Consider the following 43,277-nt stretch of genomic DNA (forward strand, 5'->3'; position numbering starts at 1 on the left):
AAAGTACTGCGTGCCTGGCTGAACCTGCGTTTGCTGGATTTTTACCGCAACATTGTGATTGTGACCAAAGTAAAAGGCCAGACCGAAGGCGGCGCGCAAGCCACTCCGCAGGAAGCATTCAGCTTCATCGAGCAGGAATTGAAAGAAGCGCTGCCGAAACTTTCTACCAATACAACATTGGGGGATAATGCAGTGGGACGCTGGACCCAGGGCGGCGCGGCTGCCTTGCTGGTGCGCCTGTACCTGAATGCGAAAGTGTACACCGGAACAGACCGTTTTGCCGATTGCGCAACATTGGCGCAGGAAATCATCGACGGGAAATATGGTGCTTATGCACTGGAAAGCCGCTGGGATGCACCATTCGATTACACTAACCCGACTTCGAAGGAGACGATGTTTGGCTTTCCGGGCAGCTTTGCGCAAACGCACTGGCAATATGACGGCGGTATGTATTTCTGGATGCTGCCAAACATGGCGCCAAGCTATTTTGGATTCACGGATTTTGGTAATGCCAACCCGAAATACGCCATGCAGCCGGGCCGTGATGTGGATAGTGTGGAATACAACTTTGCCTTGGGCAAGCCTTTTATCAAATTCCAGAAATACAAGGATGATGTCCGTTTGAAAAAATACAAAAACCTGGGCGGCAGCAAGCGCGAAGGAATGTTCCTCTATGGCTATTTGCCTTACATTAACCCAGCTGGCAAAGTGGATTCGGTACGCGGTTTCAAAGGTCCTTATGCCTTATTCCTGCGTGACCAGGTTGGCCGGTTCCTAGATGCAAAACCGGGAACAAAGATTGCCGACAAGGTTTCGACCATGAACAATGCCGATAACAACTCGGGCCTTTACCCGGTGAAATACCCTTACTACCCAAGCGATGATCCGAACAAGATTTCCTCGGCTTACGCGGAAGTACGTTTTGCGGAAATTTTTTATGCTTTGGCCGAATGCCGGTACCGCGCCGGAAACAAAGCCGCGGCCGCAACATTGCTGAATGCAGTTCGTAAACGCAACTACCCAGCCGGCTCGGCGAGCTTATACAAAGCTGACGGCAGCCAGCTGACCGACCAGGAAATGCTGGACGAATGGATGCGGGAGTTCCTGGCGGAAGGCAGAAGAAGAACGGACCTCATCCGCTGGGGCGTGTTCAACTCCGGTACGTGGTGGGATAAAAAACCGGATGCGGACAACCACACCGAAATTTTCCCGATCGGCCAGAATGTATTGAATGCTTCACCACAATTGAAGCAAAATCCAGGTTACTAAAATTATTTTTAAATGAAATTTCACAAGCCCATGGCTGTGCTGGGTGCCGCAACATTGTTTGCGGTACTTGGCTCAGCCACAACTTTTATCAGCCCGAAAGCGGTAAGTCATCAAATTGCAGCGACGGCAGAACGTCCGCGCGAAGCCTGGGTGCTGCGGTCGGTGCTCGATGCCAAGCCCAGGATCCTGAGCATTGCCTTGAACGAAAACCTCTGGATCGCCTACAATACCAAGACGGCTTCCCTGTACAAAGCCTGGAACGGCCGGATCAATTTCGGGGGTCCGGTGTATACTTCTTCACACGGCCCGCAGCCTGTATCTCAGGGCATTACCTACATGCAGGAGCCTGACGAAAATCCGTGGCGGATCGAGGCGGACGGCCAGCAAGTGACGCCAGAAATCAGTTACAAAGGCCACAAGATCCTGGACAATCGGGTAACATTGAAATACGAGCTCGATTACCAGGGCAAGAAAATCGTGATCGAGGAGCAACCGGAGTTTTTTGATGCAGGAAATGGCAAGACTGGTTTTGAACGCATTTTTAATGTTTCCAATGTGCCTGCCGGAGCAGCCGTAGCCCTGAATGTGCATTTGAATTCCATGTTAGCTGAAAGTGATTTGAAAACTGACGGCAAGTTTTCGGTTACTTCACAAAAGGCGGAGACAATCGGAAATCAAACTTTTAAAGCGATTGATGGAAAGCTGGTCCTCAATAATGGTAAAACCAACTTCTCGGTAAACCTGACTAAAAAACCGGAGCAGGCACAGGCTGCGGCGCAGGAAAGCCGGGCGGATATGATCGCGGGACTGTTTGCAAAAAGCGACTGTAACACTTGTCATAATCAGGATGTCAAAACCGTGGGCCCGGCTTACAAGGCGATCGCGGAGCGCTACGAAAACAATGAGGAAAACAAAAACAAGCTGGTTGCCAAAGTGATCACCGGCGGCGCTGGCAACTGGGGCCAAATTGCGATGTCGCCACACCCGGATTTAAAGAAAGAGGATGCAGAAACGATGGTATCCTACATTCTGAACCTGGATGCGGAGAAGGAAAGGGCGCAGGCGGCCAGCAAGTTGATGCCCAAACCCGCCTACCCGATCGCGATCAAATCTTTAAACCTGGCGCAGGCGCCTCCCACAACGGGAAACTTAAGCGGCGAAAAGCCTGGTATTGCGATAAACATTTATCAGTTTGCCAGCGGCATCGGCAGTGTGCCCGAGATCAATGATGAAATGCTGCCGGTAAAATCGGGCTCCATCAACGCCCTGCACCTGGACGATCCGGACTTTGGTGATCTGAGAGACAATTTCGCAATTTTCGCCAGTGGGTATATCAACATTAAAAAGACAACCAACATTGTCTTCCGGCTGGTATGTGACGACGGCGGCAAGCTGTTTATCGATAACAAACTGGTGACCGATAATGGTGTAAACCACGGCCTGCAGCCTACCGACGGCGAGGTGATTTTGAAAGCGGGCAAGCATCCGTTCAGGGTGGAATACTACCAGGGTTCGTTTGGTAAAGGGCTTTCACTGCAATGGCGGCCTTATGGCAGCAAGGAATTTACGGTGGTGCCGCCGTCGGTTTTCACCTATAAAGGTGCCGACATTAAAAAGACGGGACAGACGCCGGTTGATGTAAAAAAAGACGAAGTTCCGGGTGACCAGTCGCCGCTGGTGGCGGTGCATCCGAGCTTTACACTGGCCCAGGCGCGGCCGGACAATTTTCAGCCGAGAGTAGGCGGCATGGATTTCCTCGCCGACGGCAGAATGGTGGTAAGTACCTGGGATTCATTGGGATCTGTGTACATTGTGGATGGCCGTAAAGCTGCGACACCCAATGATATTCTGGTGAAACGCATCGCGTACGGATTGGCCGAGCCGCTGGGTTTGAAGGTGGTGGACGATGAGATCTACATCATGCAAAAACAGGAACTGACCAAGCTGGTAGACCTGAATAAAGATGAAATCATCGACGAGTACCAGACCGTCTGCAACGGCTGGAAAGTGTCTGCCAACTTCCATGAATTTGCATTCGGGCTTGTGTACAAAGACGGCTATTTTTACGGGACACTGGCCACGGCGATCAACCCGGGTGGCGCGAGTACCAAGCCGCAGATACCCGACCGCGGAAAAGCGATTAAGATTTCTAAAAAAGACGGCTCATTTACATTTGTTGCCTCCGGTCTCCGGACGCCAAATGGTATAGGTCTGGGTGTCGACAATGAAATTTTCATCGCTGATAACCAGGGTGACTGGCTGCCTGCGAACAAGATCATTCATTTGCAGGAAGGCGCCTGGTACGGTTCACGTTCCGTGGATTTTGAAGGTACTGCCAACAAAAAAGAAGCGCCGCCAGTAGTGTGGCTGACCCAGGATGAGATCGGTAACTCGCCGAGCCAGCCAGCCAAGCTGAATGTTGGCCCTTACCAGAACCAGATGATCCACGGCGATGTGACGCATGGTGGTATCAAGCGTGTTTTTGCTGAAAAAGTCAATGGGGTGTACCAGGGCGCGGTGTTTCGGTTTACCCAGGGTTTGGAAGCCGGTGTGAACCGACTCGTGTGGGGCCCCGACGGTTCGCTATACATTGGCGGCGTGGGTTCTACCGGTAACTGGGGACATTCCGGCAAGTTGGGTTATGGACTGCAAAAGCTGACATTCAATGATAAAACCGCATTTGAAATGCTGGCTGTGCGCGCGAAATCCGACGGCGTTGAAATTGAATTTACCGAACCTTTAAAAGAAGGTACCGGTGAAACTGCTTCCGATTATGATATCCGTCAATGGTGGTTTAAACCCACCGGCGAATATGGCGGCCCGAAAATGGATCCTGAAAACTTGTCGGTAAAATCGGTAAAAGTTTCTTCCGATCGCAGGAAAGTAACCCTGCAACTCGCTGGTATGAAAGCGAAACACGTGGTTTACATTCATTTAAACAGAAAATCTGTCCTGAGCCAAACCGGTGCAAATCTTTGGAGTACCGAGGCCTGGTATAATATGAATGAGCTCCCGGCCGCCAGATTGTGAGGCTGTAAATAGAAAGTAATTCCCAGGCTTAAATACCAAACCTGGGAATTACTTTTTCTCCAAAAACCTCTATGAAATTAGTTTGGTTGAGGTTGACATTGTGGAGATAAAGCTGCGAAACGCCCGCCTCAACATCTGCCGACAACCATTCCAAATGTTGCTCCGCACTATCCGAAATCCGGACGGCCGTATGCATATCCTCAGGCCGCACCAGCGCTCCCGCGGCATCAAACCCGGCCGGTGACCGAATATCCGAGAGCAGCGACGAAGCGAAAACATTGTTCCGCCACTGCTGGTGAGCACCTTCCACAGCCTTTTCCATGGTTGTATCATAAGAGAGCTGTACTTTGAGATACACCGGTTTCCCCTCGCCGCCACCTTCCCTGAAAGCATCGACCATTTTTTTCAGCTCTTCCGGCGGTCGCGAGGTGGTGATCATCGAATCCGCCCAGCTGCCGACCCACCTAGCTGTTTTTTCTGTTAATGCAGCGCCAACCACTTCCGGCGTGTAGCCGGGCAATGTGTAAAGCTTGGCATCGTATACCTGCACCAGGCCATCGTGGGTGATGGTCTCGCCGGCCCAAAGCGCACGCATAATGTCCACACATTCTTTTAGCCGCTGGTTACGGTCGGCTTTTGACGGCCACTTTTCAGCGGTAATGTGTTCATTCAAAAACTGCCCGCTCCCCACCGCAATCCAGAAACGGCGGGGAAACATTTCGCAAAGGGTTGCCACGGCCTGTGCAATGATAGCGGGATGATAGCGCTGGCCCGGCGCATTGACGATGCCATAATGCAGGTCAGTGGCCTGCATAGCTGCCCCGAGCCAGCTCCACGCAAAGCCACTTTCCCCCTGCTCCTCTCCCCACGGATAAAAATGGTCTGAATTGAGCGCTGCGGAAAATCCCGCCTGCTGCGCCTGTTTTACATATTTTATTAATTCACTCGGCTTGAACTGCTCGTGTGATGCATGATAACCGATCTGGACTTTGCTCATTATTTTAAATTTGTGGATGGTATGTTTGGATTACCTGCTTGAAAGCAGCTTGCGCTTCCACGCCAGGTTGTTGCCGATGGCATAGCCCAGGCCGGCCAATGCTACCAGTCCGGCGCCGAGGGCAATCCGCTCGGGCATGCCGGGCGTTTTGGGTGGCAATGATACAATGCCGTACTCATTTGTGACGGCCGGCTCCGGTACGTAGCGTCCATGTGCCGGTATGCACATTTTGTCGAAATTGGCTGCCAGGCGCATCAGGTTTTGCTGCATTTCAGCGCCGCGCATGGGTTTGCCGTGGCCAGTTGCCACGATCTCCGGTTTCAGGCCGGCCAGCTGTTCAACCGAATGCCGGGCCTGCTCCCAGTTGCAGGTGAAGTACTTCGGCGGGCCGGAAAGCACTTTAATCTGCATCATGGTAGACAATGCAGACTCCTGCTTGGTGGTAACAAATGCATCTCCGACAATCAAAACCTTGTCTTTTTCGCGCCATAAACTAATGTGTCCGGGTGAATGTCCCGGGGTATGGATGTAATGCCACTCAGGAAGTATTGGTATTTCCAGACTGAAAGGCAAGGATTTCACGGTGCCGCTCAGGTCGAGTGGTTCATTGGGATAAAAATCGGCCAGCGCCGACATTAACCCGCCACCTACCGAAGAATCCGCAGGCGGGTATATTGACTTTCCGGTGAGATAAGGCAATTCCAGGTGATGGGCATAAACGGGCACATTCCAATCCTGCAAAAGATTTTCTAAAGAGGCGGTATGGTCAAAATGGCCATGGGTAAGTAAGATCCCCAGCGGCGGTGTGTCTTCCCCGAAGAGGTCGGCCGCAGCTACCTTTATTTTTTCATAAGCCGATTTCAGACCTGCATCCACCAACACCCAGCCTTCGCCGGTTGAAATAAAATATACATTGACAAAAATGTCTTTCAATCCCCAGACGCCATCGGCCACCGGGAAATAATTTTTCTGATTGCTTTCTCTCTGCTCTTCCATGGTTGCGGACAATTAGTAGTAAAAGTCCGGCGCACGTATAAAACTGTACCAGCAGGTTATCCGACCGGAAACACAGCCGACAGGCGCATTTGGTGTTGGAATAATTTTTTACAAAGCGCGGCCATTCTTTATTCAGCTTAAACAAACGAAAATTATGTTAGCAATGAATTACCGCGGCCCGTACAGAGTAAGGGCCGACAAAAACAAACCCCTTCCGCAAATCGAACATTCCGGTGATGCGATCGTCAAAGTGACGCGCTCCTGCATTTGCGGCTCCGACTTACACTTATACCATGGCATGGTACCCGACACCCGGATCGGTACTACTTTCGGTCATGAATTTATCGGGATCGTCGAAGAGATCGGGGAAGATGTGCGGAACCTGAAAGTGGGTGATACCGTGCTGGTCCCTTTTAATATCGCCTGCGGCAAATGTTCTTTCTGCGAGCAACAGCTCTTTGGTAACTGTCACGAATCCAACTCAGAAGCCACTGCGGTCGGCGGTATTTTCGGGTACTCCCACACGGCCGGTGGCTTCGACGGCGGCCAGGCGGAATACGTGCGGGTACCCTACGCGGACATTGGCCCGATGGTAATCCCGGATGACCTGGATCACGACAATGCGGTACTCCTGACCGACGTCGTGCCCACAGGATACCAGGCTGCCGAAATGGGGGGCATTAAACCCGGCGATACCGTGGTGGTATTTGGCGCCGGACCGGTGGGGATTATGGCGGCGAAGTCGGCCTGGCTTTTTGGCGCGGGGCGTGTGATCGTGATTGATCACCTGGAATACCGGCTGGAATTTGTCAAAAATTTTGCACAATGCGAGGTGTACAATTTCCGATCGCTGGAAGATCCGGTTTTATTTCTCAAAAAAACCACCGACTGGATGGGTGCGGATGTGTGCATTGACGCGGTGGGCTGCGAGGCTGCCGGCGATGCCATGCAAACCATTACGGGTAGAAAATTAATGTTACAGGCAGGTTCGGCTACGGCTTTGCACTGGGCGATCAACTCGGTTAAAAAAGGCGGAATCGTCTCTATTGTAGGCGTTTACGGCCCAACCGGCAACCTGATACCGATCGGAAATGTAGTGAACAAAGGCATCACGATCCGGGCCAACCAGGCTTCCGTGAAGAGGCTGTTGCCACGGTTGATCGAGCATATCCGGGAAGGCCGGATGGACCCGAAACAGATCATTACGCACCGTGTGCCGCTGGAAGAAGTGTCGGATGCCTACCATATTTTTTCTGCGAAACTCGACAATTGTATCAAACCCATCTTAATCACCCCCGCCGGGGCTAATTTATAAAATCATGAAAAAGATACTGGAAGATTACAGCCACATTCCCGGCTGGGGAATAGACGCCGACCCGCTCGACGTACCACAATACCCTATTAAAAGGAGAACAGAAAACGACAACAAAGGGATGATCTGGGAAAGACCTGCCCAGCAACCTGAAAGGGTGGAGATCCTGCATTCCAACGAGCGTCCCACGGTTTCGGCCGTTTTTGGTACGCCCAATCCACCTTCCGGCCTCAGTGGCGCTATCCGCCGCTTTGCATTCCGGTACAGCGAATCCATGATCCGGCACTGGCTTCTGCTGCTTGTCGCCGACCGTGTAAATATGATCGGAGGTATCCAGGACGATTTCAAAAAAGGACATGTCCCTGATATTTTCAGCGAGCTCGGCGGAAAGGCAGAGTTGAAATACAACAAAGTGGGCCTGGCCCGGAAAGTAGCGCTTGGTGCGGCTATCGCGCTGGTCGCGGTGGTTTGTATCAAAGGACGTCAGCGGGGCTAAATCCATTCATCACTAACCAAACTGATCATGAACATTATCAGCACCCGGGTGCACGCGAGAATCGATTATATCGCAGGCATTATTTTCATGGCTTCGCCCTGGATTTTCAATTTTAATGAATCGGTACCGGCCACCTGGACGCCCATCACGATCGGCTTTATGGCCTTAATGATGTCGCTTTTTACCAATTATGAAGGCGGCATGGTACGCAGCATCCCGATGAAAGCTCATCTAACGGTCGACATTATCTCAGGGGCATTCCTGGCGGCCTCACCCTGGCTGCTGGGGTTTTCGCAGGAAGTATTTCTGCCGCACCTGATCATGGGTTTGTTTGAAGTAACAGCTTCGTTGCTCACGGAAAAGCATGCTTCTTTTGAAAAAGTAACTGAAACGCCGGTTGATCCCCAAGCAGAGGGGGTCAATAAAACGGGGCCGAGGGTATGATCACATACCCCGGCACCCAGCCGGTGGTACGCATTTTTACTAACGCTTATTTCAAATCAAAGCAACAAACTACAATGGCTAATATCACAGAATTTCAGGAGTGGCTGGATATGGTAAGTGTGAAAACCGACGAGGAAGTATATAACCTCTACGATTCGGTTACCAATTTCGAACAGTCGGGCGCTTTTTACACACATAAAGAAGTAACCAACGACGGTTACCAGTACTTCATCAGCGCCGAGGGCGTCCTGGATAAATTATTCCTCGATTCTGATCAGACCAAGTTCGACTTTATCGAATACCTGGCCCAGAACTACACCGACGCCGAAGAAGGCGACGTGCAGAAATGGTATAACCTCAAAAAAGAGGTAGGCCGGGTAGATTAGTAGCGGAATTCGAGTTTCATGTTATTTGTAATAGTCCCGTCACTACCGTGACGGGATTTTATGCCAATCACACACCTACCCCACTCGGCAAAATTGATTCGTCCAGTTCTTCGAATGTTGCGATTTTGCTTGTTAATCTTTGGACGTCAATAAAATACATGATCAGCCATCCGAGGGTGAGCAGGATGATAAACAGGAAAAATGTGATGTCCCAGCTGAAATTTTCCTTCATCGGACCTATTAATGTTGCGCCGGCCATGGAGCCGAGCGAGCCGAGAGTCATATAAAAAGTAAACTGGCTGGCGGATACTTTTTTGGAACAACACTGCATTGCGATGGCGTACACCCCGATTTTGGCAAATGCATTCAGCCAGCGGTAGGCAATGATAAATCCGTAAAGGAATGTACTGTTCGCCCACAGGTTTTTCGATAAAATCAATACACTCGTAATCAGCATGATTAGGAAAAAGTACAGGCCGACCATGCGCTTTTTTCCAAACTTTTCGATCAGATAGCCCCCGATCAGCAAACCAGCAATGCCGCCGGTCAAGTCAGCTGTGGCAAATGCCTGCGAATACCATGTGTTGGTCAAACCGGTGATTTTCACGGCAAACAGCGGCAGCAAGGTTTCGAAATAATTATAGGCGCCCATGGAAACAAACATCAGCGCCGCTACGAGTATAGAATCCCGGAGCCGGAAGAGGCTGTAAAGGGATTTCAGGATGGTCGACCAATCGGTTACCTGCATGGTCCGGGTTTTCATCGAAGCATTTCCGGCAGTCCAGGGCAGCAGTTTCTCTTCCGGTTGTTCCCTAAGCAAAATCGGTACGATTGTCATCAAGCCTATCATGGCTGAAATCACCAGAATCGACGTCGTAAAACCGTGCACATTCAATATCCAGCTCCCGACTGCGAGCGCCAGTGAGCTTCCGATCATCCTCGCCCCACCCATAAAACCGTTGGCCCGCGCCTGCTGGTGATCTTCCAGCACATCCACGGCCATGCCATCGGTGGCGGCATCCTGCAAGGCGCCGCAAAATGATGCCAGGAAAGCGGCTATATTCAGCAAATCCAGGTTTGAAAGCGGATCGGGCACGAGGGACAATGCTAAAAAACTGGCCGTCAGGCCCAGCTGCGCACCAATCACCCATGGCCTTTTTCTGCCCATCGGCAAATAAGCGTATCGGTCCATGAGTGGCGCGGCCACAAATTTGAATGTCCACGGCAGCGAGCAGGCTATGGCAAACGCACCAATTTCGGTTGGTGTTTTGCCCTGCATCGCCAGCCAGGCCGGAATGCCCACAAAGAGCATACCCATGTGCAGGCCTTCCGCAAAATACAGTGCGATAAAGTTGGCGTACCGCAGGTTTGTATTTTCAGCCAGTGCAGGAATTCGGGATTTGCTCATAGCATATGAATCGATGGACGCCTCATTTAAAATAAAGATACATTCGTAAACTGGTCCGGCAGCGGCGCAGGCACATTTGGGTTCGTCGAAATTTCATTTTGGGGATAAATAAAACGCTGCGGCCTGCGACTCCCAACGTAAAGCGGGATCGGCAGCTGTACTACCGGGACCGCTTTTGCCAGGCGACGATAATCATTGAATGCTTCATACTGCATCAGAAAAATGATGTAGCGCTGGGCGATGATTTCGTAGAGCATCGCCTGCTGGACAGTGGAAGCCTTCGTAGGGTTTGCGAGTCCGGTTGCTGAAAAGTCAGCCAAAGTATATGGTTCGTATTTCCGGCCGGCTGTGGACAGTGTGGCTCCGTTCAGGTAACCTCCCGAAAGTCCCGCCCTAACCGCGTTTAATGCCACCAGCGCTTCATTTGGCACATTTTTGCGTGCCTGTGCCTCGGCGATGATCAGCGCATTTTCGTAATAAGTTAGGATCGGATGTGACGAGTTGGCCATGAATGCTCCGTCGGTGGTATTAGGGTCGAGGCTGCCAGGCGCAACAATTCCAGTTTTGAAATAATGATTATACAGCGCGGTTTCGTCGGTTTTACTATTGGCAGAGCCGATGCGCGATTGCATGAGTTTGGGCAGATAGGCGCCGTCAAAGCCAGTATCCCCTGCCCGGTTTACGCGGAAAAAATCGTAATTCTGGTTTTGATCAACCGCGAGACTGGTGCCGTGCGGGATCAGCATGTCGCCGGACTGACTTTGGATCCCTTTGGCTGCGCTGGCGATCGCATTGCTATAATCAGCCGTATGCAGGTATAACCTCGCTTTTAATGTATTGGCGGCTGCTTTCCATTTGGCAACGTCACCTTTGTACAAAAAATCCTGCTGCGCAAATGCCAGTCCTACCGGTGCGGAAAGGTTCTGGATCGCATTGTCCAGCGTGAGTTGCAGCGCCTGGTACACATCGGCTTGTTTGTCGAAAACCGGCGTCGGATAGGTATTTTCGTCAAATGCCTGGCTGTAAGGCACATCACCGTACAGCGCAGTGGCCTTTGCAATCACCAATGCTTCCAGCACCTGCCCTACCCCTTTGGTCCATTTGTCGCCCACGGCATCTGCTTTTACCTGAATTAGCCTTGCCTGGCTGGCGACTGGATACAGGATATTCCAGCTGAAACTTTGGGATGAAACAATGTACTGACCAAAACCCTGGTGTGCCCGCGACAGCCCGGCCAGCTCGCCCGCCCACATGGATGCAATGCGGACGTCGGTATCTTCATGCAGCATGGATACGCCCAGCATCGTACCCGCCAGCAGCGTTTGCACCGTCACATCCGTCACCGCATTGGGATTATTCTGAATGTCGGGCTGGTCGAAACTCTGCTCGCAGCTTGTGAGAAATTGCAGTATCAGCAGCAGAATCCCTGTTTTTATTATAAATATCTTTTTCATGTTTATGTTTTAAATGTCTGTCTCAGCGTGTCTTTTTAAGTCTGGCAAAAACTGTTAGTACATCACCCGCACACTGAAAAGGATCGACTTTGTATTTGGATTTGTAAACCAATCCTGCCCCCGCGACAAGCCTGCACCTGAAATATTGACCTCCGGATCGGTGCCGGTGTATTTGGTCCAGAGTACCAGATTGCGCCCGGTAATGCTGAAATCAACATTGGATAGATGTGTAAAGCGGCGGAATGCGGCACTCTTCAAACTATATGAAAGTGTGATTTCCCGCAACCGCGTGGCGCTCGCATCCTCCACAAACTGCTTGTAGGAAGCGGAAGTAGAAGCTGTCCCGCGGCCCTGCCACCAGGCCTGGTTAATCGCCACAGGCCCGGCGCCGAAATCTTTGATTTGTCCCTGAAAAGCAGTCCCTTCCGGAATCACATTGCCATTTACATCTTTCAATCCGCCGGCAGGCGCTACCACGGTATGTCCCTGGTCAGCGTGCGTGCCGAAATTGTACAGTGAACCACGCGTTCCGTTGAAGAAATCGTTTCCGGCAATGCGGTCAAACAAGACAAAAAGCGACAAGTTTTTGAAAGAAAACGTACTTCCCAGTCCGCCCCGCCATTTGGGATTGGGGTTGCCGATAATCTCATTCTGCGTGCCGCCCTGCGGAAAACCATTGGCGTCCAGGGCGTAATTTCCTGACTCATTTTTCAGGAAATCAGTGGAATAAAAAATCCCAAAAGACTGACCAGGGATCAGCGAAGAATTCTGCATATAACTATCCGGCAAAATATAAACCGAAGCGCCTGCCAGCGAAACCACATTGCTGCGGTTTAATGAAAAGTTGGCGGACAAATTCCACTTGAAATCCCCTTTGGCAAATACCTCTGCGGCGGCGTCGAGTTCGAGCCCTTTGTTCGAAAGCTCGGCCGCGTTTACATTGCGGATCGTGTAGCCGGTCGCGCTTGGTACATTCAATGCGAGGATGACATCTTTGGTGTGGTTGCTGTAAGCTGTGGCCGAAAAGGTGATTTTATCATTTAAAAAGCGAAGATCCACGCCGATCTCAGATTCCGTCTTGCGCTCGGGACGCAGGTAATCATTGCCCGCCGTGGTGCTGCGTACATACCCGCCGCCATATAATGCGCTGGCCGAGTTCAGCCCACGTGTGAAAGCGTCGCTGTAAGACGCCGGGGCAAATGTTGTAAAGTTCTGGTAGGGCTGCGGCTGGATACCGACTTGCCCCCAGGTAAGGCGTAATTTACCAAAACTTAGAATGTCATTTTTTGCCAGCATATCCAGTTTCGAGAACTGCCAGGCCAATGCGGCGGAAGGGAAAAAGAACGTGTTTTTGGTTTTAGAGCCAAAAGTGGATGCACTTTCGCTCCGGCCCGTCAAGGTCAGGAAAAACATGTCGTAAGCCTGTAACTCGGCCTGCGCATAATAGGCGTAGGTCCGGATCAGCGAGTTGTAATTGTTGGCCGTGAGATTGGTATTCTGCGCATTGGTCAAAATATCAGGCGCGGTGGGCACGATCAGGTTGCTGATAGCGCCGGAAAGTGTGGCCCGCCGGCGGCTGTTGTAATTTACACCTACGAGCAGCGACCCGCTGAAATTGTTATTGAATGTGGTATTGGCGTTGGCGAACACGTCCGTATTAAACTGTCTTTCCGAAACCCAGTTTTTGGATAAAAAACCATTCGCGTAAAGCGCGGAATTCCTTGCAAAACGCTCCAAACGGTTATCGGTAAAATTATCTACGCCTGTGCGGCCGGTAATGTTCAGCCACGAGACCGGCGAAAGATCCAGTTGCAGCGTGCCGATCAGCCGGTCTACATCGCTGGTGTTTTTGTTGTTTCCAATGTTCCAGAGCGGGTTTGAATAAATGGTGCTCAGATCCTTCCCCAGCGGATTTCGGTAAGAAACGTGGGCATCGTTAAAAACCTGTCCGGCCGGATTGGTGAAGGTTCCGGTGGATTGATTATTGTCAAAATCAGGCGGCGTACGCAAACTTCCCAGCATGATCCCGTCCACATTATCTCCCTCCTGCACCCGCGACGACTGCACTTTGGTATAACCCACATTAGCGGATGCCCGCAGCCAGGGTGTAAGCTGACTTCCTGCATTTACCCGCGCCGTATTCCTTTTATAATTGCTGAAAGCTTTGATCACGCCATCCTGATTTAAATTAGAATAGCTGACCATGAAATTGGACTTATTATCTCCGCCACTGATATTGAGACTATTATCAGTGAAGTGACCTGTTTGAAATACGTCCTTGGTGTGATCATACGTACTTTGGTCATTCTTGCCGCCGTGCGGATTTGCTGACGTACCCGGCGCTATCGCATAGCGGCTTGTACCATCCGGAAAAACTACCACACCCTGATAACCGGCCGATGACGGGTCATTAATATACGTATCCTGTCCGCCCGACCTGTCCGAGATCAGATCGCCGAAACTGTTTCGGTTGCCCTGCTGGTAAAGTCCGCCCGAACCCTGCCCGTACGTGCGCTGCAATGCAGGCATTTTGTTGACGCGGTCAAAAGATACCGTCGATTTGAAGGTAATATTGACTTTTCCATTCGTATTCTGACCTTTTTTGGTGGTGATCACAATCACACCGTTGGCGGCGCGGGTACCCCATAAAGCGGCCGCGGAAGCACCTTTCAGAACTTCCATCCGCTCAATATCCTCGGGATTAATGTCGTTGATCCGCGACTGCTGGATAATTCCATTGTTGGCAGCTGTTCCGGCATTGTCGCTGGCATTGCTCACGGGCACGCCATCTACAATAAAAAGGGGCTGGGCATTACCGTTGATCGTATTTTGGCCGCGTATCTGAATGTACGCGCCTGCACCAGGGTCGCCGCCGTTACGGGTGATGAGTACGCCGGAAGCTTTTCCGCTGAGTCCGGTAAGCAGGCTGGTTTCGCCGCTCCGGGCGACGGCCCTGCCTTCCAGCGTGGAAACCGACGAGGCGAATTTATCACGCTCGCCTTTCAAGCCCAGGGCTGTGATAATTACTTCATTTAGTTCTTCGGAATTGGCAGTAAGTGAAACATTGATCTCATTCCTTCCTGCAATCAGCTCTTCCCTAGTTTGCATGCCGATAGCCGAAATAATCAGCGTGGTGGCTGAGGCCGGAACATTGATTTTGAATGCACCATTTGTATCGGAAATCGTGCCGATGCTGGTTCCTTTTACCTGGATAGTCGCTCCGGGGAAAGCTTCACCGGATTCGCCTGTTCGCACAAAGCCACTGATTTGTGGACCTTGCTGCGCGTAGAGAGAGAAAACATTGATATTACATAATAAGAAAGCAAAGGATAAAAATTTAAATACCATAAGCAGATTTAAAGTTTGTTGAAGAAATTGGCATTAGCTTACATACGGACGAACCTATCAATACGGATTAGGAGAAATGCTGTTTTTTATCTGATAGTCTGAGGGATTTTGAAGGACGGTAATGTGGTCCGCCTGATCGATTTTTATCAGTCCCATCGCTGCAAATGCTTTCAACCAGCGCTGCATCGGCAAAACATTCCATTTTTGCCGGTACCGCGTAGCATTCTCAATGATCGAATGAAAGTGGTTTACCGGCGGATCGTGCTTGTTGTGATATTGATGTAAAACATAGTCGTGTACAAAGATCAGCGCCATGTTTGCCTCGTGAAACATCATCGCGAAATCCGTATCCTCTGCCCCATACCCGATAAAGGATTCATCAAAGCCGCCGATTTTTTCGAAGGTTTGTTTTCGAACAGCGAATATTAACGACCAGAACTGCAAATGCTCCACCGGCACGCCGACGGGAATGTGCTCGCGTGCAGGATGCGCCACTGCCTGATGCATCAAGTCGTCATAGCTCCCTGTTTCTGGCAACATTGGCAGATATAATGGGTAAGCTGTAATGATAGTATCCGCCTGCACACGCATCAGCATATTTGCAAAAAGGCTTGGCGATACAATGCAGTCGACATCGATAAATATTACATTATCGGTTTTGGCAGCAGCTACTCCCCTATTCCGCGCGGCCGCGAGCGGCAGCTCGTGCGTTTCGTTTATTAAATGGAGGTTTACATTCAGGTTATCCGGAATGGTAATTCCATCCAGGTTGTCCATGCACACAATCTGGATGTCATGAGGAAGCATGGTCGATGCCTTTACAGATTCGAGCAGATTGGCTAGCTGCTTACGCCTTCCTTTCACAATTGTTACAATACTAAATTCAGACATACCAGTTTCTCATTTTTTGCGCTATTTCCTCGGGCGCTGATGCATTGACCAGATTTTTGTAATCGGGTATAAACCTTTTCGCTTTTTGCAGCACATTTTGCCACTGCTCAGCACTGAAATTTTCCTGCGCCAACAATGCAATATGCTGCTCAGCTAGCACCTTCGCATGCACAACTTGCTCGTCGTACGGTCTGGGCTCCGGGAGCAGGATCAGGCGTTTTTTCATCGACAAAAGCTCCGCAATCGTATTCTGGCCGGCTGCCGAAATCACTACTTCTCCCGTAATCGCTTCCCGGATATCTTTAACCGGGCCGAGCAATGTACAATTTGCACCTACATCAAAATCCCGCTTGTTCCCGACAATCGTAAATTGTGTGCTTTGATCTTTTGTGATGTTTTGAAGTACCGTTTCATCGTAATTATCATAGCCTAAAAGGACTGTTACCTGATCGAAATGCGGGCGGCTGCTTGATGTTAATGCACGACCAGCGTATTGTGAAATGTATCCGCTATAATAGGTTTTGGATATAAAGGAAAAGTTCGCCTGTTCAAGAGAAGAAGGAAAATGCGCGATGATATGATCCGCGAGTTCATGCGCAAAAACCTGTGTCGGATCGCTCATGACATTTCCCGGCAGATGGATCAAAACAACCGGGACACCCATACCCCGCACCATGATCGCCAGCTCGGGCACACCGTCGCAGTAGAAAGCCTTGGGCTTGAAATGTGCTATCGCTTCCGCCAGCGCCTTTGCCCGGTGTGCAGGTTCGATTGCATACGGCGTAACTTCAAATGCTTTTGAAAAGGTATGTTCCGGTATCTCGTAGTCGGCGGGATATTTTGGAGGAAGTTCCAGCACGCGCACATCATGTCTTTGGTGCAGATACGCGGTAATTTCCTGGTTGGTCGTAATCGCGATCACCTCGAAATAAACCGATAATACCGGGTACAGCATATTGAATGTTGCCCTGTGGCCATTTCCGTGCGCGTGTACAAAATAGAATAGTGTCGGCTTTTTCATTTCACGACTTTTTGGGCAATGCGCTCATATACATGCACATAAGCCGCGGCAGTATTCTTTAAATCAAATGTGGCTGCAAAATCCCTGCATGCTTCCGGCTCCGATTTTCTAACCATTTCTAACGGCGCTATCAGGTCCCGCCAGTCGTGGGAATCGACGGCTATGGACACTTTTTCATTGCGCAACTCCGGAGGTATGGCGGTGTAAAAACCAACGACGGGCAAACCGCTTGCAAGCATTTCCACCGTACTTAGTCCGAAAGGCTCTTCCCAAACTGCGGTTGCCAAAAAAGCCGATGCGCCCGCCACCAGTTTGCCTAACTGCTGCTGCGTGGCGTGTCCCAAGTATTCGATATGTTGGTTTAGCTGCGGCTGGATATGATCCTGGAAATATGCTTTGTCAAAAATGGATCCGACGATCTTGAGGGGCCGTTTTAGATAATTAGCCAGCTGTATCGCGGCTTCCAAGTTCTTTTCTTTTGCAATACGCCCGCTCCATAGTAAATAGCCGTCCGCATTCCGCGATTGTAGCTGCCACTTTTCGAGCGGTATGCCATTCAAGATCACCTCTACTTCTTTACTTAAAACTGCCTTCCACTGTTGGCTCATCCGCTTCGAAATACCGATGGGTAAAACATTGGCTTGCTTGATGAAAAACTGATACATCAGAACGAATTTCTCCGTCGGCGGCAAATGCAATGTGAGTACGCTGGGCGTGTTATGGAGGGCGCCGACGGCGTAGATTTCTGGTATAAATGCGTTGTAGTGGATGACGTCGTAGCGGCTCGCGTTGAAAATGCCATACTGTAATGTCTGATAATGTTGCTGCCCGAGCCACTCCGGACAGGGCCGGTACGAATCATCCTTCATGCTCAGCGGGCTCTCATGAAATTCAATAACCTGAAACAGATTTTTTTCATCCGCATCTTTTGCGATCACATCGACGGTATGCCCCAGGCGCACCAGTGCATTGGCATGCTCCACGATGAATGCTTCCGTACCTCCGTTGTAAGGTTCGCGCAGCGAAATGAATGGTCCGGCAACCAGGAGTATCTTCATAGCAATTCCTGAAAGTGATGGATATAGCGCTCCGCCATCGTTTGTAAAGAAAATGTCTCGGCGTGGCGCCTCACTTTGGCACTGTCGAGTGGTATAGCAGCTTCGATGGCCTGCGCAAGCGAGTTTACATTCCTTTGTTCCGCAACCACTCCGCTCTCAGCATGGATTAACTCCCGGAAAGCACCGCGGTCGAATCCGGCTACCGGCACGCCTGCTGCCATGGCTTCAATGTTGGTGAGGCCAAAAGGCTCTTCCCAGCGTACGGCACTGACCATAGCGGCTGCGCCTTTCATATGTAAATGAATGTCGGATTGTTTTAGATGACCAAGGTAGGTGTCGCTTTCCGTCATCCGCCGCCTGATCTGCTCTTCGAAATAGGTTTGATCATCGAGCGGACCGGCAAACTTCAGGGGTATTTTAAGCTCGTGGGCCGCATCTAGGACAATGTCCAAACCTTTTGCGTGGACGATCCTTCCAAACCAAAACAGATAGTCCCGGCTTTCGCGTACGAGCGGCCACTTACTTAGGTCAACACCGTTATAGATGACGGTTGAACCATTATTTAAATAAGGCTGCCAGGAGGCTTCAAAGGATTTGGAAGGCAAAACAAAATGCAGATTTTCAACACCAGAGCAAATCTTGATCGCTGCTTTTAACTTGGCGATGGGCGGGGTATGTATGGTAGTCACCACCGGGATCGGCGCCTTCACGCCCCATGGTATCGGCAGCTCGTGGGTCGAATTGTTGTGAACAATATCAAAATCGTTTTGTTCAATGTCTTTTAATATGGACAGGTATTCATCATTTTCATATATTTCAAAATGCGCACTTTCCCGATTTTCATCGCCGTAAAACCCTTTTACATTCAGTTCCGGGTCGCTGTCTGCGTGTGCATACAAGGTAATGTTGTGGCCGAGCCGGATGTACTCTTTACATAATGCGTGGGTAAATGCTTCCAGCCCGCCCCGAAATGGCTCGGCAATCGGCAGTCTTGTTTTGGCAATCACAGCAATCTTCATATTGCCGGTATCGCTTCTTCACCAACATTTTCCAGCAACAAAACTTCCGTATAAAGCTTTACGTAGTTTGAAGTCATATTTTGGATATTCATGCGAGATGCAAATGCCTTGCAAGTATCCGGGTTAACAGAAACGCTCTTTTCAACCAGCTCTATCAAATCCTGCCAATGGTGAGATATTGTTTTCAATACGCTTTCATGCGCCCAATCCGGCGGGACGGCCGTATGAAAACCCACAACTGGTACCCCGCTTGCCAGCATTTCCAAAGCTGCCAAACCAAATGGCTCCTGCCAGGTTGCGGTTGCGAGATAGGCGGACGCTTTTTGAGCCAGGCCGCTCAGTTCCCGCTGGGTTAAATGCCCAACGTATTGAATCTGAGCATTGAGATGCGGTTTAACCTGCTCATCAAAGTAATGCTGGTCCACAATTCTGCCTGCAATTTTCAGCGGCAGCTGCATGTGTTTTGCCAGGGATATTGCTGCCGCTACATTCTTCTCTTCATTGATCCGCGCCGACCAGAGCAGATACGCACGGTCTTCCGATTGCTTCGTCGGCCATAGATCCATGTTGATACCATTGTTAATCAGCGGCATATCAGTACCCAATGCTTCGTCCCAGTCACTTTTGACCCTTTCTGATATTGCTACAAATTTTAAATCGCTTTCCCGGGAAAGTTGTTTGTAGGCAGCTATTCGCTTTTCGTCCGCCGGTGAATGCAGCGTGAGAAATGAAGTTTTATCAAAATGCAATCCTGCCTCTAACAGGTGCGGATAAAACATGTTGTAGTGAATGACATCGTAGGCATCAAAATCCAGATTTTGGAACTGCCGCTTTTCCCGAAGAAGTTTAGAAAAGCCCGTGTTTTCAAAAATAGCAGTAAATGGATTGATGAGCGCAAACTTCGCATTGGCTTCGGCTTCCTCCGCAACAACATCCACAATGTGCCCCTCATCAACCAGTTGGTTAGCAAAAGAAACAATAAATGCTTCGATGCCGCTGTTATACGGCTCTTTCAATGAAATACCAGGACCAGACACAAGTAGAATGTTCATAAAAAAATGCATCCAATCTTCATGCCAGTAATCTACCCGGCATAAAAGGCTACATATACATTGGATCGGGATTTGGTAAGTGGTAAAAAAATTTCAGAAATTACTTATTGATTATAGATGGAAACCAAGATCCCACGGAGGTATGCAGATCACAAATGAACACAATGAGAAAATGGCCAAAATGACCTTTTCGTCAGTCTATCCGCACTACGTTGCAAAGGTTGAAAGCAAAGGCAGGACCAAAGAAGAATTGCACCAGGTAATTGCATGGCTGACTGGCTTTGACGATCAAAAAGTAAAGGAACTGATTGATGAAAAAGCGACGTTCGATACATTTTTCAAAAAGGCAGAACTGAATCCGAATGCAGAACTGATTACGGGCGTCATCTGCGGCTATCGCATCGAAGAAATTGACAATCCACTGACGAGAAAAGTGAGGTACCTGGACAAACTGGTCGACGAGCTGGCAAAAGGAAGGAAAATGGAGAAGATCCTTCGAAAAGCATGAAAAGTACTTCCTGATATCCTGGCAGTCGCATAGTAGCTATTGTTGCTTCAAACAATTTTAATGCGCACCGGCCCTTTGATAGCATTCACATCAACCGGGATTCCTTTTTGGGTGATGACCACATTGCCTTTGTTATGCAAATCAATCGCCACCTCGCGCACCTCCTCCATATGTTTTCGCCAGTCGTCGGGAAATAGCATGCGCGCAATTTCCGAGGGACAAGTGCTTTTGTCAGCGCCACGATCGCTGGCAGTAGAAAGAATAGTTGACGCTATTTTCTGGTAATGCTGCATGTTTGGTGATCGACAGGCCCAGTCCGAATGATGGTGTGTGCCCAGGCAACATGGTCTTGCGGTGGTTTGGCAGAACGTTTACAGCGAATTTATAAAATTACTTGTATGCCACAATGCAAGTTGCTCAGAGATGGTTAGTACCATTGACATTTATCAACCTTATTTCTTACGAAATGTCATGGGTGGTGGCGAATAAACCGCCCAATTTTGCAGTGTCAAAAACAACACAAGAATTTAAAAAAACAACGACATGAAAACTGCAAAAGAACTATTAATGGGTTATCTGGAAAACATTGGCAATCCTGATGTTCAGATCGAATTATTCGCCGAAGATGCTGTATTCGAGTTGCCTTACCTTGCCAGTTTGGGAATTCCGGCACGGTGGGAAGGCCGCGAAGTGTTATACAATTTCCTCAGTAACCTGCCAAAGACATTCCCCGGCTTCAAATTCAAGAACATTGAAATCCACATTGACACGCCCGACCAGGCTTTTGGCGAGTACGAGGCTACCGCGGTGATCGCTTCAAATGGCAAGGATTACGCCCAGCATTATATGGGCCGCGTTGTCGCTGAAAATGGTAAAATCAAATTGATTCGCGAAGCTTTGAATATGGTGCCGGTTGTGAGGGACATTAAAGGCATCGCTGTTAACTAAAAGAAGTTGGGAAAGATTCGCTTTAAGCTATTTCCAACAAGGGGAAGTAACCGCTTTGAAAAACTGAAACCGCCTAGCATACGACCTACGTTTTATTCCGGACACTATTTTCTATGTAGTGTAACCGGAATTTTTTTATCAAAACGGTCATCCGCAGAATCGGAAAATCCAGCGCCGGTTTTGGTGACATAGGTGAAGGAAAGTTTGAGCTGAATGACATCATCCTGCCAGGTGCTTCCGGTTTCAGACATCGATACATTGAATGACTCCCGCACCTTTTTTTCCTCATTGATCGGTGAAAAGGAAATCTTGTCGATATCATGCCCATCGTCGGATTTAAGTAGTCCCGAAATCCGGTCATTCTCCACGCCGAGCCTGCTTTTGATGACGGCCGTTCCCGTAAATCTCAGTTCATCCTGGTGGTTAAATCCCCGGCTTTTGCTGCGATTCCGCTTTTTTTGTTCCGGTTCTGCGATAACCATTTCAATGTGTTTGGTTATGCCGTCCGGATCTTTGAAATCCCCCTGCCAGGAGCCAACCAGTGTAGCAGTATTGCTGCCGGAAGCAAATGCCCAGGGCCGGTCATACCTGAACTTCCAATCGAGAATAAAGGAATAAACTGCCAGAAACACCCCCGCAAGCACTAAACTGACTATAAATTTCTTTGCCATGTTTTTTAGGAGTTTAGTGATTGTAGTCGATAACCTTCTAGTAAAAGGCAGTGGCCGGTACTTTTCTCCTTTTCCTGTAACCTTTCTGCATACCGGAAGTTTCCATATAACAACGTATTAATCTTGTTATTCATGGGAAAAGTGTATTCTAATTTGCGCGTATTTGTAGTGACTTTTATTTGGTTTTTGTTAACCCATTTTAGCGCGCCTGTTCTTGGACAATCTTTAAAAATACAGGGTAATGTTATTGAAAATGTCGATGAAGCCGGATTAGGTTTTGCTTCTGTTTCATTGATTGGATTGCCCGATTCAGTTACAGTTAATACACAACTTACCAATGAAAAAGGTTTGTATGAATTTAGTAATGTAAAGCCCGGTAAATACTTTATTACGGCTTCCTTTTTGGGCTTTGAAAACGGAAGTTCAACTTCCTTTGAGATATTTTCTGAGGATTTAACTGTACTCACCTTAAAGCTTGTTAGCAGCACAAATAATCTTAAAGAATTAACCGTAAAAGGCAATAAACCTCTGCTGGAAAGAAAAATAGACCGCATGGTTTTTAACTTATCAAATTCCATTTTTGCAAAGGGATCAGATCTGATTCAGGCGCTGGCTTTGGTACCGATGTTGAAGTTGGAAGAGGGTGTGATTTCGATTATTGGCAAGGGTGGTGTCTCAGTAATGATTAATGATAAAATGTTGCTACTTAGAGGTAGCGAGCTCGTCAACTACCTTAAAACACTCAGGTCTGACGACATTGAAAAAATTGAAATTATAACTACTCCGCCCGCAAAATATGAGGCGCAGGGAAATGGCGGCTTGATCAATATTATTTTGAAGAAAAACCAGTCCTTAGGCTGGCGGGGATCAGTAGGAACATTTTATTCACAGAACAACCGTCCGTCATACGCAAACAATCTGGCCCTTTATTATCGGTCAAGAAAACTGAGCAGCTCCTTGACATTTAACCAGTCCAACTATGGCTCTATTATCAAAGAATCATTTAACATCACGGGACGCCCTAGTGAAATTATTAGCGATGAGCGAAGATTAGGGACTTCGCCTGGCTTACAAACCGGCGCAAGTGTCGATTATGCGTTAGACAAGCGAAACAATATCGGGCTCATTTATAATATCTCAGACAATAAATCGAATACGACCTTTAACAATAGTTATAGATTTGTTACCGATAATCGTATTGACTCAGTCTTAAACACTACCGGGAAATTTTCAAGACCATTGTTTACACAAACATTAAATATTTACCACGATCTGAAACTTGACTCGACCGGGAAGAAATTAAGCAGTTCCGTCAATTTTTTCATGAATAAACCTGAAATGAAAAATAACTTTATTTCGGAGTCAGAAAATACATATAGCTCGGTTCGAAATAATAACATATCTAAATACCATATCTGGTCTGTTCAATCTGATTTAATATTACCCTATCACTGGGCTAAAATCGAAACTGGTATTAAACTGGCAAATTTTAATAATAATGCCAATATCGAATACTATACCTATTCCGACGAAGGCTTTTTACTGGATAAAACACGTAGCAATGAATTTAACTATACAGAAAGCAACATTGCGTCTTATTTTAGCATGGAATCGGAGCTATCAAAAAAGTGGGTGGCCAAAGCAGGTCTGCGCTATGAATATACACTTATGGATGGTTATTCGCCTACCTTAAACCAGCGTAACAAGCGTCATTATGGGGCCTTGTTTCCAACTGCCTACATTGTTTATAAAGCCAGCAATAACCATGTATTCTCCTTAAATTATTCACGTCGGATTAACCGGCCAAGCCTGAATTCCTTAAATCCATTCGCCTATTATACCAACATTTACACGTATGCTGTCGGAAATCCACTGCTCTTACCCTCATACAGCAACAATGTTGAACTTAATTATTTATATAAAGGCATGTTTTCTTGCACCGTATTCACACAACATACGAGTGATATCATTTCAAATCTCACGACGGTTAATGGTCCGGACTTAATTACAAGTAGAGGAAACTTTTTGACCCAGGATAACATTGGCACCTACTTATCATTTAACCGGTCATTTTATAAATGGTGGGACAATAGCGTCTACGTCTCGTTTTTCTATGCTTCGCCCAAATCGAAAATAGCGGCTATCAGTACGCCTGGCGGAACCTCTGCCTCATTTAGCATCAATAATAGTTTTAATGCCACAAGCCTTCTCAGCTTTTATCTGAATTACAATCAAAATCTCCCTTCAACCGATCGAAATGTGTACACTTACGGCCAGCGTAGTTTTAGGATTGGGGCAAGGATCAAGTTGCTTCAAAATAACTTAATCATCAGCCCGGGTTATTTTCTGGGAACTGTAAATAAATACGATATGCATTACAGTGACTTTGTGCAAAGTACCAGAACCGACTATAATTATAACACTTTCACACTCACTATGAACTACTCATTCGGCAGATCCAAGGTATCCGGAAATAACAAGGATATCCGTTTCGATGAAAAGAGACGCGCGCAATAGCTTTCTGCCGCGTTGGCACGATGTTATTAAGTCGCCCGCGAATTCATGCGCTCATCTTATTTAAAATAATCCGAACAGAAGAAGAAATTTCAGCGTTGCAAGGAGTGTAGACACCTGCATAAAGTTCGACTACTGTCCCGGCTTAGCGCAGTAGCATTGAATTCATTACACTTAAAAGCGATTTAATTATGGAAACCAATAAAGTAAAGCAGATACACGATTTTGGCCAGAGCATCTGGCTGGATTTCATAGACCGAAAAATTATTTTTTCAGGCGAATTGAAGAAACTGATCGAGGAGGACGGCGTACGGGGCGTAACTTCCAATCCTGCCATTTTTGAAAAAGCCATCAGCAGCAGCGCGGATTACGATGAAGACATTGCGCGGCTATCCAAAGATGGATTTACTACCGAAGAAGTATTCTTTAAAATGGCTGTATCTGATATCAAGCTCGCTTGCGACGTGCTGGCTCCGGTATATAATGAGGAGGATGTGGTTGGTGCGGATGGCTATGTAAGCCTGGAAGTTTCGCCATTTTTGGCGCGGGATACGGAGGCTACTATCCAGCAGGCACGTGAGCTTTGGCAGCAGGTTGACAAAGAAAATGTGATGATCAAAATTCCCGGCACGGAGGCGGGCCTATCGGCGATTGAGACTGCCATCAGCGAAGGAATCAATATCAATGTGACCTTACTTTTCAGCCTGGAACGTTACGAAGCGGTTGTGGAAGCATATATCTCGGGCCTGGAAAAAAGGGCTGAACAAGGTTTGCCTGTCGATCGGGTAGCTTCTGTCGCCAGTTTCTTTTTGAGCCGGATAGACATTTTGGTCGATCCGGTTCTCGACAAAAATGGATTGGGTGACCTCCGTGGACAAGTTGCAATTGCTTCTGCAAAAATGGCTTATCAAATTTATAAACGCACATTTAGCACCGACCGCTGGAAGAAATTGGCTGAGAAGGGCGCAGTACCGCAGCGGTTGCTATGGGCAAGTACCAGCAGCAAAGACCCTGCATTTAAGGATACCCGCTATGTAGAGGCGCTTATCGGGCCAAACACCGTAAACACCATCCCGCTTCAAACGCTGGAAGCTTTCTGTGACCATGGCGATGCTGCAAGCAGCCTGGAAAAAGACCTTGACGGAGCCACAGAAATTTTAGAGAAGATAAAAACAGTGGGCGTTGACATGGATGCTGTGGCTACGCAACTCGAAAATGAGGGGATTGATAAGTTTACCGAGCCTTTCCAAAAACTGCTGGATGCCATCGATACGCAGAAAAAACAATCTGGAACGAATTTTTAATTAACGGTTGCCCTGCGATTAAATAAAAAAATTCATGACTTATTGTATTGTGTATCTAAGTGCGTCGAGAACGCTGATGGAAGACGGCGAATTGCAAAGTGTACTGGCGCAAAGCCGTAGAAATAATGCCGCGGCCGACATTACTGGCGTGTTACTCTACTGCAATGGCAGCGTTATTCAGGTTTTGGAAGGCGAACAGGAGGCTGTAACTGCATTGTTTGAGAAAATAAAATTCGACTACCGCCATAGCCAGGTCATCGTTCTCTACAAAGGCAATGTGGATAGCAGATCATTTGACAAATGGGCGATGGGTTATATCACGATGGAAGACCGGAATATGGAAGAGTTAAAAGACCAGCTGTCTTTTATCGAAAATCCCTACGACTCATCTACCCGTGAGAATAAGATCTTGTCGCTTGTCAAAACATTCTTTAAAAATAATTATCGGAATTAGGAAGGAAAATAAAAGCCGTAGTGAGCACAAGTGTTTCTTTTCAAACCGGCTTTTATTTTACCTTATTGTTAAGCGATAAACTCTCCTGCATATTCTTTGTATTTTGCCAGCGCATATTGCAGGCATTTCTATACATCGAATTGTTATGATAAGTTACCTCAGACCAGGATTATGCTTGTTGCTGTCAGTGATTGTTTTTTGCGGATGCAGGAAAAATACTGGCCAAACCTCCGAGGAGGCGGCAGTTTACAAGGAACTATCCTCTAAGCGCATCAACCTGCCGAATGGCTGGTCATTAACGCCGGTGGGCAGAAGCCTGGACCTGGACGACTTGCCTCTGAACCTGGTGGTTTCCCCTTCAAAAAAATACCTGGCCGTGACCAACAACGGACAGAGCACGCAAAGCATTACGCTGATCGACGCAACTTCGGAAAAATTACTGGATTCGGCCAAAGTTGGAAAGTCCTATCTGGGCCTGGCATTTAGTCAGGATGAGAAAACTTTGTATGCATCGGGCGGGAATGATAATCAAATCTTGGTATTCAACATTCAGGACCAGCAGCTTGTCCCGAGCAAACCGATTATGTTGGGCGCTCCCTGGCCGGTGAAGATTTCACCGACGGGAATCGCGGTTGATGATGCAAAGAACCTCTTATATGTAGTTACCAAGGAGGATAGCTCGCTCTACATTTGTGACACGCAAACCAAAAAGACCGTTGGCAAGTTGAACCTGGGCGCTGCTGCCTACACTTGTTTGCTTGCTCATGATAAAAAAGAGCTTTATGTGTCGCTCTGGGGTGGCTCGCGCATCGTAGTTGTAAATACGGAGACTCAGAAAATCGCCGCGGAGATTGCTACCAACAAGAATCCTAATGATCTGCTGTTGACCAAAGACGGCAAATTTCTGTATGTCGCCAATGGTAATGACAACACCGTCGGCCTCATTGATCTTACCAAAAGACAGATTTCCGAGACATTAACTACGTCCCTATTTCCTGACGCGCCGGTAGGAACTACGCCTAACGGACTGGCTCTGAGCGAGGATGAGAAAACATTATACATTGCCAATGCGGATAATAACTGCCTTGCCGTATTTGATGTGGAAGTAAAAGGCCGCAGCCATTCGATCGGTTTTATCCCAACCGGCTGGTATCCGACGGCGGTGAAGACGATTGGTTCTAAAATTTTCGTGACCAACGGAAAAGGATTTTCTTCGAAAGCCAATCCAAAAGGCCCAAACCCGAATTTATCCAAAGTACCGCAGCAGGTTGGCCCCAACCCGCAGGCATACACAGGCAGGGAACAGTACATCGGCGGACTCTTTAAAGGTACATTGTCGATAATCGACGCCCCTGAGCCAGAGGTGCTTTCGGCTTATTCACGGGTGGTTTACAGCAACACCCCTTATACCAAGAAGAAGGAGCTCAATGCAGAAGGAGAAGCAGGTAATCCCATTCCGATGAAAGTTGGTGATCCTTCGCCCATCAAATATGTGTTTTACATTATCAAAGAAAACCGCACCTACGACCAGATCCTGGGAGATATGAAAGAGGGAAACGGTGACGCATCGCTGTGCCTTTTTCCGGAAAAAGTTACGCCGAACCAGCACGCGCTGGCCCGCGAGTTTGTGCTGCTGGATAACTTCTATGTCGATGCAGAAGTCAGTGCCGATGGGCATAACTGGTCATCGGCGGCCTACGCCAATGATTATGTGGAAAAAAACTGGGTGACCAGCTATGGCGGCCGCGGCGGGACATACGATTACGAAGGCCAGAAAGAAATCGCGCATCCCCGCGACGGGTTCATCTGGGACCATGCACAACGCGCCGGGGTGACATTCCGGAGCTACGGGTGGTTTGCCGATGATGAAAAGCCAAACATTAAAACGCTGGAAGGCAAATACTGCCCCACTTTCAAAGGCTATAATCTCAGCTACAAGGACATTGATCGCGAGGCGGCCTGGGAAAAGGATTTTGATGAGCTGGTAGCGGCCGGTAAGCTTCCAAAATTGAACACTTTGCGCTTCGGAAATGACCATACATCGGGCGCCAGCATAGGGAAACCGACACCTTTTGCAGCGGTGGCAGATAATGATCTGGCCGTCGGGCGTTTTGTTGAGCACCTTTCCAAAAGCAAGGTTTGGAATGAATCGGTGGTATTTATTTTGGAAGATGATGCGCAGAATGGCCCCGACCATGTGGATGCACACAGGTCCATTGCATTTGTCGCCGGCGGTTTTGTAAAACGCGGTTTTGTGGATCACACCATGTATTCCACTTCGGGTATGCTGCGGACGATGGAGTTAATCCTGGGAATCAAACCAATGAGCCAGTATGATGCCGCGGCCAAACCAATGTGGAGATGTTTTGCCAATAAAGCCAATCCTGCCACTTTCACCGCCAAAGAAGCAGGTGTGGATCTTTCTCAAAAGAATGTGGCGGTCAATAGTAACTCGCGCCGGACAGACCAGTTTGACCTGACCGTCCCCGACGCAATCGACGATTTGATATTCAGTGAAATCGTGTGGCAAACAGTACGGGGCGAAAAAAGCATTATGCCCGCTCCCCGGCGAGGTGCATTTGTGAGAGTGGGAAAAGACGGTGATGACGAGGAGGAGGACGATGACTGACGCGCAGTTTTTGGAATGTTAAACTCCAACTACGATTCCCTCTCACCTCACATATCATTTCAATAACTCGCCAGGTATTTTGGTGATTGGCTCTACCATCAGGTCCCGGTAAAATATTTCCGCACCCTCGGATTGCAGCTGGATCTGCCCTTTTGTAAGCGGTTCTTCACGCCCGTCGACCAGGTGGCGCGTGTTTGTCAGTACCATATTCACCTTGCCATTGATCACATGAACGGCCGTACCACCGAAGCAATACAGATCAATGGTGTTCCACTCGCCGGATTTCAGTTCGTTATCGATACTCTTCAGACAGGACCGGCCGATGGTGGTTTTATCTTTAAATGTTACTTTCGGTGCACCCTTGTGGTAGGCATACTTACCCTTTTCATTTTGCTGTGATTCAATGTCCGCCAGCACATCCGATACACCCCAGTAATCGCCACAATCACCTTCCTGCACCTGAAACTCAAACGATTCTTTCCAAAGAAAAGAGGAACCATAGTCACCATTACTATGAAAAAGCAATCCGCTGTCACGCGGCGCATTAAGCTTGGGAGGCCATTTTTTGGTACCCCATTTAAAATGCAGTCGTAAATGATAATTCTCATAACTGCCTACGGTAGTCACTGCGCCGAAAGTCTCACCCGATATCCGTATGGCCGGTTTTCCGTCTTCTGTAACCACAGAAAAAACCTTGTTCGGGTCGTTATTCAAGCCGATCGGAGAACCTTTCACATTCTGGTCGGCACGGTCCAGATAGGTTTCCCAGCCCGACAGGTCTTTTCCATTAAAGAGCGCTTGTGAAGACTTTTTCTGGGCTTTCAGTTCACCTGCGAACAGCAAAATCAATATGACTGCAAAAAACTTCATATAAGTAGGTTGTTTGATAAGGATCAAAGACAACGTGTAGATTCGATCTACTATCTATACCACTACGAGCGCCCGCTACAAAAATCCACAACAGTCCTTCAACCATCTTTTACGTTTCGTTTACATTCTTTTACCAACCATCTGATATATCTCAGCACGAACACCGGTAGGTTTGCGGTCACCGCAGTGGTTGAAATTCAATGGCTTTAAAAAAGAAAAAAATGAGAAAACGATTTGTGTTTATTCCGGCTATGCTCCTGCTATTTCTGCTAAATTCTTTTGTGCTGAAACATAAGGGAGCGAAAACAAAATCCTTGACCGAGGGCACTTCATCGGAGGTTGCCAACATCATTTTTAAATCTGCTGATGGTGGAAAAACCTGGCAGGACATTAGCAAAGGGCTGCCTGACAATTTGCAGAAAGGGGGTATACGGAGCGATGGTTTTTTGGCAAATGACCGTGGGCTTTATCTACGTGCCGGAAACAAGTTTTATCACAGTGAACCCAGTTTCGGCGCCACTATCTGGACAAAAGAAAACTTCCCCGGTAACCAGGCTAGCATAGCGCCCGGCAAGAGCGGAATATTTGCCTACAACTTCAGAGGTCAATTTTTACAAAAAATAAACGGATCGGGCAACTGGTCGCCTATGTACGCGAATTTTCAGGAGCAGGCGGTACGCCTGAACGGCGAGAAAGATTGGATGTATACACACTTTAAGGAGAAACTGGTACGCGATATTTTCGAAACGGCCGGAGGCACCGTTTTCATCGTTTGCAGCAATAGCCTTTTCAGATCAACGGACCGTGGAAAAACCTGGAAACAAGTGCAGGCCGGGAGTGGAACGATGAGATTGGTTGAGTCAGACGGCGTACTTCTGGCTACTTCCAAAGAGGGAATATTAAGGTCCACCGATGATGGCCAGAGCTGGGACCGCGTGATCGGTGACGAGGGTGCCGGAATCGCTGTAGAACGTATTGACGGCGGATTTGCGGCCATTGTTAACAACACCACAACCGGGACAAACAGCATGTACATTTCATTGGATAGCGGAAAAAACTGGAATGCCATCGGTGAAGACCTTAAACCTTCCTGGATTAGTTTGCTGATGAAAAAAACAGGATTGACCCAATCCTCATCAGATATTTCATCCATCAAACAGATGGGCAAATATTTAGTCTGTGGTCGCTCAGACGGTATATTCCGCTCTTCGGACCTGGGCAAAACCTGGCAGCCACTAACACTTCCCCCGGTAGAAAATTTTGGCTTTAATTTTTCTGTTTCAGGCAATGTGATTTATGTGATACCCAATAAGGGATGTTGAGTGGCTGCCAAACATTGAAACAATGTGTGCTTCAAAAACAGTTTTCCCTAAGCTTTGAAATAGTCGGCATAATCCTTCGCAAACTGATCAAAGCTGCGGGGCAGATTTCCGGTTGCATCCGCCACCCCGGATGCAACTTCGTCTGCTTCACCTCTTTGATAATGCGCGTAGTCTTCCACCAATCCTTCTGCCTGCCACTGGGGAAAGCCTACTTCCAGCAGCATTTTTTCCAAAGACCGGGAATCCAGATTCACGAACATGATCGGCGAACCTACTGCGGCTGACAGTTTTTCCGCTATATCATTATGTGAAAGTGCTTCGGGGCCGGTCAGGTTGTATATTTTGTCTTCTTGTGCCGGGTCGGTCAGCGCTGCTGCGGCAACCGCTGCAATGTCCCGGACATCGATCAAACTAATCCGGGCATCTCCTACTGCGCCGAAAAATACGCCCTGATTGCGGATCGTGTCTCGGAAACCCAGCAATCCCTGCATAAAAAGATTTGGCCTGAGAAAAGTAAATCGTAGCCCTGATTCACGGATTTCCTCCTCCACAGCGGCGTGATAGCGCAGGAAACGTACCGGCGAATCGGCACTGGCAGCCCACTGCGACAGCTTTACGATGTGCAGCACACCGGCTTGCCTGGCCGCTTCCACAAACCTGAGCTGCTGTTCTTCTGCCTGCTCCGAAGAATTGGTAAGCAAGAAGGAGCGCTCGATTCCCTGCAATGCATTTGAAAGTGAACCCGCATCATCGAAATCACCTTGAACGAGCTCAGCGCCGGGCAGTTTTGCCAGATCGCCGGCCTTACTTATGGCGCGTACCATTGCTTTGAAATGCACTCCCCTGCCCGAAAGAGCTTTGCAGAGTTCCATCCCGACGCTACCTGTGGCGCCGGTTACCAGTATTTTGGGTGAAGCTGATTGTATCATTTTGTTGAATGTTTTGTTATTTGCTTTAACTGCCGTCAAAATTAATGGTGCGCAAACCGCATAAATTGTAAGAAAACGAAAGGGACTATGCCGGAGATTGGTGTTCATTTTGACCCGCCTGCCGCTTTGGCGGATGTGATCAAGCACTTTTATTGCATACAAACCGGCCCTGATTTCGAGCCGGTCTCGCAGCATTTATCCCCAAGCCTGGAAATGATGCTGATCTTCAATTTCGGCCCGCCGGTACCCGCCGCTTTTGGGGATGCGCAAATTCCACTGAATCAGATCGGGAAGGTGGTTTTGATAGGGCCGCTGAGAAAAATGCTGCATTATAAGCTACTCCCCGAAACAGACCTGGTAGTGGTTACTTTTAATGCACATGGTTTTTACCGGCTTTTTGAAATTCCGGTTAATGAAATGCAGCCGGAGCTCATACATGACCCCGACAAGCTGCTGGGCATCCTGTCATTTGAAATGCTTTGGGAATCACTGCGATTACGCAAAACCGAAGAACGCATTCAGATTTTGCTCGAGCACGCCGAAGCCTTTATCCAGGATCCTGAAACTGAGAGTCTTCCGTTGTTGGAAAGTATCGGGCAAAATCAGCTGTTTCAGACAAGTCCTTCAAAGGCAATCGCGTTGGACGCACACGTTTCAGAGCGGGTTATTCAAATGCGGTTTCAAAAATATGCCGGCTTTTCGAGCAAGGAGCACCTGCGCTATCTTCGCTTCAAGCAGGTGATTGACCACATTATTCACCAGGAGGGCGATATTGATTGGCTGGATATGGTAACCCAATTCGGCTACCATGACCAAAGTCATTTAATCAAAGATTTCAAACATTATCTGGACACAACGCCCAGGAAATTTGTGCAGGATTTGCTTGGCAAAACATTTTGTGTGAACAAACCGAAATAATGCCTTGCGACCGACATAAGCACGAAGAGACCATGGATTTTTGAAATTTTGTATCTTACCAAAAATTCAAAAACCCCCACACACGAATGAAAACTTCCCTATCCCACCTCCCACAAAACAAGCAAGACCAGTTAAAAGCGGTTACCAAAATAATTCTGGACAAAGTCCCCGCCGAAATGATCATCCTTTTCGGCAGCTACGCGCGCGGCGATTGGGTCGAAGATTACCAGGAGAAATACGAGTACGTCAGCGACTTCGACATTTTGATCATTACCAAAGACAAAAATTCCGCCAGGCAAGTCAAGAAATCGCGGGAACTGGAAAAGGAATTAATGGACAATGCTGAAATCACGCGAACGAGCATTATCTACCATAGCATTGGTTTTGTGAATGACAAGATCGAGCGGAATTACTATTTCTTTGTCGATATTTTGAGAGAAGGAATTTTGCTTTTTGATTCCGGGAAATTCACTTTATCAGAGCCGAAGCTTATGAACCCAGAAGAAAGGCAATTAAAAGCTACGGATGCATTTGATCATTGGTTTAAATCAGCTTGTGCATTTTTGGTAGGTTTTAAACTTTATTTTCAGGAGGCAGAAAGTGATTCAGTTTTCTACACTAATGCGGCTTTTGAGCTTCACCAAGCGACAGAGCGATACTTTACCGCAGTCCTTTTAGTCTTCACAGATTATAAACCCAAGATTCATGATATCGAGGAATTAGGGAATCAAGCCACTAAACTTCATTCTGGTTTCGCTATGGTTTTCCCCAGAAATACAGCCGAGGAAGAGCGATTGTTTCAGCTTCTAAAAAAAGCCTACATTGATGCAAGATATGAAAAGCATTATAAGATTGAAAAAGCGGAATTGGAATACCTGGGCAGCAGGGTTACATTATTAAAAGAGTTGACGGAACGGATTTGTCGGGAGCGGATTGCGCAGTTGGCGGTAGAGTGATGGTGGTTCAAATACTGATTTTCTATTACCATAAGGAATCCGAATACTGTCTGGTCTGAAAGCGGGATGCGCTTTTCTCAAATAAAATTGAAACGGGTTGACCGGAAAGCTCCGGCTGAATGTTTTCCGTAATTCCATAACCTATTGTTTCAGTCTCGCTATTAAACAACTTGTTAAAAACTGAGTCGCAAAATTCATCCAAATCGGCGCCGTGGCTGGAATTGCCAGCGAGATTTGTTGCAATGGCCGGAGGGATTAATTCAATCACTGAGCAAGAGGTGTTTTCCAATGCATGACGCAGCGTCACGGTATAACTATGAAGTGCCGCTTTACAGGCGCTGTAAACTGGTGCAAATGCTTGCGGTATATAAGCTCCGCCAGAGGTTACATTGATGATATAACTTGGTTCCTTGTGTGTTAGTAGCAAAGGAATTAGCAAATGATTGAGATGTACCGGGCCTGAAAACAGGATATCAATTTCTCTTTGGCGCTCACTCCACGGCGCAGTATCTTCTGCCAATGAAACCCGGCGCTGAATGCCTGCATTATTAATGATGATGTGAAGCGGGGCCATCATCTCACTGACATGCCGGGCCAACATTTTGCGCTGTTTTGCATCACCAATATCGCTTACCAATATTTTCAATTCTGGTAATTTGAGCCTTGCACTTTCTAGCTTTTCCTCTTTTGTTCCTGTAACGAGCACATGGCTGCCGGTTGCCAAAAACCGGGCGGCCAATCCAAAGCCAATGCCTTCACTACCGCCGGTAATGAGAATATTTTTGTTATTTAAATTCATTTGTGACCTTTTAAGTTGTTCTCAAAATTAGGTCACTAAGAATTCGGAAAATGGTCTTGATTTAAGTTTTTCAATTGTGCGGTCCTGAATTCTTTGGGGGTAATTTCGAAAATCCTTCTGAACCATTTTGTGAATTGCGTCGGTTCAAAATCAAGGATCAAAGCCACATCTTGTATTTTATATTCCGGATTTCCCAGTAGCGCCTTTGCCAGATGCCCGATTTCCGTCTGAAAGATCCCACATGCAGACATGCCGGTGAGTTCTTTCATGGTGTTGGTTAAATGCGTGGGATGGATACAAAGTGCCTGAGCGAAATCTTCAATTTCAAACATTTTATCCACTTTTCCGCTGACAAGATTTGTCAAATGTTCCTGAATGAGCTGCACGTACTGCTGGTGAATTTGCGCCGGCCGGCTCTTCTCATTTAAGTGGTTTTCATTCATCTCAATATGATATGCTTTGAATGTTACCTCAAATTATATGAAAAAAGCCGGGAAGACCACATAACTGCAAGCAATTGGGCAAAACTGGCGTATATCAGATTGTTACTTAACCCTCCACAACAACAGCGTGAGCTTCAACCTGGCCCAGCAGTTTTGCAACATAGTTTTCACAAAGCAGATTGGTATCATAAAGGGCGAATTCCGAACCCAGCATTTGGGCGCTTCTCTTGTATATTGGATCGCTAAGTACCTTTTCGACGCCTTTTCTAATTTTATCAGCAGTCGGTGTTTCGGTTTTCAGGTTTACGCCAGCTTTGAAATAACCGATCCGGGCCGTAATCTCATTTTTCCCCTCGTGCACACCCGCGGCCACCATCGGAAGCTTGTGCTGCAAAGCCAGCATCGTACCGCCATAGCCACCGTTGGTAATGTATACGTCGGCATAAGGCATGACCGAATTGAAATCAATAAAATCCTCGATGATAAAATGGGATTGGGGATACCGGTCCCGCAGCTCGCTAGTCCGGGACCCGCCGGTTGTTACAATCACCAATGTTTCCGGATCGTCCTTGAAAGCTTCCAGGGTTGGGTAAATCAGCTTTGCCGGATCACGTTCCACAGTACCTTGCGTGACTAATATCACCTTTTTGTATTGGGAAACACGGGCTGCCTCGCGAAACGGATGTTTGCCTCCCTGGCTGTAAGGCAACAGCGGGCCAACAAACTGGATATTTGGACCCAAATCAGGGCGTACGTATTCAAAACCCGGCGTTCCGCTTTGCAGGTAAAGATCGGGATCGTGGGTGAGTGCATCAAAAACAAACTCGGTCGTAGGCGCCACACCGTAGCTGGTCAGTACCCGGTTGTAAACGTCCGTACAAGGTTTTAAAAGTACATTTTTGACCAGGTAGCGAAGAAAATCTTGTTTTAATAATCCAAAAAACGATCTGGATGGCTCCATACCCAGGCCGGTTGGCGGCAACACTTTTGAACTCTCACCCAAAGGACTGATCCCGATTGAAACCATGGGCACATTAAACAGTTTCTTGATGATCGTGCCGGCTGTAAACGCCGCGTCGCAAATCAGCATATCGAAAGGAAATTCCTTGTAAATCTCCTGCACATCGCTTACCAGCTCCGGGGCACGCAGAAAAAATACGTTGTTCAGATCAAAACGCAGGCGTTTGATCGTGCCCTTCATTGCTAAACGTTCCGGAAATTCTGTGTCCAGGTTCAGCTGGTTAACCTCCCGCGCCTGCTGGAAAGGATAGAACGGGATACCAAGCTTTTTGATTTTTTCGGCGTAGCTCGGGCCGGTGTACCAGCGCACATCGTATCCGACTTCTTGTAAATGTTTAGCAAGTCCGGTCAGCGGATTCAGGTGGCCGTCCAGTGGCATGGTGGCGATCAGGATACGTTTTTCGCTCATTTCATTATTTTTCATGACTATCTTTTTGTTTTATGTCATGCAAAAATCAGCCGCTTTTCAGGCAACCGAAATCCTATAATGAATGAACTGGCATTTTTGTGTAATGCATTGAGCAAGAATGTATGCCAATCTGAGAGCGAAAGAAATTCCGGCGCCCACCGCACCCACTCACCTTATCCCATAAGTCACCGCCACATAATACATCCCGCCCACAGCCGGCCCGCCTAAAAAAGAAGTGTAATACTTATTCAGCAAGTTACTGGCGCCCAGCTTGACCTGCGATTTGATGACCGGAATCTTAAGACTTACCTGGGCATCCAGGCTGGAATATGCCGAAACCTGACCATTCACCAGAAACGTCTGTGAAAAGTAGCCCGACTGCCAGCGGTAAGCCAGCGTCGCATCCAGGTTTTTCGCCAGCTCGCGTTTAGAAACGGACAGGTTGTAAATCCACTTTGGGGTATTGAAGCCATCTTCCAGGCCATCCTGATTTTCTGTATTCCGCAATTTTGCAAAAGTCGTGTTCGCACTCAGCACCCAGCTTTTTTGCCATTGATAATGAAGCCCGGCGCTGAACCCGAAGTTATAGATCACCGACCTGGAATTGGTGTACATGCGGTAGGGCGATTGTGTGGTACGGGTGTAGAGGGCGGCAGGAATTTGTGCCGGGTCGGTAGTGTTCGGGATATTCATGTTTGCCTGCGCGATGAAGTTACTGAACCTGCTCAGGTAAGCGTCCACGTTGGCATACAGGCTGTTATTGAAAAACAAACCTTTATAACCAGTCTCCCAGGTCTGGGCGTGCTCGGGTTTGAGGTACGTGTACGGGTTTTTGTTTAAAAGTCCTTTATTTTTCTCGATGGCAGCCGCTAGCGTCAGGCTGTTCTGATTGATGTCGGCTAGTACCGCCGTCTGAAAAGCGGTGATGGAGTTGGCCAGCCAGGCATTCTCGAATATGCCGCTGGACATTACTGGCAGGCCGCCTACCCGCTTTACGCCGCCACTGTTGACATTGCTGTAAGCTTCGAAAATACTGGGGAAACGATAGCCGCTTTGAAACGAAGCGCGGATATTGTGCTGTGGAACCGGGCTGAAAACGGCGGAAAGCCTGGGGTTGAATGTCATGTCGAAATAGTCATTCTTATCAACCCGCAAAATAGCCCCGAGTTTTAATTTACTGGCAAACAGTCCCTTGCTGGCAGAAATATACCCGCCGGTCTTGCCATACGTAATATTTTTCCCTTCCTGACCAGCCTCAGGATTCATGAAATAATTTCCGTCAGGGACGATAATGTAGGTCCTGTGATCTGCTCCAATCAGCAAATCCAGGTCCCATTTTTCTTTCAATGAATGCAGATAACGTTCTGTGAGGTTCACTTGCAGTTCACCATGTACGAGACTAGCCTTCACCCGCAATGCTGCGCCGATGTCCCAGTTGTTGATGTCCTGTAACCTGGCCAGTTGCTCATTAAAAGCACCCGTTCCGGGCTGATAGCGGCCGGCATCCGCGGCAGTCCTGGCCTGGCGTAAGGCATCAGCGACGGCTGCCCCGCCTGCTACTGACTGGTTAAATGCGCTACCAAAATCGGTGTACCAGGTATTGTCGGATTTGTAACTGCGATCCAGGTTCTCGGCCATCGAACGGAGATTGTAGGATTTACCTGTGTTTTCGGAATTGATATACAGTTTGGCCTGAATCGACGACGATTGATATTGCAATGCATGCTGCTGTAAGCGGTAATTTTGCAGCCGGAAGCGGTTGGCGCGCTGATACACATTATCCAGCTCGCTGAAATGGTACGAGTAGGTCAGCATTCCATCCTGCGCCACTTTGTAGTAGATACCCGCATCTGCTTTCATGTTTTGCAAGTTGTAATCGACCACATCCATTTCGCCATACCCGGTGCGGGCCACAACATAATTGCGTCCGCCGAGCGAAACGGTGCGCCGGTTAGAGCTTTCATTTCCGTAACTGTTCACCGGATCCTGCGCCGGATTATCAGGGCCAAACAGGTTCGTGCTCCGGTTTGCATTCGGGTTCAATTCGGTATGGTCGGCAGCGATCCAGTCATATCCTTTTGTGAATGCACCGTTTACTTTGAACGCCCATTTGGGAGAGAGCACCTTGGCATAGCGGACGATCGTTTCGGAAAAAGGTTTGGCAGAAGTCAGTCTGTCATTCACGTGATTGACCGCCACTTTCTGCTGAATCGAAAGCCCCTCTGATGTGAAAGGATTTTTGGTAAAAAAATTGGCAAGCCCGTTGACCGTGTTCATCCCGTACAATGCTGATGCAGTTCCCGGCAGGATTTCAACATTATCAATATCCAGATCAGTGGGCCCGAGCGCATTCCCGATCGCGCCGCCAATGTGTGGCGACTGGACGTCCATTCCATCCACCAACTGGGCGAAACGGACATTGGTTGTATTAGAAAACCCTCTCGCATTCAAAACTTTAAATCCCAGTGAAGGTGTGATCATGTGCACACCCTGCGCATTTTCCAGCCCATCAAAAAATGTAAGCGCCGAGGAAAGGGCCAGCGTAGCCTTATTGACCTTCTGCACGCTCACAGGGGATACCAGGATACTTTCGCTCACACGCGAAGCAGTAATGACCACTTCCTGTAACGAATTTGTTTTGATCGTATCAGAACTTGTTTGGGCAGAGGCTGAAAATGCCGCAAAACCAAACAGGAAAGTAAAATCTAGCCTCATAAAAATTCCGATATGTATTTGAAGATACAACGATAGTCAAAAAATATTTAACTAGGTTGAAAAGAGCAAGACCAAATTTTTTACCAAATGATAAATAGATGCTTCGCAGCGTGTTCTATCTTTAAATGATGGAAGCGCTTGTAAATCTTATCCTGCAGTTCGGTAATCTGAACAAACAGCAGATCGAATTTTTGCTGAGCAAAGTTGAAATGCTCGAATTGAAAAAAGACGAATATCTATCGGAAGCCGGGAAGGTGCCGCGGTACGTGGGGTTCGTTTTGGAAGGTGTGTTCCGCTTTTGCTATTATAACAACCGGGGCGAAGAAATTACCAATTATTTTGTGGACGAAGGCAATTTTGTCAGCGATCATGAAAAGTTTGAATCGCAGATGGTGGCCTCGGAATATGTCCAGGCCGTAACCGATTGCAAGATTTTGGTATTCAATAAAAAGGGCTGGGACCAAATATCGGACACCATTGTGGGCTGGGACATGATGAAGGCCAACATGGTAAAAAAATGCCTGACGCTGGCCATGGAACGGCGCAGTCCCCTGGTCTCGGAAGACGCCACCACGCGTTACTTATCTTTCATCGATGCGTTCCCTAACCTCGTTAACCGAATCCCTCTTTCTTACATAGCCTCCTACCTCGGCATTACCCAGCAATCGCTGAGCCGTATACGCCGCAACATCCGTTAACGGCGCTTTTTACCAAATGTTAAATGCTTTCTTGTTGGCATTTTCAAAATTTGCTTATCCATTAACAATTAAAAAAGATGAGCAAAAAGATCGTATTGATAACCGGAACAAATACTGGTTTTGGCTGGCTTACAGCCCATAGCGCAGCCGCAGCAGGACACCAAGTATACGCCACGATGCGTGATACCAAAGGCCGTAATGCCGATAAAGCCCAGGCACTTGAGGCCATAGAGAATGTGACCGTTTTAGACGTAATCCTTACCGACGACGAAAGTGTGAAGCAGGCCATTGAAACTATCGTAGGCAAAGAAGGCACCATCGATGTGCTGGTAAATAATGCCGGTTTCGCCATGTCCGGTGTAGCCGAAAGCTATACCACAGCCGACGTGCACACGACATTTGACATAAATGTTTATGCGCCCTGGCGCATGATGAAACAGGTGCTGCCCGCCATGCGCAAACAGCGGGAAGGACTCATTATCAACGTCACCAGCGGCTTTGGACGAGTATCATTTCCCTTCGCAACCATTTATTCGGCTTCGAAATTCGCGCTGGAAGGAATGAGTGAGGGATTACATTATGAGGTAAAGCGCTTAGGCATCGACGTAGCCATCGTGGAGCCTGGCGCCTTCCCTACCGAAATGCAGCAGAAGAGCAACCCGGCATCCGACCAGGCGGTATTTGAGGATTACGGTGCTATTGCCGATATGCCCAACAAAATGATCACCGCAATTGGCGGAGAAATGCAGACCAAAAACCCGGATCCGCAGGACGTGGCCGATGCCATTTTAAAACTGATCAACACGCCAAATGGCACCCGCCCATTACGTACCGTGGTCGACCCTATCACCGGACAATACATTGAAGCCGCCAACCTGGCCGTAGCCGAACAATTTGCAAAAGGATTGACAGTTTTCGGGATGGGCGAGTTGTTGTAAGCAGGACGCATCGCTCGGATATACTTGTCACTTAACGGCAAGTAATTCGAGTTGTTCGATCACAGGCGGCGCGCTGAGTAGTGTATCAGCATTTGCCATCAAAGCCTTCGCAATCTCACCACCCAGGTGGGCTTGCCGGCCGTCTTCGTTGGCAAATGTGTCGAAAATACCAAACGTATTCTCATTTATCTTGAAGGCATACCAACGGATGGTGCCCTCTTCCGATTGAGCCATTGCCAGCGCTTCTTTCAGAAAGTTCTCGACAGTAGCTTCCTGGCCAGGTTTTGCTTGAACACGAGCAAGTAATGAGAGCTTTTCCATGGTATTTGAGTTTAAAAGTTTGTTGTAAAAATGCTATCTGACAAATATACGACTTTGGTCATACTTTTAATCATTCATTCAAGACATATCCTGGTATAAATCGATTGTTTAAGGTTGAGGTACGATTTTAGCTGCATGTATCCTTCTATTAACAACCATAAGTTGTAGGCAAAATCTTACAATGATCTTATCCCAGATCGAATGTCAGAAAAATCAACATTACATCCTGATTCCAGTTTCGTCAAAGTACGGGGGGCCAAAGAGAACAACCTGAAAAATGTGGATCTGGTCATTCCCAGAGATGCATTGGTCGTATTTACAGGTGTCTCGGGGTCGGGTAAATCGTCGCTTGCTTTCGGGACATTGTACGCCGAAGCGCAGCGTCGTTATCTGGAATCGGTTTCCCCATACGCAAGACGGCTTTTTAATCAAATGTCCATTCCCCAGATCGACAGTATCGACGGTCTTCCTCCGGCTATCGCTTTGCAGCAACAGCGGGGCGGCACGAGCACACGTTCATCCGTGGGTAGCGTCACGACGATCTCCAATCTGATCAGGATGCTGTACTCGCGGGCGGGGGATTATCCTGCCGGTCAGTCGATCGTATATGCAGAATCGTTTTCGCCCAACACCCCGGAAGGCGCCTGCCCGGAATGCCATGGGTTAGGGGTTGTTTATGAAGTGACCGAGCATTCAATGGTGCCGGACGATTCGCTTTCGATCAGGGAAAAAGCCATCGCAGCATGGCCCACCGCCTGGCAGGGGCAGAACTTGCGGGAAATATTGATGACGCTTGGTTACAATGTGGATATACCTTGGCGCGATCTGCCGAAGAAAGACAGGGACTGGATCCTGTTTACGGACGAGCAGCCGGTTGTGCCTGTTTATTCCGGACTTACCATGGCACAGGTTCAGCAAGCCCTGGCGCGAAAAATGGAGCCCAGCTACATGGGTACATTTACCGGCGTCAGACGTTATGTGATGCAAACATTTGCGAATTCGCAAAGCCAGGCGATGAAAAAGCGCGTGTCGAAATTCATGCTGAGCGCGCAATGGCCCGTCTGCCATGGCAAGCGTCTCCGTCCTGAACCTTTGTCTGTCAAATTTGCCGGAATGGACATTGCTGAGTTCTATCAACTCAATATCAAGAACTTACGTGACATTATATCTTCCTCCCTGAAATCAAAAAGTGCTAATCAAAACAAAGTAAATCCAGAAAAGGTATTGGTGCTTCAGCGGATAGGTCAGGATCTTTTGTCCCGACTGGATGTACTCATCGATCTCGGACTTGGGTATCTGAACCTTGAAAGAAGCACCCCCACCCTTTCACCGGGCGAATTGCAGCGCCTGCGGCTGGGGACTCAGATACATTCAAATCTTTTTGGCGTCGTGTATGTACTCGATGAACCATCGGCAGGTCTTCATCCAGCCGACACGCAATCATTGCTCCGGGCACTGGACCGGTTGAAAGCAGCCGGAAATTCGCTTTTTGTAGTCGAGCATGAGGTTGAAATCATTCGCCATGCCGACTGGATTGTGGATGTAGGGCCAGGCGCAGGCGAGAAAGGAGGTGAAATACTTTACAGTGGTCCTTTACCGGGATTGGAAAAGATCGACAAGTCCGTTACCAGGCGGTATCTGTTTAATGTTGATCAAAACCAGAAGTCCGAAAGGCAAGCAAAAGGGTGGCTGCGGCTGAGGGACGTAAGCCGAAATAATTTAAAGCATGT

Annotated in this window: 37 protein-coding genes (1 of these 37 cut by a window edge); 18 read left to right on the plus strand and 19 right to left on the minus strand. The window is 48.1% G+C overall.

All coding sequences use genetic code 11. The features are described from left to right. On the plus strand, positions 1-1,269 hold the 3' portion of the coding sequence (locus FEN17_RS10395) for a RagB/SusD family nutrient uptake outer membrane protein (protein ID WP_138365172.1). 459 nt of this gene lie to the left of the window's left edge; only the last 1,269 of its 1,728 coding nucleotides appear in the window; its start codon lies beyond the left edge, outside the window; the stop codon is at positions 1,267-1,269. Between the two features lie 12 nt (positions 1,270-1,281). Beyond that, the gene (locus FEN17_RS10400; protein ID WP_138365173.1) at positions 1,282-4,299 is read left to right on the plus strand and encodes a PA14 domain-containing protein; all 3,018 of its coding nucleotides are present in this window, start codon (positions 1,282-1,284) and stop codon (positions 4,297-4,299) included. A 28-nt stretch (positions 4,300-4,327) separates the two neighbouring features. On the opposite strand, the gene FEN17_RS10405 is transcribed toward FEN17_RS10400, so the two are convergent. Both FEN17_RS10405 and FEN17_RS10410 read right to left on the minus strand, forming a co-directional pair. Next, positions 4,328-5,296 carry a TIGR03885 family FMN-dependent LLM class oxidoreductase gene (locus FEN17_RS10405; RefSeq protein WP_138365174.1) on the minus strand — a complete coding sequence of 323 codons (969 nt, stop codon included), beginning with the start codon at positions 5,294-5,296 and terminating at the stop codon, positions 4,328-4,330. A gap of 30 nt (positions 5,297-5,326) precedes the next feature. Continuing rightward, complete coding sequence (locus FEN17_RS10410; RefSeq protein ID WP_138365175.1) at positions 5,327-6,292, minus strand: MBL fold metallo-hydrolase; 966 nt, start codon at positions 6,290-6,292, stop codon at positions 5,327-5,329. Positions 6,293-6,446: 154 nt separating this feature from the next. Between FEN17_RS10410 and FEN17_RS10415 the strand changes: the two genes are divergently transcribed. From FEN17_RS10415 to FEN17_RS10430, 4 genes are all read left to right on the plus strand, one after another. After that, positions 6,447-7,607, plus strand: coding sequence for a zinc-dependent alcohol dehydrogenase (locus FEN17_RS10415; protein ID WP_138365176.1), 1,161 nt, complete (start codon positions 6,447-6,449; stop codon positions 7,605-7,607). A 4-nt stretch (positions 7,608-7,611) separates the two neighbouring features. Beyond that, the gene (locus FEN17_RS10420; protein ID WP_138365177.1) at positions 7,612-8,100 is read left to right on the plus strand and encodes a hypothetical protein; all 489 of its coding nucleotides are present in this window, start codon (positions 7,612-7,614) and stop codon (positions 8,098-8,100) included. A gap of 27 nt (positions 8,101-8,127) precedes the next feature. Beyond that, positions 8,128-8,544 carry an SPW repeat domain-containing protein gene (locus FEN17_RS10425; RefSeq protein ID WP_138365178.1) on the plus strand — a complete coding sequence of 139 codons (417 nt, stop codon included), beginning with the start codon at positions 8,128-8,130 and terminating at the stop codon, positions 8,542-8,544. Positions 8,545-8,618: 74 nt separating this feature from the next. Further along, complete coding sequence (locus tag FEN17_RS10430; RefSeq protein ID WP_138365179.1) at positions 8,619-8,930, plus strand: hypothetical protein; 312 nt, start codon at positions 8,619-8,621, stop codon at positions 8,928-8,930. 67 nt (positions 8,931-8,997) lie between these two features. Here the strand turns inward: FEN17_RS10430 and FEN17_RS10435 are convergent, their stop codons facing one another. The 8 genes from FEN17_RS10435 to FEN17_RS10470 are packed head-to-tail and all read right to left on the minus strand — an operon-like array spanning position 8,998 to position 20,181. Further along, positions 8,998-10,338 carry an MFS transporter gene (locus FEN17_RS10435; RefSeq protein ID WP_138365180.1) on the minus strand — a complete coding sequence of 447 codons (1,341 nt, stop codon included), beginning with the start codon at positions 10,336-10,338 and terminating at the stop codon, positions 8,998-9,000. 26 nt (positions 10,339-10,364) lie between these two features. Then, positions 10,365-11,792 (minus strand): SusD/RagB family nutrient-binding outer membrane lipoprotein, encoded by a 1,428-nt coding sequence (locus FEN17_RS10440; RefSeq protein ID WP_138365181.1) that lies wholly within the window; start codon positions 11,790-11,792, stop codon positions 10,365-10,367. 54 nt (positions 11,793-11,846) lie between these two features. Next, complete coding sequence (locus FEN17_RS10445) at positions 11,847-15,140, minus strand: SusC/RagA family TonB-linked outer membrane protein (RefSeq protein WP_138365182.1); 3,294 nt, start codon at positions 15,138-15,140, stop codon at positions 11,847-11,849. Positions 15,141-15,197: 57 nt separating this feature from the next. Further along, on the minus strand, positions 15,198-16,031 hold the full coding sequence (locus FEN17_RS10450; RefSeq protein WP_138365183.1) for a glycosyltransferase family 2 protein: 834 nt from the start codon (positions 16,029-16,031) through the stop codon (positions 15,198-15,200). Continuing rightward, a complete protein-coding gene (locus tag FEN17_RS10455; RefSeq protein ID WP_138365184.1) occupies positions 16,024-17,052 on the minus strand; it encodes a glycosyltransferase in 1,029 nt (342 codons plus the stop codon). Before FEN17_RS10455 ends, FEN17_RS10450 begins: the two co-directional genes overlap by 8 nt. Further along, the gene (locus tag FEN17_RS10460) at positions 17,049-18,110 is read right to left on the minus strand and encodes a glycosyltransferase (RefSeq protein ID WP_138365185.1); all 1,062 of its coding nucleotides are present in this window, start codon (positions 18,108-18,110) and stop codon (positions 17,049-17,051) included. The genes FEN17_RS10455 and FEN17_RS10460 overlap by 4 nt, the downstream gene beginning before the upstream one ends. Continuing rightward, the gene (locus FEN17_RS10465) at positions 18,107-19,129 is read right to left on the minus strand and encodes a glycosyltransferase (RefSeq protein WP_138365186.1); all 1,023 of its coding nucleotides are present in this window, start codon (positions 19,127-19,129) and stop codon (positions 18,107-18,109) included. The genes FEN17_RS10460 and FEN17_RS10465 overlap by 4 nt, the downstream gene beginning before the upstream one ends. Further along, positions 19,126-20,181, minus strand: coding sequence for a glycosyltransferase (locus tag FEN17_RS10470; protein ID WP_171037892.1), 1,056 nt, complete (start codon positions 20,179-20,181; stop codon positions 19,126-19,128). Before FEN17_RS10470 ends, FEN17_RS10465 begins: the two co-directional genes overlap by 4 nt. Before the next feature lie 142 nt (positions 20,182-20,323). Here FEN17_RS10470 and FEN17_RS10475 point away from each other — a divergent pair, with 142 nt between their 5' ends. Continuing rightward, complete coding sequence (locus FEN17_RS10475) at positions 20,324-20,689, plus strand: DUF2200 domain-containing protein (RefSeq protein ID WP_138365188.1); 366 nt, start codon at positions 20,324-20,326, stop codon at positions 20,687-20,689. Between the two features lie 47 nt (positions 20,690-20,736). Here FEN17_RS10475 and FEN17_RS10480 read toward each other — a convergent pair whose 3' ends face one another. Continuing rightward, the gene (locus tag FEN17_RS10480; RefSeq protein ID WP_138365189.1) at positions 20,737-20,982 is read right to left on the minus strand and encodes a DUF3253 domain-containing protein; all 246 of its coding nucleotides are present in this window, start codon (positions 20,980-20,982) and stop codon (positions 20,737-20,739) included. Between the two features lie 250 nt (positions 20,983-21,232). Here FEN17_RS10480 and FEN17_RS10485 point away from each other — a divergent pair, with 250 nt between their 5' ends. Next, on the plus strand, positions 21,233-21,637 hold the full coding sequence (locus FEN17_RS10485; protein WP_138365190.1) for a nuclear transport factor 2 family protein: 405 nt from the start codon (positions 21,233-21,235) through the stop codon (positions 21,635-21,637). A gap of 104 nt (positions 21,638-21,741) precedes the next feature. On the opposite strand, the gene FEN17_RS10490 is transcribed toward FEN17_RS10485, so the two are convergent. After that, positions 21,742-22,308, minus strand: coding sequence for a hypothetical protein (locus FEN17_RS10490; RefSeq protein ID WP_138365191.1), 567 nt, complete (start codon positions 22,306-22,308; stop codon positions 21,742-21,744). A gap of 132 nt (positions 22,309-22,440) precedes the next feature. Here FEN17_RS10490 and FEN17_RS10495 point away from each other — a divergent pair, with 132 nt between their 5' ends. The 4 genes from FEN17_RS10495 (at position 22,441) to FEN17_RS10510 (ending at position 29,209) form a co-directional block, all read left to right on the plus strand. Next, entirely contained in the window at positions 22,441-24,825 is a 2,385-nt protein-coding gene (locus tag FEN17_RS10495; RefSeq protein ID WP_138365192.1) for an outer membrane beta-barrel family protein, read from the plus strand. 188 nt (positions 24,826-25,013) lie between these two features. Then, positions 25,014-26,126, plus strand: coding sequence for a transaldolase (gene tal / locus FEN17_RS10500; protein WP_138365193.1), 1,113 nt, complete (start codon positions 25,014-25,016; stop codon positions 26,124-26,126). Positions 26,127-26,160: 34 nt separating this feature from the next. Next, the gene (locus FEN17_RS10505) at positions 26,161-26,580 is read left to right on the plus strand and encodes a BLUF domain-containing protein (protein ID WP_138365194.1); all 420 of its coding nucleotides are present in this window, start codon (positions 26,161-26,163) and stop codon (positions 26,578-26,580) included. 145 nt (positions 26,581-26,725) lie between these two features. Then, positions 26,726-29,209: a bifunctional YncE family protein/alkaline phosphatase family protein gene (locus FEN17_RS10510; protein ID WP_138365195.1), complete on the plus strand. Its 2,484-nt coding sequence runs from the start codon at positions 26,726-26,728 to the stop codon at positions 29,207-29,209. 54 nt (positions 29,210-29,263) lie between these two features. Here the strand turns inward: FEN17_RS10510 and FEN17_RS10515 are convergent, their stop codons facing one another. Continuing rightward, the gene (locus tag FEN17_RS10515) at positions 29,264-30,079 is read right to left on the minus strand and encodes a 3-keto-disaccharide hydrolase (RefSeq protein WP_138365196.1); all 816 of its coding nucleotides are present in this window, start codon (positions 30,077-30,079) and stop codon (positions 29,264-29,266) included. Positions 30,080-30,300: 221 nt separating this feature from the next. Here FEN17_RS10515 and FEN17_RS10520 point away from each other — a divergent pair, with 221 nt between their 5' ends. Beyond that, complete coding sequence (locus FEN17_RS10520) at positions 30,301-31,401, plus strand: DUF6242 domain-containing protein (RefSeq protein WP_205748124.1); 1,101 nt, start codon at positions 30,301-30,303, stop codon at positions 31,399-31,401. A gap of 47 nt (positions 31,402-31,448) precedes the next feature. On the opposite strand, the gene FEN17_RS10525 is transcribed toward FEN17_RS10520, so the two are convergent. After that, a complete protein-coding gene (locus FEN17_RS10525; RefSeq protein ID WP_138365198.1) occupies positions 31,449-32,330 on the minus strand; it encodes an SDR family oxidoreductase in 882 nt (293 codons plus the stop codon). A gap of 87 nt (positions 32,331-32,417) precedes the next feature. Here FEN17_RS10525 and FEN17_RS10530 point away from each other — a divergent pair, with 87 nt between their 5' ends. After that, entirely contained in the window at positions 32,418-33,248 is an 831-nt protein-coding gene (locus FEN17_RS10530) for a helix-turn-helix domain-containing protein (RefSeq protein ID WP_138365199.1), read from the plus strand. 86 nt (positions 33,249-33,334) lie between these two features. Beyond that, complete coding sequence (locus tag FEN17_RS10535; RefSeq protein ID WP_138365200.1) at positions 33,335-34,204, plus strand: HEPN domain-containing protein; 870 nt, start codon at positions 33,335-33,337, stop codon at positions 34,202-34,204. A gap of 25 nt (positions 34,205-34,229) precedes the next feature. Here the strand turns inward: FEN17_RS10535 and FEN17_RS10540 are convergent, their stop codons facing one another. From FEN17_RS10540 to FEN17_RS10555, 4 genes are all read right to left on the minus strand, one after another. Continuing rightward, entirely contained in the window at positions 34,230-35,003 is a 774-nt protein-coding gene (locus tag FEN17_RS10540; protein WP_138365201.1) for an SDR family NAD(P)-dependent oxidoreductase, read from the minus strand. Positions 35,004-35,038: 35 nt separating this feature from the next. Then, on the minus strand, positions 35,039-35,446 hold the full coding sequence (locus tag FEN17_RS10545; protein WP_138365202.1) for a helix-turn-helix transcriptional regulator: 408 nt from the start codon (positions 35,444-35,446) through the stop codon (positions 35,039-35,041). A 106-nt stretch (positions 35,447-35,552) separates the two neighbouring features. Beyond that, positions 35,553-36,890, minus strand: coding sequence for a glycosyltransferase (locus tag FEN17_RS10550; RefSeq protein ID WP_229208763.1), 1,338 nt, complete (start codon positions 36,888-36,890; stop codon positions 35,553-35,555). A 153-nt stretch (positions 36,891-37,043) separates the two neighbouring features. Then, a complete protein-coding gene (locus FEN17_RS10555; RefSeq protein WP_138365203.1) occupies positions 37,044-39,590 on the minus strand; it encodes a TonB-dependent receptor in 2,547 nt (848 codons plus the stop codon). Positions 39,591-39,715: 125 nt separating this feature from the next. Here FEN17_RS10555 and FEN17_RS10560 point away from each other — a divergent pair, with 125 nt between their 5' ends. Then, positions 39,716-40,288 carry a Crp/Fnr family transcriptional regulator gene (locus FEN17_RS10560; protein WP_310589754.1) on the plus strand — a complete coding sequence of 191 codons (573 nt, stop codon included), beginning with the start codon at positions 39,716-39,718 and terminating at the stop codon, positions 40,286-40,288. A gap of 77 nt (positions 40,289-40,365) precedes the next feature. Next, entirely contained in the window at positions 40,366-41,226 is an 861-nt protein-coding gene (locus tag FEN17_RS10565) for an SDR family oxidoreductase (protein WP_138365204.1), read from the plus strand. 27 nt (positions 41,227-41,253) lie between these two features. Here FEN17_RS10565 and FEN17_RS10570 read toward each other — a convergent pair whose 3' ends face one another. Continuing rightward, positions 41,254-41,547, minus strand: coding sequence for a putative quinol monooxygenase (locus tag FEN17_RS10570; protein ID WP_138365205.1), 294 nt, complete (start codon positions 41,545-41,547; stop codon positions 41,254-41,256). Positions 41,548-41,748: 201 nt separating this feature from the next. On the opposite strand from FEN17_RS10570, the gene FEN17_RS10575 reads away from it, so the two are divergent. Beyond that, positions 41,749-43,277, plus strand: a 1,529-nt coding sequence (locus tag FEN17_RS10575; RefSeq protein WP_510185903.1) for an excinuclease ABC subunit UvrA, incomplete at its 3' end; no start/stop codon positions are given.

Origin of the sequence: Dyadobacter luticola, assembly GCF_005860805.1 — a bacterium.
Taxonomy (GTDB): Bacteria; Bacteroidota; Bacteroidia; order Cytophagales; family Spirosomataceae; genus Dyadobacter; species Dyadobacter luticola.

Coding starts and splice junctions, on each gene's coding strand:
- FEN17_RS10555 (WP_138365203.1), bottom strand. CDS start 39,590: ATGAGGCTAGATTTTACTTTCCTGTTTGGTTTTGCGGCATTTTCAGCC.
- FEN17_RS10410 (WP_138365175.1), bottom strand. CDS start 6,292: ATGGAAGAGCAGAGAGAAAGCAATCAGAAAAATTATTTCCCGGTGGCC.
- FEN17_RS10445 (WP_138365182.1), bottom strand. CDS start 15,140: ATGGTATTTAAATTTTTATCCTTTGCTTTCTTATTATGTAATATCAAT.
- FEN17_RS10420 (WP_138365177.1), top strand. CDS start 7,612: ATGAAAAAGATACTGGAAGATTACAGCCACATTCCCGGCTGGGGAATA.
- FEN17_RS10430 (WP_138365179.1), top strand. CDS start 8,619: ATGGCTAATATCACAGAATTTCAGGAGTGGCTGGATATGGTAAGTGTG.
- FEN17_RS10505 (WP_138365194.1), top strand. CDS start 26,161: ATGACTTATTGTATTGTGTATCTAAGTGCGTCGAGAACGCTGATGGAA.
- FEN17_RS10415 (WP_138365176.1), top strand. CDS start 6,447: ATGTTAGCAATGAATTACCGCGGCCCGTACAGAGTAAGGGCCGACAAA.
- FEN17_RS10490 (WP_138365191.1), bottom strand. CDS start 22,308: ATGGCAAAGAAATTTATAGTCAGTTTAGTGCTTGCGGGGGTGTTTCTG.
- FEN17_RS10485 (WP_138365190.1), top strand. CDS start 21,233: ATGAAAACTGCAAAAGAACTATTAATGGGTTATCTGGAAAACATTGGC.
- FEN17_RS10475 (WP_138365188.1), top strand. CDS start 20,324: ATGCAGATCACAAATGAACACAATGAGAAAATGGCCAAAATGACCTTT.
- FEN17_RS10495 (WP_138365192.1), top strand. CDS start 22,441: ATGGGAAAAGTGTATTCTAATTTGCGCGTATTTGTAGTGACTTTTATT.
- FEN17_RS10570 (WP_138365205.1), bottom strand. CDS start 41,547: ATGGAAAAGCTCTCATTACTTGCTCGTGTTCAAGCAAAACCTGGCCAG.
- FEN17_RS10515 (WP_138365196.1), bottom strand. CDS start 30,079: ATGAAGTTTTTTGCAGTCATATTGATTTTGCTGTTCGCAGGTGAACTG.
- FEN17_RS10460 (WP_138365185.1), bottom strand. CDS start 18,110: ATGAAGATACTCCTGGTTGCCGGACCATTCATTTCGCTGCGCGAACCT.
- FEN17_RS10455 (WP_138365184.1), bottom strand. CDS start 17,052: ATGAAAAAGCCGACACTATTCTATTTTGTACACGCGCACGGAAATGGC.
- FEN17_RS10425 (WP_138365178.1), top strand. CDS start 8,128: ATGAACATTATCAGCACCCGGGTGCACGCGAGAATCGATTATATCGCA.
- FEN17_RS10450 (WP_138365183.1), bottom strand. CDS start 16,031: ATGTCTGAATTTAGTATTGTAACAATTGTGAAAGGAAGGCGTAAGCAG.
- FEN17_RS10525 (WP_138365198.1), bottom strand. CDS start 32,330: ATGATACAATCAGCTTCACCCAAAATACTGGTAACCGGCGCCACAGGT.
- FEN17_RS10565 (WP_138365204.1), top strand. CDS start 40,366: ATGAGCAAAAAGATCGTATTGATAACCGGAACAAATACTGGTTTTGGC.
- FEN17_RS10520 (WP_205748124.1), top strand. CDS start 30,301: ATGAGAAAACGATTTGTGTTTATTCCGGCTATGCTCCTGCTATTTCTG.
- FEN17_RS10465 (WP_138365186.1), bottom strand. CDS start 19,129: ATGAAGATTGCTGTGATTGCCAAAACAAGACTGCCGATTGCCGAGCCA.
- FEN17_RS10530 (WP_138365199.1), top strand. CDS start 32,418: ATGCCGGAGATTGGTGTTCATTTTGACCCGCCTGCCGCTTTGGCGGAT.
- FEN17_RS10540 (WP_138365201.1), bottom strand. CDS start 35,003: ATGAATTTAAATAACAAAAATATTCTCATTACCGGCGGTAGTGAAGGC.
- FEN17_RS10560 (WP_310589754.1), top strand. CDS start 39,716: ATGATGGAAGCGCTTGTAAATCTTATCCTGCAGTTCGGTAATCTGAAC.
- FEN17_RS10510 (WP_138365195.1), top strand. CDS start 26,726: ATGATAAGTTACCTCAGACCAGGATTATGCTTGTTGCTGTCAGTGATT.
- FEN17_RS10470 (WP_171037892.1), bottom strand. CDS start 20,181: ATGAACATTCTACTTGTGTCTGGTCCTGGTATTTCATTGAAAGAGCCG.
- FEN17_RS10535 (WP_138365200.1), top strand. CDS start 33,335: ATGAAAACTTCCCTATCCCACCTCCCACAAAACAAGCAAGACCAGTTA.
- FEN17_RS10400 (WP_138365173.1), top strand. CDS start 1,282: ATGAAATTTCACAAGCCCATGGCTGTGCTGGGTGCCGCAACATTGTTT.
- FEN17_RS10550 (WP_229208763.1), bottom strand. CDS start 36,890: ATGAAAAATAATGAAATGAGCGAAAAACGTATCCTGATCGCCACCATG.
- tal (WP_138365193.1), top strand. CDS start 25,014: ATGGAAACCAATAAAGTAAAGCAGATACACGATTTTGGCCAGAGCATC.
- FEN17_RS10545 (WP_138365202.1), bottom strand. CDS start 35,446: ATGAATGAAAACCACTTAAATGAGAAGAGCCGGCCGGCGCAAATTCAC.
- FEN17_RS10440 (WP_138365181.1), bottom strand. CDS start 11,792: ATGAAAAAGATATTTATAATAAAAACAGGGATTCTGCTGCTGATACTG.
- FEN17_RS10435 (WP_138365180.1), bottom strand. CDS start 10,338: ATGAGCAAATCCCGAATTCCTGCACTGGCTGAAAATACAAACCTGCGG.
- FEN17_RS10480 (WP_138365189.1), bottom strand. CDS start 20,982: ATGCAGCATTACCAGAAAATAGCGTCAACTATTCTTTCTACTGCCAGC.
- FEN17_RS10405 (WP_138365174.1), bottom strand. CDS start 5,296: ATGAGCAAAGTCCAGATCGGTTATCATGCATCACACGAGCAGTTCAAG.